The 43757-nt window shown below is 64.8% G+C and carries 43 protein-coding genes and 1 pseudogene (1 of these 44 only partly in view); 20 read left to right on the top strand and 24 right to left on the bottom strand.

Annotation, left to right across the window (positions count from 1 at the left end):
- Window positions 1-461: 461 nt before the first annotated feature.
- The 3 genes and pseudogenes from ABE493_RS08860 to ABE493_RS08850 all read right to left on the bottom strand — a co-directional run.
- Window positions 462-986: a hypothetical protein gene (locus tag ABE493_RS08860; RefSeq protein ID WP_346498564.1), complete on the bottom strand. Its 525-nt coding sequence runs from the start codon at window positions 984-986 to the stop codon at window positions 462-464.
- Between the two features lie 95 nt (window positions 987-1081).
- Window positions 1082-1429, bottom strand: a complete 348-nt coding sequence (locus tag ABE493_RS08855) for a RidA family protein (protein WP_057627127.1) — start codon at window positions 1427-1429, stop codon at window positions 1082-1084.
- A gap of 63 nt (window positions 1430-1492) precedes the next feature.
- Window positions 1493-2116: pseudogene (locus ABE493_RS08850) on the bottom strand (DUF998 domain-containing protein); the annotation flags it as partial.
- Between the two features lie 169 nt (window positions 2117-2285).
- On the opposite strand from ABE493_RS08850, the gene mprF reads away from it, so the two are divergent.
- Window positions 2286-4838: a bifunctional lysylphosphatidylglycerol flippase/synthetase MprF gene (mprF, locus tag ABE493_RS08845; protein WP_346498563.1), complete on the top strand. Its 2553-nt coding sequence runs from the start codon at window positions 2286-2288 to the stop codon at window positions 4836-4838.
- 281 nt (window positions 4839-5119) lie between these two features.
- Here the strand turns inward: mprF and ABE493_RS08840 are convergent, their stop codons facing one another.
- From ABE493_RS08840 to thpR, 4 genes are all read right to left on the bottom strand, one after another.
- A complete protein-coding gene (locus ABE493_RS08840; RefSeq protein ID WP_346498562.1) occupies window positions 5120-6472 on the bottom strand; it encodes a virulence factor family protein in 1353 nt (450 codons plus the stop codon).
- A gap of 71 nt (window positions 6473-6543) precedes the next feature.
- Window positions 6544-6741, bottom strand: a complete 198-nt coding sequence (locus ABE493_RS08835; protein WP_346498561.1) for an oxidoreductase-like domain-containing protein — start codon at window positions 6739-6741, stop codon at window positions 6544-6546.
- Window positions 6742-6803: 62 nt separating this feature from the next.
- Entirely contained in the window at window positions 6804-7403 is a 600-nt protein-coding gene (locus ABE493_RS08830) for an HD domain-containing protein (RefSeq protein ID WP_346498560.1), read from the bottom strand.
- Between the two features lie 94 nt (window positions 7404-7497).
- The gene (gene thpR, locus ABE493_RS08825) at window positions 7498-8085 is read right to left on the bottom strand and encodes an RNA 2',3'-cyclic phosphodiesterase (protein ID WP_346498559.1); all 588 of its coding nucleotides are present in this window, start codon (window positions 8083-8085) and stop codon (window positions 7498-7500) included.
- A 275-nt stretch (window positions 8086-8360) separates the two neighbouring features.
- On the opposite strand from thpR, the gene ABE493_RS08820 reads away from it, so the two are divergent.
- The gene (locus ABE493_RS08820; protein WP_430980736.1) at window positions 8361-9479 is read left to right on the top strand and encodes a tetratricopeptide repeat protein; all 1119 of its coding nucleotides are present in this window, start codon (window positions 8361-8363) and stop codon (window positions 9477-9479) included.
- Window positions 9480-9527: 48 nt separating this feature from the next.
- On the opposite strand, the gene ABE493_RS08815 is transcribed toward ABE493_RS08820, so the two are convergent.
- Window positions 9528-9860, bottom strand: a complete 333-nt coding sequence (locus ABE493_RS08815) for a zinc ribbon domain-containing protein YjdM (RefSeq protein ID WP_346498557.1) — start codon at window positions 9858-9860, stop codon at window positions 9528-9530.
- 112 nt (window positions 9861-9972) lie between these two features.
- Between ABE493_RS08815 and ABE493_RS08810 the strand changes: the two genes are divergently transcribed.
- Both ABE493_RS08810 and ABE493_RS08805 read left to right on the top strand, forming a co-directional pair.
- Window positions 9973-10962 carry a cation diffusion facilitator family transporter gene (locus ABE493_RS08810; RefSeq protein ID WP_346498570.1) on the top strand — a complete coding sequence of 330 codons (990 nt, stop codon included), beginning with the start codon at window positions 9973-9975 and terminating at the stop codon, window positions 10960-10962.
- Window positions 10963-11025: 63 nt separating this feature from the next.
- Entirely contained in the window at window positions 11026-12405 is a 1380-nt protein-coding gene (locus tag ABE493_RS08805; protein ID WP_346498556.1) for an Hsp70 family protein, read from the top strand.
- A 243-nt stretch (window positions 12406-12648) separates the two neighbouring features.
- Here the strand turns inward: ABE493_RS08805 and ABE493_RS08800 are convergent, their stop codons facing one another.
- The 3 genes from ABE493_RS08800 to ABE493_RS08790 are packed head-to-tail and all read right to left on the bottom strand — an operon-like array spanning window position 12649 to window position 14674.
- Window positions 12649-13539 (bottom strand): DUF4097 family beta strand repeat-containing protein, encoded by an 891-nt coding sequence (locus ABE493_RS08800; protein ID WP_346498555.1) that lies wholly within the window; start codon window positions 13537-13539, stop codon window positions 12649-12651.
- Between the two features lie 11 nt (window positions 13540-13550).
- Entirely contained in the window at window positions 13551-14102 is a 552-nt protein-coding gene (locus ABE493_RS08795) for a hypothetical protein (protein WP_430980735.1), read from the bottom strand.
- Window positions 14102-14674 (bottom strand): RNA polymerase sigma factor, encoded by a 573-nt coding sequence (locus tag ABE493_RS08790; protein ID WP_346498553.1) that lies wholly within the window; start codon window positions 14672-14674, stop codon window positions 14102-14104. The genes ABE493_RS08795 and ABE493_RS08790 overlap by 1 nt, the downstream gene beginning before the upstream one ends.
- Before the next feature lie 138 nt (window positions 14675-14812).
- On the opposite strand from ABE493_RS08790, the gene ABE493_RS08785 reads away from it, so the two are divergent.
- The 4 genes from ABE493_RS08785 (at window position 14813) to ABE493_RS08770 (ending at window position 18834) form a co-directional block, all read left to right on the top strand.
- Window positions 14813-16090, top strand: a complete 1278-nt coding sequence (locus ABE493_RS08785) for an ectonucleotide pyrophosphatase/phosphodiesterase (RefSeq protein ID WP_346498552.1) — start codon at window positions 14813-14815, stop codon at window positions 16088-16090.
- Window positions 16091-16110: 20 nt separating this feature from the next.
- Window positions 16111-16692 carry a mechanosensitive ion channel family protein gene (locus tag ABE493_RS08780; RefSeq protein ID WP_346498551.1) on the top strand — a complete coding sequence of 194 codons (582 nt, stop codon included), beginning with the start codon at window positions 16111-16113 and terminating at the stop codon, window positions 16690-16692.
- Between the two features lie 272 nt (window positions 16693-16964).
- Window positions 16965-18224, top strand: a complete 1260-nt coding sequence (locus tag ABE493_RS08775; protein WP_346498550.1) for a sugar transporter — start codon at window positions 16965-16967, stop codon at window positions 18222-18224.
- A 109-nt stretch (window positions 18225-18333) separates the two neighbouring features.
- Window positions 18334-18834, top strand: coding sequence for a GNAT family N-acetyltransferase (locus ABE493_RS08770; protein ID WP_346498549.1), 501 nt, complete (start codon window positions 18334-18336; stop codon window positions 18832-18834).
- A gap of 85 nt (window positions 18835-18919) precedes the next feature.
- Here the strand turns inward: ABE493_RS08770 and ABE493_RS08765 are convergent, their stop codons facing one another.
- Window positions 18920-19183 (bottom strand): DksA/TraR family C4-type zinc finger protein, encoded by a 264-nt coding sequence (locus ABE493_RS08765; protein ID WP_282265397.1) that lies wholly within the window; start codon window positions 19181-19183, stop codon window positions 18920-18922.
- A gap of 108 nt (window positions 19184-19291) precedes the next feature.
- Complete coding sequence (locus tag ABE493_RS08760) at window positions 19292-19846, bottom strand: DUF2058 domain-containing protein (protein ID WP_346498548.1); 555 nt, start codon at window positions 19844-19846, stop codon at window positions 19292-19294.
- An 82-nt stretch (window positions 19847-19928) separates the two neighbouring features.
- On the opposite strand from ABE493_RS08760, the gene ABE493_RS08755 reads away from it, so the two are divergent.
- Both ABE493_RS08755 and ABE493_RS08750 read left to right on the top strand, forming a co-directional pair.
- Window positions 19929-20426 (top strand): M48 metallopeptidase family protein, encoded by a 498-nt coding sequence (locus ABE493_RS08755; RefSeq protein ID WP_346498547.1) that lies wholly within the window; start codon window positions 19929-19931, stop codon window positions 20424-20426.
- 66 nt (window positions 20427-20492) lie between these two features.
- Window positions 20493-21203, top strand: coding sequence for an rRNA pseudouridine synthase (locus ABE493_RS08750; RefSeq protein WP_346498546.1), 711 nt, complete (start codon window positions 20493-20495; stop codon window positions 21201-21203).
- Between the two features lie 345 nt (window positions 21204-21548).
- On the opposite strand, the gene ABE493_RS08745 is transcribed toward ABE493_RS08750, so the two are convergent.
- Genes ABE493_RS08745 through sstT form a run of 3 tightly spaced genes read right to left on the bottom strand, consistent with a single transcriptional unit; the run spans window position 21549 to window position 23781 of the window.
- Window positions 21549-21851, bottom strand: coding sequence for an AzlD domain-containing protein (locus ABE493_RS08745; protein ID WP_346498545.1), 303 nt, complete (start codon window positions 21849-21851; stop codon window positions 21549-21551).
- Window positions 21848-22576: an AzlC family ABC transporter permease gene (locus ABE493_RS08740; protein ID WP_346498544.1), complete on the bottom strand. Its 729-nt coding sequence runs from the start codon at window positions 22574-22576 to the stop codon at window positions 21848-21850. Before ABE493_RS08740 ends, ABE493_RS08745 begins: the two co-directional genes overlap by 4 nt.
- Window positions 22576-23781, bottom strand: coding sequence for a serine/threonine transporter SstT (gene sstT / locus ABE493_RS08735; RefSeq protein ID WP_062168363.1), 1206 nt, complete (start codon window positions 23779-23781; stop codon window positions 22576-22578). Before sstT ends, ABE493_RS08740 begins: the two co-directional genes overlap by 1 nt.
- Before the next feature lie 123 nt (window positions 23782-23904).
- Here sstT and ABE493_RS08730 point away from each other — a divergent pair, with 123 nt between their 5' ends.
- A complete protein-coding gene (locus ABE493_RS08730; protein WP_346498543.1) occupies window positions 23905-25476 on the top strand; it encodes a phospholipase D family protein in 1572 nt (523 codons plus the stop codon).
- 68 nt (window positions 25477-25544) lie between these two features.
- On the opposite strand, the gene ABE493_RS08725 is transcribed toward ABE493_RS08730, so the two are convergent.
- Entirely contained in the window at window positions 25545-26558 is a 1014-nt protein-coding gene (locus ABE493_RS08725; RefSeq protein WP_346498542.1) for an HDOD domain-containing protein, read from the bottom strand.
- 1030 nt (window positions 26559-27588) lie between these two features.
- Here ABE493_RS08725 and ABE493_RS08720 point away from each other — a divergent pair.
- Window positions 27589-28380: an IclR family transcriptional regulator gene (locus ABE493_RS08720; RefSeq protein ID WP_346498541.1), complete on the top strand. Its 792-nt coding sequence runs from the start codon at window positions 27589-27591 to the stop codon at window positions 28378-28380.
- 178 nt (window positions 28381-28558) lie between these two features.
- Here ABE493_RS08720 and ABE493_RS08715 read toward each other — a convergent pair whose 3' ends face one another.
- A complete protein-coding gene (locus ABE493_RS08715; RefSeq protein WP_346498540.1) occupies window positions 28559-28849 on the bottom strand; it encodes a hypothetical protein in 291 nt (96 codons plus the stop codon).
- 104 nt (window positions 28850-28953) lie between these two features.
- Here ABE493_RS08715 and ABE493_RS08710 point away from each other — a divergent pair, with 104 nt between their 5' ends.
- Together ABE493_RS08710 and ABE493_RS08705 are read left to right on the top strand one after the other, a co-directional pair.
- Window positions 28954-29757 (top strand): prolyl oligopeptidase family serine peptidase, encoded by an 804-nt coding sequence (locus ABE493_RS08710; protein WP_346498539.1) that lies wholly within the window; start codon window positions 28954-28956, stop codon window positions 29755-29757.
- Between the two features lie 302 nt (window positions 29758-30059).
- A complete protein-coding gene (locus ABE493_RS08705) occupies window positions 30060-32795 on the top strand; it encodes a bifunctional diguanylate cyclase/phosphodiesterase (protein WP_346498538.1) in 2736 nt (911 codons plus the stop codon).
- Between the two features lie 57 nt (window positions 32796-32852).
- Here the strand turns inward: ABE493_RS08705 and ABE493_RS08700 are convergent, their stop codons facing one another.
- Window positions 32853-33488 carry a LysE/ArgO family amino acid transporter gene (locus tag ABE493_RS08700; RefSeq protein ID WP_346498537.1) on the bottom strand — a complete coding sequence of 212 codons (636 nt, stop codon included), beginning with the start codon at window positions 33486-33488 and terminating at the stop codon, window positions 32853-32855.
- 134 nt (window positions 33489-33622) lie between these two features.
- Between ABE493_RS08700 and ABE493_RS08695 the strand changes: the two genes are divergently transcribed.
- Together ABE493_RS08695 and phaZ7 are read left to right on the top strand one after the other, a co-directional pair.
- On the top strand, window positions 33623-34528 hold the full coding sequence (locus tag ABE493_RS08695; RefSeq protein ID WP_346498536.1) for a LysR family transcriptional regulator ArgP: 906 nt from the start codon (window positions 33623-33625) through the stop codon (window positions 34526-34528).
- A gap of 120 nt (window positions 34529-34648) precedes the next feature.
- Window positions 34649-35788: an extracellular native short-chain-length polyhydroxyalkanoate depolymerase PhaZ7 gene (gene phaZ7, locus ABE493_RS08690; protein ID WP_346498535.1), complete on the top strand. Its 1140-nt coding sequence runs from the start codon at window positions 34649-34651 to the stop codon at window positions 35786-35788.
- A gap of 9 nt (window positions 35789-35797) precedes the next feature.
- Here the strand turns inward: phaZ7 and ABE493_RS08685 are convergent, their stop codons facing one another.
- Window positions 35798-36550: a transporter gene (locus ABE493_RS08685; protein WP_346498534.1), complete on the bottom strand. Its 753-nt coding sequence runs from the start codon at window positions 36548-36550 to the stop codon at window positions 35798-35800.
- A 221-nt stretch (window positions 36551-36771) separates the two neighbouring features.
- Entirely contained in the window at window positions 36772-37695 is a 924-nt protein-coding gene (locus ABE493_RS08680) for a M14 family metallopeptidase (protein ID WP_346498533.1), read from the bottom strand.
- Between the two features lie 191 nt (window positions 37696-37886).
- On the opposite strand from ABE493_RS08680, the gene ABE493_RS08675 reads away from it, so the two are divergent.
- Window positions 37887-38258 (top strand): glycine zipper 2TM domain-containing protein, encoded by a 372-nt coding sequence (locus tag ABE493_RS08675; RefSeq protein ID WP_346498569.1) that lies wholly within the window; start codon window positions 37887-37889, stop codon window positions 38256-38258.
- 64 nt (window positions 38259-38322) lie between these two features.
- Here ABE493_RS08675 and ABE493_RS08670 read toward each other — a convergent pair whose 3' ends face one another.
- Entirely contained in the window at window positions 38323-39207 is an 885-nt protein-coding gene (locus tag ABE493_RS08670; RefSeq protein ID WP_346498532.1) for an acyltransferase, read from the bottom strand.
- A 194-nt stretch (window positions 39208-39401) separates the two neighbouring features.
- Complete coding sequence (locus tag ABE493_RS08665) at window positions 39402-40124, bottom strand: Crp/Fnr family transcriptional regulator (protein ID WP_346498531.1); 723 nt, start codon at window positions 40122-40124, stop codon at window positions 39402-39404.
- Between the two features lie 284 nt (window positions 40125-40408).
- Between ABE493_RS08665 and ABE493_RS08660 the strand changes: the two genes are divergently transcribed.
- From ABE493_RS08660 to ABE493_RS08650, 3 genes are all read left to right on the top strand, one after another.
- Window positions 40409-41299, top strand: coding sequence for a sensor domain-containing protein (locus tag ABE493_RS08660; RefSeq protein ID WP_346498530.1), 891 nt, complete (start codon window positions 40409-40411; stop codon window positions 41297-41299).
- A complete protein-coding gene (locus ABE493_RS08655) occupies window positions 41299-41637 on the top strand; it encodes a hypothetical protein (RefSeq protein WP_346498529.1) in 339 nt (112 codons plus the stop codon). The genes ABE493_RS08660 and ABE493_RS08655 overlap by 1 nt, the downstream gene beginning before the upstream one ends.
- Before the next feature lie 70 nt (window positions 41638-41707).
- Window positions 41708-42688, top strand: coding sequence for a hypothetical protein (locus ABE493_RS08650; protein ID WP_346498528.1), 981 nt, complete (start codon window positions 41708-41710; stop codon window positions 42686-42688).
- 49 nt (window positions 42689-42737) lie between these two features.
- Here the strand turns inward: ABE493_RS08650 and ABE493_RS08645 are convergent, their stop codons facing one another.
- Window positions 42738-43757, bottom strand: partial view of a S66 peptidase family protein gene (locus ABE493_RS08645; protein WP_346498527.1) — the 3' portion only. 21 nt of this gene lie beyond the right edge of the window; only the last 1020 of its 1041 coding nucleotides appear in the window; the start codon falls outside the window, past its right edge — the gene reads right to left on this strand; its stop codon occupies window positions 42738-42740.

Below are 43757 nucleotides of genomic sequence, written 5' to 3'. Positions count from 1 at the left end.
CATCCCGCCCTGCCCGGTCGACTGCATCGAGCTGATCGCAATCTAGCAGTCTCGCTGGTAGCTGCCTTGCAGCTGCACTTGCAGGTGCTTTTGTAGGAGCGGCGTAAGCCGCGAAGCTGATGGAAATCCAGCTGGCGAAGATTCCAATCGCAGGCATGTATCTGGCGAGCCTTGGCTGCCCAAGATCATGTTGAACGCTGCAATCCAAATGCCGCAGGCCTCGCGGCTGACGCCGCTCCTACAAAAGCACAGGAGCCGGCTTCGTCAGCGAGTGAGTGTGGGAGCGGCGTCAGCCGCGAAGCTGGTGGAAATCCAGCTGACAAAGATTCCAATCGCAGGCGTGCATCTAGCGATGCCTTGGCTGCCCGGAATCATGCTGAACACTGCAATCCACTTGTAATCGGCTTCGCGGCTGATGCCACTCCCACAAAACAGCAGAGCGGCCAAAGCGGCACGCCTGCTCAGTATTCGTCGTCTTCCGCTTTCGGCGGCAACGGCGGCACCGTGTACTGGCGGCCGTGTGCGTGACAATCCGCGATCAAGGCCTCCGCGTCCGCGCGCACTATCGCACGCGTGCCCAGCGGGAACCGATCATCCTCGACCAGATCCGTGCGCAGGTCGGTGACCGGCGAGAACGAGGCCGACACTGCATACCGCTCCTCCGACGTGGCCAGCGCATCACCACCCCACCAGCGGATCAACCACTGGGCGTTGTCCCAAAGCAGCACTGTCTCCAACTGGCCACTCCCCAGCTGATAACCCACCGCGCAGAATCGATTGGGTACGCTGCGGTCGCCATGGCGTCGCACCGTGTTGCGCAGCTCCGCTTCGATCAGCTTGAACTGCAGGTAGTCCTGCGGCTCGATGCGCTGCAACGGTGCCTGCTTGTAGATCAGTTTCGTCAGCGCGGCTTGCGCCGGTGCCGCCGCATGCAGTGCACCGCTGGCAGCCACGGCTGCGAACAACAGGTAACGCATCATTTCCATCCCTGCCTCGCTGCAAAAAAACCAAACCAATCAAGCGGCTGTCTGCCCCGGACACCGTAGCCTCCAGGGCAGACGACTGCTATCGCAGCAGCTGCTTACGGCACTGCAGCGGTAATCACGATCTCGATCTTCCACGCCGGGTTGGCCAGCTTGGCCTGCACGGTGGCGCGCGCCGGCGTCGCACCCTGCGGTACCCACTTGTCCCAGGCTTCGTTCATGCCTGCGAAGTCGGCCATGTCGGCGATGAAGATTTCCGCACGCAGGATGTTGCTCTTGTCGGTCGGCGCCAGACGCAGCAGATCGTCAATGGCCTGCAATACCTGCTGGGTCTGGCCAACGATATCGGCGCTGGTGTCTTCCGGCACCTGCCCGGCCAGGTAGGCCACGCCGTGGTGGATGGTCATTTCGGACATGCGCGGACCGGTATCGAAGCGTTGGATCATGGCTGACTCGCTGTTGTGAATGTACCCATCATTGTGCCCCCAAGTGGAAGTTTCAGGCGTTTCTTTGCGTGAACGCCGCCATGACGCCAGCGCAACGAGCAGCAGCCAGCCCACCACGGTGGCAATCACCAGCTTCTGGCCCAGCCCACGCGGGCTGTCACGCCACAGCACGTGCAGCCACAAGGCGGCAAACGCAACCCACGCCCACCACCAGGCCAGTCGATGCTGATGCTGCCAGCGCGGATCGCGTCCGAACCACCATGCCTGCAACAGCATTGCCACGGTCACGCACAGGAACGCGGTCTGCGCCGCAAATCCGTGCAGCAAGGGTGCCAGCAGCGGCGCATGCTGCGGCAGCCAGCTGTCACCGATGGCCACCGCTGCCAGTGCCACTCCTGCAACCACGAACAGCACTGCCGGCAAGCCCCGCCGCGCAGGCCCGTTCGCCTGCCGGTACAACATCACGCCGAGTGCGGCGATGGCCGATGCCAGCAGGCAATAGGCCACGCGCAGCAGCACGCCATAAGGGCCATGCAGATAAAGGCTGAGGGTGGCGCGCATCCAGTCCAGATCATCACGGGCAAACTGCAGCGCGATGGCGATCAGCAAAAACGTCAGCAATGCCAACACCACCGCCACGACCAGTGCCGGACGTGGCAACCCGGCCCCTTGCGAACCACCACCCATGCCCTCTCCCCTACGCCTGAGCCTTGAGCCACCCAGTCTAGTGCGCCTGCCACCGCCGCGCCGACTGAAGCCGATGGAAACGCCCTGCAGGCGACATGCAGCCATCATCACGCACTACCGCTAGTCTTATGACTCCGCGCCGTACCAGCGCCCAGCCCGCCGAACCTGCATGACCGCGTCTGCCACGCCTTCGCACCCGTCCGCACCGGGCTGGCGACGTATTGCCGCCATCCTGGTAACCCTGGCCATCATGGCAATGGCCCTGCATGCCTTGGCCGGGGAGTTCAGCGACCACGGCTACCACCAGATCCGCGCGGCGGTGCGCGGGCTGTCATGGTCGCAGCTGGGGCTGGCGACGCTGCTGGGCATGGCCAGCTACGCCTGCCTGATCGGGTTCGACGCCATTGGCCTGCGTCGCGCCAGGCATCCCTTGCCGGCCACCCGGGTGGCTCTCACCGCCTTCCTCGCCCACGCCGCCGGGCAGACGCTGGGGTTTGCGGCACTGACCGGTGGTGCCGTCCGCGTGCGCAGCTATGGCCGCGCAGGGCTCAGCCTTGCCGAAATCGGCCAGGTGGTGCTGATGAGCACGCTGGGCTTCGTGTTTGGCGCCTGGCTGTTGCTGGGCTTTGCCCTGTTGCTGGAGCCGGGCGCGGCCGCGCTGGCCTTGCCGATCCCGGCAATGGCAGTACACGCAGTGGGCGTGGCCATGCTGGTCGGCTTCGCTGCGATGTTGCTGCTGGTTGGGCGCCAGGGCCGCAGCATCGGTTGGGGCCAACACCGCATGTGGATACCCGACCGGCGCACGGTGCTGGAAGTCACCGCCTTGAGCGTGGTCGAGTTATGCCTGGCATCGGCGGCGTTCTATGTGCTGCTGCCGGCACAGGGCGAGGTCGGTTTTGTCGGCTTCGTTGGCCTGTATCTGGTGGCGGTGGTGGCGGGCCTGGTTTCCACCGTGCCGGCCGGGCTGGGCGTATTCGAATGGAGCCTGCTCAAGCTGCTGCCGCATGTGGCACCGGCGGCCCTGCTGGCCGCCGCCGTGGCCTACCGGGTCACCTACTACCTGCTGCCCTTGTTCCTGTCCGCATTGCTGGCGGCACTGGCCAGCGTGCGCCGGCCACTGCGTAGTGGCGCCGGCACCGCCTGGACGGTAGTGCGGCCGTGGCTGCCGCAGCTGATAGCGCTGGCGGTATTCGCCGCCGGCGCGCTGCTGCTGATCGATGGCACCTTGCCGGTACCGCATCAGCGGGTTCTACCGGCGCCGCTGCCCATCGTGGAAACCTCGCATCTGCTGGGCAGCCTCGGCGGCATCCTGCTGTTGTTGATCGGCCAGGGCCTGCAGCGGCGCAGTCATGCCGCCTGGATGCTGGCATTCGCGCTGTGCATCGCGCTGCCGTTGCCGGCCTGGTTGCGCGGCGGCCATCTCACCGTGGCACTTACCCTGCCGCTGTTGGCGATGGCCTTGTGGGCGGCACGGCGCGAGTTCTACCGCGAGGGCGCGTTGCTGGATGAAGCCTGGTCCTGGCCCTGGCTGCGCAATGTGGCGCTGGTGCTGGTGGCCACGGTATGGCTGTTGTTCTTCGTCTACAGCCACGTCGAATACCAGAGCGAGCTCTGGTGGCAGTTCGCCACCTCCGGCAATGCACCGCGTGCGCTGCGTGCCCTGTTGCTGGTCTGCATCGCCGTGGTCATCTTCGGCTTGGCACGGCTGCTGCACAGCACCCGCAGTCCACTGCCCTTGCCCGATGACGCCACGCTGGAACAGCTGCGGCCGATCCTGGCGCAGGCCGAGGACACCCAGGCCTGCGTGGCGATGACCGGCGACAAGGCGATCCTGCGCAGCGAAGCCGGCGATGGCTTCGTGATGCTGCAGCGCTATGGCGGCTCACTGGTAGCCATGGGCGACCCGGTCGGGCCGGCGCAGGTGGCCACGGCGCTGATCTGGAAATTCCGTGAAGAAGCGGACCGCCTCGGCCTGCGCCCGGTGTTCTATCAGACCAGCGGCAAGTACTGGCAGAACTATCTGGACCTGGGCCTGACCCTGGTGAAACTGGGCGAGGAAGCGATGGTGCCGCTGAATGATTTCAGCCTGGCCGGCAGCGAACGCGCCGACCTGCGCCAGGCATGGAACAAGGGCAAGCGCATGGGCCTGAGCTTCAAGCTGGTGGCGGCGGGCGAGGTGCCGGCGCTGCTGGATGCGCTGGCCGAAATCTCGGACGCCTGGCTGGACGAAAAAGCCGGCGAGGAGAAAGGCTTCTCACTGGGCAGCTTCGAGCCCGGCTACATGAGCCGCTTCCCGGTGGCGTTGGTCGAGGCCGAAGGACGCATCGTCGCCTTCGCCAATATCTGGCAGGCACCGGCCGGCAAGGAGCTCTCCGTCGATCTGATGCGGCACCGCCCGGATGCGCCCAAGGGCACGATGGATTTCCTGTTCATCGAGCTGTTCCTGTGGGGCGCGGCCAATGGCTATACCCGCTTCTCGCTGGGCATGGCACCGCTGACCGGTCTGGCCCAGCACCGTCTGGCCGGCCGCTGGAATCGCTTCGCCAATCTGGTCGCGCGGCATGGCGAGCGCTTCTATGGTTTCACCGGCTTGCGCCGTTTCAAATCCAAGTTCGCGCCGGAATGGCGGCCGCGTTATCTGGCCGCCCCCGGCGGTGTGCATCTGCCGGCGGCACTGCTGGATGTGACCCGGCTGATTTCGCTGGATCCAAGCAGAAAGTAGTCGTTTTGATTTGCTGGTTTGCTGGTTTGCTGGTTTGTGGGAGCGGCGTCAGCCGCGAAGCTGGTGAACCGAAACGACGTCAGCTTCGCGGCTCACGCCGCTCCCACAAGCACTTCAACAACGTAGCGGTGGCATTTGTAGGAGCGGCGTCAGCCGCGAAGCCGGTGAACTGAAACGACGTCAGCTTCGCGGCTTACGCCGCTCCTACAGGTGGTCGTTTGGGATTGCCGGCTTCGCGGCTTACGCCGCTCCCACAAGCACATCGATGCTGCTGCCAGGCCTTATCGGCTCTGCACGTGCTGCAGGATCACCTTGGCCAGGCCGGCGTAGTCGCCTTCGAAATGGTGATCGCCGGGCAGCTTCAGCAACTGCGCGCTGCCGGCTGGCAGCTTCGGGCACAGCGCGTCGTCGTCGTCCTCGCCATAGATGCACAAGGTGCGGTCGGCGGCCAGCTTGCGCATTTCCGGCGCGATCGGCAGGCCATCATCGCCGCCGCTGGAAATCCAGTTGCTGACATGGAATTCGTAGTCCGCGCGCTCGCCCAGCGACATCAGTGCGGTCATGCTCAGCATCTGCGCGCTGGGCGGCGGCAGCTTGTTGATCGCCGCAGGCAATACGTCGGCGCCCTGCGAGAAACCGACCAGCAGCAGTTTCGGCCGCTGCCAGTGGTTGGCGTAGTAGCGCGCGATGCGATCCAGATCAGTGGCAAACCCGGCCGGTGTGCGTTCGCTCCAGAAGTAACGCAGCGAATCCACGCCCACCACCGGAATACCGGCCTGCGCCAGGGCGCCTGCGACCTCCTTGTCCAATCCCGCCCAGCCACCATCGCCGGAGACGAACACCGCGAAGGTATCGCCCGGCCCGCTGGTCGGCACTTCCACCAGCGGCAGACCATCCAAGTCCGCTGGCACCGCAGGCAGACTGACGCCGTGTTGCGCGCCCAGCACCCGCGCGGCAGCAAGCTCACCGGGCAAGGCACTGCCCGCACGGGTACGCGCAAACGGCCGCGCCCACGGCACCGCGGCGGTGAAGGTATTGACCGTCGTCGCCGGGCAAGCCTGCGCAGTGCCGGCGGCAGCATTCAACCACGGGAAACGCAGCGGCTGCGGCTGCAGACTGCGGCCCTTGATGGCATCACCGCAGATCATCGTCGCGTTGTGCAGTTGCGGGCAGAAATCCTCGGTCAGCAAGCCGGCAAACACGTCCGCATCGGCCTGTGTTGCCACCGCATAGGCCAAGGCCGCACCGGCACCGTCGCCGCCAAGTATCGGCAGACGGTAGGTGGGCACACGGTAGTAGGCTTGTACGTAGCGCGAGAAGTTCTCCACGTCACCGGCCGAAAAGCCGCAATGCGCGCCTTCCTTGGCCAGTACCTGGTACAGCTGGCGGGTGTCGATATCGACCACCATGGCGCCGTCATCGCGCAGCGCCTGCAGCCGCGCCTGATGCTGCGCCGCCGGCGCGTGGCCATCGCCGAACCACAGCACCACCCGTTCTGCTGGGGTGCCGGGCAATAACACCGGTACGTTTTGAAAACGGCCATGGCTGACCTGTTCGGCCGCCAATGCCGTCACCACGGGTGCCACCAGCAGGCTCAGCGCCAGCACACTTCTTCCCCAGATCACACGCGCCATCCATCCAGTCCCGGTTTCTAACCGGCCCAGCCTACGCCTGCTGTTGGCAGAAAGATGTCGAAAGCGCTGGCTCAGGCCTGTGCTTCGGGATGCCGTGCGGTCCAATCGGCCAGGCGCTGCCGGTAGGCGGCCAGTTCGTCGGCATAGATGTCCATCACGCAGATGGGGCAGCCACTTTCGCAGCATTCATTCGGCCCCGGTGCTTCAGGCGGTTGCGGGCGCGGATCGGGATCCGGCGCGGCAGGATCATGGACGGGCAGTTCGTTCATCACAGCGGCCAACGCGGCCTTATCAACGGTGGGACAACCGCTAGTTTAGCCAAGCACTGCGCTCAGCCCGCAACCCGGCGCAGATTTACCCGCGCCTGTGCATCGTAACGTTCATGGAAAAAATCGCTGAAGAAGATCCGCGGCTGCGCCAATACCTTGCGCAGGAAACGACGCCGATTGAGCCGGAACAGGAAGCCCGGCACCTTGCCCTGGTACTCCTCGGCGATGCCGCGGTCATAGGCGTCGAAGATCGCATCCGGGGCACCGAGGATGGCCATGTCGCTGTCCAGGAACAGCGCGGCATCAGCATCCAGGGCATCCGCGCCAAGGCTGCCGTGCTGTGCGGTGAGTTCGATCAGCGCCACCACCCGCGCCACATCCACCGTGGTATCCGGCAACCAGCGCTCGATACCCGCCGCCGCCAACTGGGCCGAACGCGCCTCGTTGTCGCCCCGCCCGGCCTCATAGATCGCATCGTGGTACAGCACGGCCAGCAGCACCTCCAACGGCTGCTGCCAGCCGGGCCCGGCGGCGACATCGCGGTAATGCTGCAACAAGGCCTGCACATGGCCGAAGTTGTGATAAGCGCGCGGCGGCTGCGCGTAAGCGGTTTTCAGCTCGGCCAGCAGCGGAGGCGGCAAGGTCTGCAGCAAGTCGTTCATGCCTGCATCTTGGCATGAAGCCGTGACCACCAAACAGGATTTGCGGGGGCTGGCCGACGCTGAGACCACACAGCGCTCCCTCAACCGCAGGCGCTCAACCCAGCTGCCAACGGCCTTCAATCTGGTATCTCCCCTGGCCGAGGAAACTGCGCACGAGGATGAATTCGCGCACGAACCAGCGGAACGGCTGCACCGGCTGGATCGGCAGACGCCGCCTGTCGTACAGCAGGGTCATGTGCGGAGTGAAGCGCGGGTCCAGCTTGCCGCCTACGCCGTGCAGGCAGCGCGCCAGTTCCTCGTGCAGGCCATTCAACAACTCGGCGCCGTATTCACTGCGCAGCACGAACGGGTTCTTCGCACCGCCGGCAAAGCTGCCCACCTGATCAAAGCAGACCTCGAACTCGGGCATGCGCACCCGCGCCGCAGCTTGGCGGACCTTGGGCAGCAGGCTCGGCGGCAGGCCAGCGTAGTCACCCAGGTGGTGCAGGGTCACGTGCAGGCGCTCGGGCGCCAACGGATGCCCGAGCAGGCCATGTTCCTCGCGCAAGCCGTCGGCCAGCTCGGCCACGCGCTCGGCCGTCATCGGGTCCGGCATCACGGCAAAGAACAGGCGCTCGGTTGGAATGTCGCTGCCCAGGCCCAGCGTCATCTGGGCCTCGGTGGAGGAAAGCTGCTTCGTCATGGTCTGGTATCGAAAGCCGGCCGTCGTACCCGCTCCGTTGCGGCGGCCAATACTGTCTGGGGCCGCGGATACTAGCAGACAGCGCCGGCCGCGGCCCGGCCATGGCGAAAATTTCACCACCACTTACCGAGCCACGCCGCACAAGGGCTGCCGGTAGTTATCCACATGTTTGCACAGGGCTGGTCCACACCCGCTGTGGATTTGTACCCGCCGGCTGCCATCCACCGGCAACAGGCCTACACTGGGCATGCCGCAGCAAACTCCGGGTGATCGCCATGATCGGTTGGAATGCGTTAGTCCTGCTCGCCGCCAGCAGCGTAGCCTTGGCCGCGCCAGCGCCCTCCCCTACTCCTGTGTCGGCAGCTGCCCCAGCGCCGGTTCCCACGCCGGAGCAGGTAATGGCAATCCCAGCGGAAGTACGTGCGCAACTGCAGGAACGGGTGATCAACCTCGCCAACTCCCCCGAGCAGCGCTTGCACCTGCTGGTTGAGCTGGTGTTCCGCCCGGAGGGGCTGGGACTGGAATACGACACCGAGGCGACCTTGACGGTGGCCGAGACCTGGCAGCAGCACCGAGCCAACTGTCTGTCCTTCACCCTGTTGTTTGTTGCCCTGGCCCGCGAGATCGGCCTGGACGCGCGCATGCAGGAAGTCGGGCAAGTGGTGTCCTGGTACCAGGACCAGGGTCTGATCTTCAATGCCGGCCACGTCAATGTCGGTATGCGTGTGGACGGCCGCAGCGCCACCTTGGACCTGGACAGCAATGTGCTGTACGACCGCCGCGGGCCACAGCCCATCGGTGACAGGCGCGCCCTGGCCCATTTCTACAACAACCGCGGTGCCGAGCAGTTGGCCGCGCACGATTACCCCAGCGCCCGTGCCTACTTTGAAGCATCCCTGCGGATGGATCGGCGCTTCGTGCCGGCATGGAGCAACCTGGGCGTACTCGAATCGCGCGAGAACGACCTGGATGCGGCCGCCAGGGATCTTGAAACCGCACTGGCGATCAACGCCACGCACGCCCCCGCCCTGCACAACGCCACCAAGCTTTACCAGCGCATGGGTGATACACGCCGCGTCGCGCAGCTGCAGACGCGACTGGAACAGGTACGCAAGCGTGATCCGTTCTATCAGTACATGCAGGGCAATAGCGCCGAAACAGCCGGCGACTATGCTCTTGCAGCGCACTACTACCGCGAAGCGGTGCGGCTGTACGGCAATGCCCATCAGTTCCATTTCGGCCTTGCCCGCGCCTACTTCCTAAGCGGCAACAACCGGCTGGCCGAGCGCGAAATGAAACGTGCCCGCGACCTGGGCGGCGATCCACTGCGGGCGGTGTACCAGAGCAAGCTCGACGGCATCCGCCGGCTGGAAGCGCGCCACGCGGCGCGCTGATCGCACGCCACTGCGCGGTGCAGTGTGGCTGCGCCGCGCGAAGCTGGCTCAGGCCTTGCGCAGGAAGCAGGTCTTCAGCACCAGGCCCTTGATCTTTTCCGAGTTGCCTTCGATGTGTTCGGCATCGTCCTCGACCAGGCGGATGTTGCGGATCACCGTGCCCTGCTTGAGCGGGATCGACGAACCCTTGACCTTCAGGTCCTTGATCACGGTGACGGTGTCGCCAGCCACCAGCACATTGCCGTTGCTGTCGCGTACCACCAGGCTCGACTCGGCCGCTTCACCTGCGGTCCATTCATGGCCGCAATCGGCACAGATCCACAACGCGCCATCGGCATAGACGTTTTCCAGCGAACACTGCGGGCAGGAAGCAACAGACATGGGGGACTCCCGGACATTGAATAGCCGCCTATTCTAGCCGCTGGGGTCACAGTCGCTCACACCACCGCCACGCAGCGGGCGGGAAAGTGGCCGCGCGGCAGCCTGCGCCGCGCTGGCAGGACAACAAGTGGCAAAAAAAAGCGGCTCGCGATTCGTCATCTATGTGGCCCTCGCCGGCAATCTCGGCATTGCCGTGGCCAAATTCATTGCCGCAGCGGTTTCTGGCAGCTCGGCGATGTTCAGTGAAGGCGTACATTCGCTGGTGGACACCACCAATGAAGTGCTGTTGCTGCACGGCCTCAACCGTGCCAGCCAACCACCGGACCGGACCCATCCGTTCGGCCGTGGCCGCGAGCTGTACTTCTGGAGTTTCATCGTTGCGGTGCTGGTATTTGCGATGGGTGCGGGCATCTCGCTGTACCAGGGCATCGTCCATCTGCGCGATCCCGAACCGGTCGCCAACCCCACCATCGCCTACATCGTGCTGGCCGTGTCGCTGCTGTTCGAGGGCACCTCGTGGTGGGTTGCACTGCGCGAGTTCCGTGCCAGCAAAGGCCGCTATGGCTATTTCGAAGCGTTCCGGCGCAGCAAGGACCCCAGCACCTTCACCGTGCTGCTGGAAGACAGCGCGGCGATGCTCGGTCTGCTGATCGCCCTGGCCGGCCTGGCGGGCGCGCAGTGGCTGGGCATTCCTGAACTCGATGCACTGGCATCGATCGGCATAGCCGCGGTGCTGGCGGTGGCGGCCTACCTGCTGGCGCGCGAAACCAAGGGCCTGCTGATCGGCGAGCCCGCCCATCCTGAATTGGGCCAGGCCCTGCTGCAGCGGGCCAACGCCGATCCCGACATTGAAAGCGCGAACGGCGTGCTGACCATCCAGGTTGGCCCGAACCAGGTGCTGGCCACGCTCAGCGCGGCGTTTGACGACCGTTGCACCACCGTGCAGATCGAAGCCTGTGTAGCCCGCATCGAGCAGGCCGCGCGCCAGCACCACCCGGAGATCGTCGCATTGTTCGTCAAGCCGGAGACCCCACAGGCCTGGCAGGCCCGGCTGGATGCACTGGAACCGGAATCGAAACCGGGGCCGGCCAACGGCATGTGAAGCCAGCGGCGCGGCCGCGTAGTAAAGTGCGCGGCCGATTCAGCAGCAAGACGTGCAGGCATGATGAAACTCGGCATCGACTTTGGCACCAGCAACTCGGCCGCCGCCGCCCATATCGACGGCAAGGTGGTACCGGTCAGTTTTGGTGAAGCCCAGCAATTCCGCACCACGGTGTACTTCCCCGAGGTGATGCGCGACCCCAACGACTTCGAGCTGACCCCGGCGCTGGAACAGCAGGTCGACGAACTGATCGAATCCGGCCGCCGCAGCGCGCGCGCAGCAGGCACCACGCGCAGCCAGGAGCAGCTGCGCGGCGATGCGATCCGTGTGGTCCGCCGCCAATGGATGGAAGAGCGCATCCGCGAACCCCGCAGCTCCACCGCGCTGCTGCAGAACGCGGTCTATGGCGACGACGCGCTGGAAGCCTACTTCGAAGAGAACGAAGGCAACCTGGTGCAGAGCCCGAAATCGATGCTGGGCTACAACCTGCATCCGCGCGCCAAGCAGACCATCACCGGCATCGCCACCCACATCCTGGAACACATCCGCCTGACCGCTTCGCGCCAGCTGCAGCAGAACGTGCGCAGCGCCCTGCTTGGCCGCCCGGTGCAGTTCCGCAGCTCGATTGGCGCGGCCGGCAACGACCAGGCGCTGGATATCCTGCGCAACGCGGCAATGGCGGCCGGCTTTGACGAAGTGGATTTCCTTGAAGAACCCGCCGCTGCCGCAATGCACTACCACGCTGTCAGCAGCGAGCGCCATGAAGCGGTGATCGTCGACGTCGGCGGCGGCACCACCGACATCGCCCATGCCAGCGTGGGTGGCAATACCTCGCCACAGATCCACCGCGCCTGGGGTATCGCCCGTGGCGGTACCGATATCGATCTGGCCTTGAGCCTGGCCGGCTACATGCCGCTGTTCGGCCGTGGCATCACCCGCGTGCCGGCGCACCACTACGTGGAAGCGGCGATGGTGCAGGACATGACCCGCCAGCGCGATTTCCGCCAGCACAACTACGATGCGGTGGATTTACCGTACGGCCCGCGCCTGCAGGCATTGCAGGACACCGGCAACACCGCGCGCCTGTACCGCGCGGTGGAGCACTGCAAGATCGCCCTGAGCAGCCAGCCCAACCACAGCAGCGCGCTGGACTTCATCGAGCCGGGCCTGTCGGTCGACATCGATGCTCCGCATCTGACCGCGGCGGCCGGTGGCTACCTGTCCGAACTGGAGACTCTGCTGCAGCAGGTGCGCGCTGATATCGGGCACGATCCAGCAGCGGTATTCCTGACCGGCGGCATGTCGCGCGCCGGTTACATCCAGCAGGCGGCAGCGGCGGCGTTCCCGAATGCCAAGCTGGTGCACGGCGACCCATCGTTCGGCGTGGTGCAGGGGCTGGCGTTGGCAGCGGCAGCAAACACCGCAGGTGTGGGAGTGGCGTAAGCCACGAAGCTGAAGCTCTCAAAAGCCGAGAGCTACCCCTCCCCAACCCTCCCCTTGCCTACGGCAAAGGGAGGGAGCTTTTGAAGCTACCCCTCCCCAACCCTCCCCTTGCCTGCGGCAAAGGGAGGGAGCTTTTGAAGCCATCCCTCCCAACCTCCCCTTACCTGCGGCAAAAGGAGGGAGCTTTTGAAGCCATCCCTCCCAACCTCCCCTTACCTGCGGCAAAAGGAGGGAGCGGATGTATCAGCGGTCCAGATTCACCCGCACGGTGCCCGAATGCGACTGGATCGAAATATCGCCGTCGCCGCCACCGATGCGTGCATCAAGATTCTTGCCTGGCCCGTAACGCGGGCTCTCCACCTGGCCTACATCGGAGCGGATGCTGCCGCTGAAGGTGCTGACCTTCAACTGCGCCGAAGTACTGGCCGGCAAGCCAAGCGTGACCGAGCCACTCACCGTCTCCAGGTTGACCCGGCCGCCGGGCTGCAAGCCAGCGCTGCGCACGCCCAGACTGCCTGATACCGACTCGGCATTGAGCCGTTGCACCTTGGCCAGATCCAGCGTGATACCACCCGACACGGTGTTCGCTGAAACCTCGCCACCGCTGCCACCGGCCGCATTGATTCCACCGCTGACCGTTCTGGTCTCCAGGCGCGTTGTCTGCAGCTGCGAGCGGATCGCGCCGCTGACCGTGGTCAACTCCGCCTCACCAGCGCGCCCATTGGCGGTGATGCTGCCACTGACGGTGGAGCTCTGCAGTCGACGCAGATCCACCTCGGCCACATCCACCGTCGCGCTGACCGTGCTGGTCTGCAACTGCGCCGCGCGCGGCACCCGCAGCTCCAGCACCGCGCCACGATTGCTGCTGCGGTTCTGTGGATAGACCACTTTCAGCGCCACGCGGTTGGCGCTGCTTTCCACCTCCAGGCGCTGGCCTTCGCCGAGCGAGCCGGTCAGCTGCACTTCATTGCGGTCCCAGCCACGCACGGTCACCGAGCCGGCAATATTGCTCAATTCCACCCGGCCACCGCTGGACAGCGGCAGGCTGCGGTTGACGGCGGTCTGCGCGAACGCGCTGGTCAGGGGCGCAAGCAACAGGGCTGCTGCCAATAGCCGCTGCAAAGAAACATTCATGAGGAGCTCCTTCAAGTCGAAATTCCGGTCGGGTTGACGCCCTTGCGGGTGAGTTCCAGCCGCAGCGCATAGGTACGCTGCAACTGTCCAAGTAGAAACGTGGCATCGGGGCTCTGCGCGATGGCGCTGCGGATGCTGCCGGCGCTCGCATCCAGCTCGCGCAGTGCCGGTTGCAGCTCGACAGGCAGCGACTGCTGCGGCAGCGTCGCCATCGCCTGCCGGTACTGATAGGTGATGGTATTGGCCTGCTGCTGCAGCGCCGATTCCGTCACCGCCACTGCGGCAGGCGGCTGCTGTGGCAGCAACAGCATGCTTGCCACGCCGACCAAGGCGACTACGCCCGCCGCAGCGGCGTAGCGCGGCCAATGCCGGCGCAGGGCGCGCATTGCGGGTGCGGCGCTGGTGGCAGGAACCGCTGCCACGGGCGGCTGCAGCAAGCGCGGTGTCTGCTCCAGCTGGGCGGCGATGCGCTGCCATACCGCCGCCGGTGCTACCCGTTCGGACGGCAACCCGCGCAGGCGCTGCGCCAGCGCATCATCGTGATCGTTGTCGTGGTGGTTCATCATGCGTCTCCAAGCCGCGTGCGCAACAAGCTGCGCGCACGATGCAGCTGTGCCTTGGAACTGCCGACAGCCATCTGCAGTTCCACGGCGATTTCCTGGTGTTTCCAGCCTTCAATGTCGTGCAATACCAGCACCGCACGAGCACGCGGTGGCAGCGTCAACAGCGCCCGTTCCAGGTCCATGCCGGTGGCATGGCAGCGCGGGGTGTCGGCCATTTCGGCCAATATGTCCATCCCCGACTCACCAATATCCAGCGACTCGAACGTCGCCGCGCGCAGCTCCATCAGCGCCGTATTCACCGCCAGCCGATGCAACCAGGTGGCCAGCGCGCTCTCGAAGCGGAACTGCGGCAGCTTGCGCCAGGCCTGGATGAAGGTCTCCTGCAGCACATCCTCGGCACGCGCGGCGTTGCCGCCGCACAGGCGCCACAACAACGCATACAGGCGCGGCGAATGCCGCCGGTAGATGCGCTCGTAGGCGCGGGTGTCGCCTTCGGCGGCGGCACGGGCCAGCGCGGCATCGTCGATGACGGGCGGTGAGGGAGCGGCAGCGGTCACAAGGGTGTCGAGCATATCCATTGGATGCGGCAAGCAGCAAAAAGGTTTAAAGCCATCGCAAATGTTTTGCCGAAGCGGCTGGCAGCCCGGCCGCGACTGGCAGCAAAGGCCGCGCTGGCCGACAATCGTGGTTTACCAGACCTTTGCTGCCGAATGTTGCGTACCCCTGCCCTGCTGCTCTGCACCGCCCTTGCCCTGGCCGGTTGCGCCAGCACACCTGCCGCCACCGAGGCCGCCACCGACGCGGCAACAGCTGCAGCCGGCCTGCCGCGCGACGCGCAGGCACCGGTGATCCTGGTCTCCATCGATGGCTTCCGCAACGACTATCTGCAGCGTGGCCTGACCCCGACACTGGCGGCGATGGCCGCCAACGGTGCCCGTGCCGAGTACATGCGTCCCTCGTACCCGTCGATTACCTTCCCCAACCACTACACCCTGGTCACCGGCCTGCGCCCGGATCACCACGGCGTGATCGCCAACTTCATGACCGACCCGGATATTCCCGGCGTGCGCTTCAGCATGTTCGACCCGGCCACGGTCGGCGACGAGCGCTGGTGGGACGGCGGCAAGCCGCTGTGGACCAGCGTACGCGAACAGGGCGGACGTGCCGCGGCCATGTTCTGGGTAGGCTCGGAGGCGCCGGTGCACGGCGCGCGGCCCGAATTCTGGCGCCCGTTCGACATCAAGGTGAACTCGCAGCAGCGCGTGCAGCAGGTATTGCAGTGGCTGGCACTGCCCGCCGAACAGCGCCCGCATTTCATCACCCTGTACTTCGACAAGGTCGACACCATCGGCCACCGCCATGGACCCGACTCGGCCGAATTGAACGCAGCGCTGGGCGAGGTGGACGCTGCGATGGCTGAGTTGCTGGCCGGCATCGCCGCGCAGGGCCTGCAGCAGAAGATCAACATCGTGGTCACCTCCGACCACGGCATGACCAACACCAGCCCGGCCCAGCAGATCTACCTGGATGACCTGGTCGATGTCAGCCAGCTGGACTTCGGCTGGACCGGCGCCTACGCCTCGTTCAATGCCCTGCCCGGCGGTGAAGCCGCCGCGCAGCAGCTGCTGTCGGGCAGCTACCCGCACATCACCTGCATGACCCGCGAGCAGATCCCGGCCCGCTTTGAATATGGGCATCACCCCCGTGTACCGTCCTATATCTGCAGCGCCGAGCTGGGCTGGCAGGTCACCACCCGCCAGGCCGAGAAGCGCAAGGGCCACGAGCTATTGGGCGAGCACGGTTACGACAACACTTTGCCGGACATGTATTCACCGTTCATCGGTCATGGCCCGGCCTTCGCCCAGGGCGTGACCATCGCGCCCATCGACAATGTCGACATCTATCCGCTGCTGGCCCGCCTGTTGAACATCACCCCGGCCAGCAACGACGGCAATCCCCGCCATACCGACGCTGCACTGAAGCGCTGACGCACTCGCAAGGAAAACGCATGAAGCACTACCTCCCCACCTCGATGCAGCAATGGATTGAACCCATCAATACCGGCTTGAGCATCCTGCTGATCCTGGTCGTGGCCTGGCTGCTGCGCCTGCTCACACGGCGCCTGCTGGCACGGGTGGGCAAGCACTACACGCTGCCGGCGCAGATCGAGATGGCGATCCGCCGCCTGTCCAACTTCATCATCGGCGCGGTGGCACTGATAGCCATCCTGCAGGCATTGAACGTCCAGGCCAGCGTGCTGTGGACCGCCTTCACGGGCTTCGCCGCAGTGGGTGCGGTGGCGTTTTTTGCGGCCTGGAGCGTGCTGTCCAACATTTTCTGCACCTTCCTGATCTTCACTACCCGCCCGTTCCGCCTCGGTGACCAGATCGAGCTGCTGGAAAACGGCGAGAAACCGGGCCTGAAGGGCGTGGTCACCGACATCAACCTGATCTACACCACCCTGCACGAAGTCGGCGGGCCGAGCGAAGGCACGCTGATGCAGATCCCCAACAGCCTGTTCTTCCAGCGCGGCCTGCGCCGCTGGCGTGGCAGCGACACCCTGCCCACCACTGTGCAGGGAGACGGCTGAGCCGCCACGACGCCTGCTGCAGGTTGGCCGCCTCATCCCCACCGAGTTGGGGATGACGGCCGCGACAGAACAACGCATACAGCCGCAACATCGCCTCGCAATCAGCGCCTGCAGCGCATTGCGGGGCCGGACCGGGCCGCCAGCGGCATCACCCAACTGAACAAAGCCGCCACGCGCTCGCCCCAATCCACAGTGTTCCGCTCCCGTCCACACAGTGCGTGCGAAAATTGCCGGTATTGAGCGACCGGCCCGGTCGCAAGCCCCCGCACGTAATGTCCGCCTCTCCCAATACTTCCTGCCCTGCCCCGCAGGCAGGCGACGCTTTTGCCGTTGCCGACGTCCAGCAACCCCGCTCCGACCGCCAACGCTGGCTCAGCGTCATCGCCCTGGCGCTGGCCGCCTTTGTCTTCAACACCAGTGAATTCGTTCCGGTAGGCCTGCTCAGCGACATCGGCGCCGACTTCGGCAAACCGATCGAACATGTCGGCCTGATGCTGACCATCTACGCATGGGTGGTAGCACTGACCTCGCTGCCGTGCATGCTGCTGACCCGCAATTTCGACCGCCGCAAGCTGCTGCTCGCCGTGTTCGCGGTGTTCATCCTCAGCCACGTGCTGTCAGCCATCGCCTGGAGCTACCCGGTGCTGATGGCCAGCCGCGTCGGCATTGCCCTGGCCCATGCGGTGTTCTGGTCGATCACCGCTTCGCTGGCTGTGCGCGTGGCGCCGCAGGACAAACGCCCGCAGGCGCTGGGCCTGTTGGCTACCGGCACCTCGGTGGCGATGGTGCTGGGCATCCCGTTGGGTCGTATCGTCGGCGAGCTGCTGGGCTGGCGCATCACTTTCGTCGCCATCGGCGGCGTCGCCCTGCTGGTGATGCTGGTGCTGGCCCGGCTGCTGCCGGCCCTGCCCAGCCAGAACAGCGGCTCGGCCAGCAGCATCCCGGTACTGCTGCGACGCCCGGCATTGATGGCCTTGTACCTGCTGGTGATGGTGGTGGTGTCGGCGCAGTTCACCGGCTACAGCTACATCGAACCGTTCGTGCAGAAGATCGGCGGCTTCGATGCGCATGTGACCACGCTGGTGCTGCTGTTGTTCGGCGGCATGGGTTTCCTCGGCAGCGTGCTGTTCTCGCGCTACGGCCTGCGCTGGCCGCGCGGTTTCCTGTTGAGTGCCATCGGCACCCTGGCCGCCAGCCTGTTGCTGCTGCGCACCGGCCTGCACAGTAATTTGTTGCTGTATGTGCTGGTCTCGGTATGGGGCGTGGCGATGATCAGCTTTGCGTTGTCTATGCAGTCGAAGGTATTGAACCTGGCCTCCGATGCCACCGACGTGGCGATGGCGCTGTTCTCCGGCATCTTCAACATCGGTATTGGCGCCGGCGCGCTGATCGGCAGCCAGGTCAGCCTGCAGCTGGGCATGCAACATATCGGCCTGGTTGGCGGCCTGATCGCCACCGCCGGCTGGCTGTGGTGCGTGTACGCGATGCTGCGCTGGAGCGGCAGTTTCCGCCATGGCGGCGTAAACCACTGAGCTGCGGGGGCGCACACATTTACAGTGCGCCCGCTGCAGGTATGCTTCCGCCCACGCCCCTGCTTCCGGGGGTGCTGGTTGGGGGGAGCAAGTGGATCAGGACATCACTGTGCGCGACGCAAACGTCGCCGACGCCGACGCGCTGAGCGCGCTGGTCACGCCGCTGGCACGGCACCTGCTGGATGCCGATAGCGGCGCCAACGCGCATGCCTTCCTCGCGTCATTGACCCCGGCCAGCTTTGCCGAGCGCCTGGGCAACAAGGAATTCGCGCATTACGTGGTTGACGATGCCGGCGCGCTCGCCGGCATGATCGCAATGCGTGGCGACAGCCACATCCATCATCTGTTTGTCAGCCGCAGCTGCCGTAGACGCGGCATTTCCCGTTTGCTGTGGGAGCACGCCTTGCGCGTGCATGGGCGCCGCGAGTACACGGTCAACTCGTCCGAAATCGCGGTGCCGGTGTATGAGCGTTTTGGCTTCATCAGCAAGGCCGCGCCGCAGACAGTGAAGGGCGTGCGCTTCGTACTGATGGAACGGCCGCGGCTGGTGCAGCGTGTCGTGCAGAAGCAATACTTGAACGATGTGCTGCCGCTGGCGGGCAAAAGCTGAGGGTTTCAGTTTTTTTGCCTGCACATGCGCATTCACGGCTGCGCGGGAATGGCAGGCCGATACCACCAGCACGGTCACAGCAGCGCTAGCGCAGCTGGCTGTCCTTGCTGCCGCGCCGGTTGTAGCCGGCAAATGCTTCGTCTTCGTCCTGCGCCTGCTGGCAGGCAATGCACAGCCTCACACCCGGCACGGCCTTGCGCCGCGCTTCGGGAATGGGCGCATCACATTCTTCGCAGTGTTCCAGCCCCGGACCGCTGGGCATGCGGCTGCGCGCACGCTTGATGGCGTCCTCGACGGTGGCATCAATCTGATCCTGAACGGCGGTATCGCCCGCCCAACCGGTGGCCATGACCTGTCTCCACGTACAGCAACAGGTTCAAGCTGCCGCCTGCGCGGCCACAATTCAAGGCCTGCGTGCGCGCCGTTCAGCTATCTGCAGCGCGCCGCAGGCCTTCTTTCACCACATCAGGTCGTCGGGCACCTGGAACTGCGCGTAGTAGGCATCGTCTTCGGCATTGCCGGTGGTAACCGGCGTGTCCGCACTCTGGCCGTGGTCGAGCACGATCAGGCTGGCATCGCGCTCACGCACCTTTTCGGCTGCCACTCGCGGCAGCAGCTCGAAGCCGTCGCCGTGCCGCGCGATCACCAGTGCGCCATTGGCCAGCTGGGCGCGCAGCGCTTCAGTGACCAGGATCGTGCGGATCAACGTACCGTCATTGAAGCGATATTCCAGCTCGCCGGCGCGCGGCAGCTTGCGGTCACTGATGATCTGCCGGGCCTGCGCGCGCAGTTCATCGGCGCGGCGCTGGGCATTGCGCTCGGCGGCCAGCAGGCGGTCCTTTTCGGCCTTTTCGGCGCGTGCACGCTCAGCCTCGCGCTGGCTGTCGGTCGCCGTCGCCGGGCCTTTGCCATGGCGAGCCTTGACCTGCTCACGCGCCACCTGCGAGACCTGTGATTTCTTCACCAGACCAGCCTTGAGCAGCTGTTCCTGCAGCGGATTACCCTTTGCCATCGTCGTTGTTCATGGTTTTGTTGCCGAGGCTGCCATGATAGCGGCCTGCCCGGCCCTACCCAACTCCCCTGCCCGAATCCCGATGCTTGCGCTGAAATACCTGAATGGCTATCCCGAACACCTGCAGCAGCGCGCCCGCGAGCTGCTGGACGCAGGCAAGCTGGGCGAAGCCGTGCGCAAGCGCTATGCCGAGCCGCACGCGGTGCGCAACGACCGCCAGCTCTACGACTACGTACAGGCCATCAAGGAGCGCCACCTGCGCCAGTCGGTACCGCTGGGCAAGGTGCTGTATGACGGCAAGCTGCAGGTGGTCAAGCACGCGCTGGGCACGCATACCGCCATTTCCCGCAACCATGGCGGCAAGCTCAAGGCCAGCCGCGAGATCCGCATCGCCAGCGTGTTCCGCGAGGCGCCGGCCGGGTTCCTGCGGATGATCGTGGTGCACGAGCTGGCGCATATCAAGGAGGCCGACCACAACAAGGCCTTCTACCAGTTGTGCCTGCATATGGAGCCGGATTACCACCAGCTGGAGTTCGACCTGCGCCTGTACCTGACCGCCTTGGAACATGAACCCGCCTGAGCCGCCCATCGCCCAGGCCCCGCCACGGCGCTACACTCCCCGCCCTTCGTAGAACCCTTTGACGCCATGACCACCCCGATCCGTCTCGACAAGCGCGTTTCCGCGCAGCTGCAGTGCTCGCGCTCGCAGGCCCAGCAGTACATCGAAGGCGGCTGGATCAGCGTCGACGGCGTGGTGGTGGAAACCCCGCAGACCATGGTGACCGAGGAAGTCATCACCCTGGGCAGTGAGGGCAGCACCGAGGCCGCCGAAGCGGCCACTTTCCTGATCAACAAGCCGGCCGGCTGCAGCGCCGACCAGCTGGTCGCCCTGCTGAGCGACGACAACCGCTTTGCCGACGACGCTTCCGGCATCCGCCCACTGAGCCGTCATTTCCAGCGCCTGGACTATCTGATGCCACTGGACGATGCCGCCACCGGCCTGGTGGTGCTGACCCAGGACTGGCGCGTGCGCCGCCACCTGCAGGAGTCCGGTTCCAGCCTGGAGCAGGAGTACGTGGTCGAAGTCAGCGGTGAACCCAGCCCGTGGGCCATGCCCAAGCTCACCCACGGCCTGATCTATGAAGGTCGCGGCCTGCCGCAGGCCAAGATCAGCTGGCAGAGCGAGCAGCGCCTGCGTTTCGCGATCAAGGATGTGCGCCTGGGGCAGCTGCAGAACATGTGCGGCCAGGTCGGTCTGAAGGCCGAGCAGATCCGCCGCCTGCGCATCGGCCGTGTCGGCCTGAGCAAGATGCCCGAAGGCCAGTGGCGTTATCTGGCTGCCGATCAGAAGTTCTAGGCCAAGGCCCGCTCCGGCGCCGCAGGAGCCGCCGCTTTGTAGGAGCGGCGTAAGCCGCGAAGCTGGCCGTCTCTCCGGTCACGAAACAAGACGCCATCAAACAATCTGCAGTGACAGGCGATCAGTGGCCGAACGAAGTCCGGCTTCGCGGCTCAAGTTCCACGCCAAGACCTCTCCGTCTGTGCAGGAGCCGCAGTTTTGTGGGAGCTGCGTAAGCCGCGAAGCTGACCATCTCTCCGGTCACGAAACAAAACGCCATCAAACAATCTGCAGTGACAGGCGATCAGCGCGCGGACAAAGCACCGGCTTCGCGGCTTACGCCGCTCCTACAACCGCCAGCAGCGCTCAAAGCAACCGTATAGCCGCCGCTGCCGCCGCACCCACAATCACCACCAGCAGAAACGGCAGCCGCAGCATCAACGCAAGCGCCGCTGCCAGCAACGCGCCTATGCGTGCGTCGAAGGCCAGCCCCTGCCCGGCCGAAACGGTATTCATCGCCGTCAACGAGGCCAGCAAGCCTATCGTCAGGCAACCGGCAACACGGTTCATGCGCGGTGACTGCAGCCAGCGCACCGGCACCAGATAGCCGGCAAACTTGATCGCCCATGCGGCAATACAGCCCAGCACGATCCACGCCCACAGCGTCATCGCTCCAACTCCGGCCCGGTCGTGGGCGCGACATCCGGCTCCAACCCTTCATCGGCAGGGCCGTGCCCGAACCAGCCCCACACCGCCGCAACGGCAGCGGCGAACAGAATCGGCACCCCGGCAGGCAGCCACGGCAGCGCCAGCACTGTCACCAGCGCGCAGACCACGGCAATGGCCACCGGCTCACGTGAGCGCAGACGCGGCCACAGCAGCCCGAGGAAAGCGGCCACCGCCGCGCCATCCAATCCCCATTGGCGGGGGTCGCCCAGCGCATCACCGAGCAGCGCTCCCAACAGGGTGAACAGGTTCCAGCACAGGTACACGCCCAGCCCGGCTACCCAGAAACCGCGCCGCTGCTCCCGCGGATCGCTCTGGCTGGCGGCGGTTGCCGCCGATTCGTCAATGGTGACCTGTGCTGCCACCGGCTTGAGCCAGCCACGCGGGCTCAGCATGCGGTTGATCTGCGCGCCGTATACCGCGTTGCGGATACCCAGCAAGGTGGCTGCGCCAAACGCCGCCGCCCCCGCACCACCGGCGCCGATCACGCCGATGAAGGCAAACTGCGAGCCGCCGGTGAACATCAACAGGCTCAACGCAGCGGTCTGCGCCACGCTGAAACCCGATGCCACCGCCAATGCACCAAACGAGATGCCGTACAGGCCAGTCGCAATCGCTATCGAAATGCCGATGCGTACCGCTGGCGTGATACGCCCAGCGGTGGCCATCAGCCGCGTCCGCGCGCTTGTTCGGCCGCAGCCACAAACACCACGTCGGTGGACGAGTTCAAGGCGGTTTCAGCCGAGTCCTGGACCACGCCGACGATGAAGCCCACCGCCACCACCTGCATCGCTATGTCGTTGGGAATGCCGAACAACCCACAGGCCAGCGGAATCAGCAGCAAAGAACCGCCAGGCACACCGGAGGCACCACAGGCACCCACCGCTGCCAGCACGCTGAGCAGCAAAGCGGTCGGCAGATCGACCGGATAGCCCAGGGTATTGACCGCAGCCAGGGTCAGCACCGAGATCGTGATTGCCGCACCGGCCATGTTGATGGTCGCCCCCAGCGGAATGGCGACCGAATAGGTTTCCTCATGCAGGCCAAGCTTGCGGCACAGCTCCATGTTGACCGGGATGTTGGCGGCCGAGGAACGGGTGAAGAACGCGGTGATGCCGCTCTCACGCAGGCAGCGCAGCACCAGCGGATACGGATTGCGCCGCGTCACCACCGCCACGATCAGCGGGTTGCCGATAAAGGCCATGAACAGCATCGCGCCAACCAGCACCGCCAGCAGATGCGCATATTGCTTCAATGCGCCCAACCCGGACTCGGCCAACAGCGAGGCGACAATGCCGAACACACCCAGCGGTGCCAGCTTGATCACCAGCCGCACCACCCAGGTGATGGCATCGGACAGATCGCTGACCAGCGTGCGCGTGGTCTGACTGGCGTGACGCAAGGCCAGGCCCAGGCCCACCGCCCAGGCAAGCAAGCCGATGTAGTTGGCATTGAGCAGCGCATGCACCGGGTTGTCGACGATCTGCATCAACAAGGTCTTGAGCACCTCGCCAATGCCACCTGGCGCGCTCATGCCAGCCTCGGCAGCCTTCAGCGCCAGCTTGCTCGGGAACAGGAAGCTGGCTGCAACGCCAACCAATGCCGCGGCCAGGGTGCCGATCACATACAGCAGCAGAATCATCCGGATATGGGTCTTCTGCCCGTGCTGGTGGTTGGCGATGGACGCCGTCACCAGCACCAGCACCAGGACCGGCGCCACCGCCTTCAGCGCGGAAATGAACACCGTGCCGAGCAGGCCAACGGCGGTCGCCCCGGCCGGCCAGGCCATCGCCAACACGATGCCGGCGATCAGGCCGATGACAATCTGCAGCACCAGACTGGGCGCTCGGAAGGAGGAAGAACGTTCGGTCATTACGGGGCTCGCGGCAAACGCAAACCCCGATTCTCGCCCAGCCGGGGCACCCACCGCACCCCCGGAACGTCATGGCTGCAGGACAAAATGCCGCCAACACACGAACACCGCTAGGATGCGCACATGAACAAGCCGCCTCGCCCCCACCGTCTGCTGCGCTTGATGGCCTATCTGTTCGGCGCGCTGCTGTTGCTGGTTGGCAGCGGCTTGCTGCTGGGCGATCACCTGACGCCCAAGGCCGTTGGCCTGCCTTCGCAGGTCTTGCCGCTGCAGCCACAGCAGACCTTGATCGACCGCCAGCTGCAGCCACTGCTGGCCCAGAACCCTGGCAAAAGCGGCGCGGTCTACCTCTCAGACGGGCTCGAAGCGTATGCAGCACGCTCCATCGTCACCCGCCAGGCGGGGCGCAGCCTGGACCTGCAGTACTACATGTGGCACGACGACCTGCTCGGCCACCTGCTGGCCCACGATGTCTACCAGGCCGCCGAGCGCGGTGTACGCGTGCGCCTGCTGCTGGACGACATGAATGCCGCCGGCCTGGACCCGCAGATGCTGGCACTGGACCAGCACCCCAACATCGAGATCCGCCTGTACAACCCGTTCCGCAACCGCGACGGCCTGTGGCGCCTGGTCGAAATGGTGCAAAGGGCCTTCAGCATCAACCACCGCATGCACAACAAGGCATGGATCGCAGATGGCCGTGTGGCCATCGTCGGTGGTCGCAATATCGGCGCCGAATATTTCGACGCGCGCCCGGACGTGAACTTCCGCGACCTCGATCTATTGCTGGCCGGCCCGGTTGCCAGCGATGCGAGCAGCATCTTCGATGACTTCTGGAACAGCGACGCGGTGGTGCCGATCGCCGCCCTGCATTACAGCACCGACCAGCAGATGGCCAATTTCGTCAGCCAGGCCGAAGTGGACGCACGCCAGCAGGAGGCCGCGCCATACCTGCAGCGCGTGCGCGCACGGCTCAGCGATGCCTACCTCAGCAAACAATTGGACCTGCATTGGACCAAGGACGTACGCATCCGTTCCGATCCGCCGCGCAAACCCAGTGGTGGTGACAGCAGCCAATGGCTGGTCACCCGCCTGATCGAGGTACTGAGCAGCGCCGAGCATAAATCACTGCTGATATCGCCCTACTTCGTCCCCGGCGCGACCGGCACCAAGGCCTTGATCGAGCAGGTGCGCGACGGCGTGCAGATCGGCATCATCACCAACTCGCTGGCCGCCAACGACGTGGCCGCCGTGCATAGCGGCTACATGCATTACCGCCGCCCGCTGCTGGCCGGCGGCGTGCAGCTGTACGAACTGAAATCACACGGGCATACCAGCAAGGCCTCGCCGTTCGGCAGCAGCGGTGCCAGCCTGCATACCAAGGCCTTCCTGGTTGACGACCGGCGCGGCTTTGTCGGCTCGTTCAACCTCGACCCGCGCTCGGCCTACCTCAATACCGAAATGGGCGCCCTGTTCGACGACCCGGTATTGGCCGCGCGCCTGCACCAGGAATATCTACGCCTCTCCAGCCCCGAGCTGAGTTACTGGGTGTATTTGAACAAGGATCACGAACTGCGTTGGCTGGACCGCGCCAGGACCCCGCCGATCAGCATGCGCACCGAACCGGATACCAACTTCATGCAACGCGCCAGCACGCGGGTGATCAGCTGGTTGCCGTTGGAGTCGCAGCTGTAGGCCGCCCGTGCCGCCATGTAGCGCACAACGCAAGGCCAATGCAGTACCGCTTCACCGGGCTGCGCGGCCTATTCCTGCACGCCATCCGCCTGATTCATCCGCTTCCATAGCCACGTCGCCACATGTTCTGGCAGCTCGCTGGCAAGCGCGGCACAGGCATCGGCCTCGCTCATCCAGCCCTGCGCGTGCAGCATCGCCGCGCTGGCCGCAAGCTGGCCTATCTGCAGCGAGCGCGCCAGACCGGTAGCTGCGGCGGCGTCCACCTGTTTGAGTGCCTGCACTATCGCCGCCGACAGCTTCCAGTGCTCGGCGATACGCACGGCGGTAGGCGCCGTGCAGCGTTCCAGTATGTCCAGCAAGGTACCCGGCTCGCGCGTCCGTAGCGGTGGCCGCACCAGCACATCGGCCGCAGCCTGCATCGCCATGGCTGCGCTCAGCCCCAACAACAGGCCAGCCAGCTGTGCGGCAAAGCCATCCTCGCGCTCCACGCTGCGGGCATGGTCTGCCGCCGCCAGCGACACACGCAAGGTGTACTCCCACAACAGGCGTGCGAACTCGGCGTCCACCCCGCTGGCAGACTCCATCACCGGCTGCACCAGCGCAGCGGAAATGATCTGGCGGATGCCATCGTTGCCGATCAGGGTGACCGCACGCTCGATGCTCTGCACATCCTGTTGCTGCAGCCGGTACAGCGGACTGTTGGCGATGCGCAGCAAGGTGGCCGCCAGCACCGCATCGCTGCCGATGATCCGCGCGATCGAACGCGAGGAGGCCGTGCTGTCATTGACGCTCTGGATCAGCTGCGGCAACAGATTTGGCCGCCGTGGCGTGTAGCGCGAGGACAAATCGGCACGACTGAGCGCTGCCACCACGTCATCGACCACCGCCCGCTGCACCCGCAGCGCGTCGGCCGGTATTTCCGCTGCGCCAAGCGCGCTCAACAGAAAGCGCCGCTGCAGGTCGTCGGCGCAGATCGCCGGACCGGGCGTTCCGGCTGGGGAGGCCGCAACAGCCGGGGCCACATACACGCGGCGCCGCGGCTGCGGCGCGTCGTCACGGCCTCGCAGCCAGAGCCAGACCAAGCCTCCGACCACAACTGCTGCAAGCACTGCCGAAATAATCACCATGAGAAAGCAGAAAACATCCACGCGGAAGCCTGCCTGCTATATCGGCCCGCCCTCACCCTTCTTTAGCCACCCAGCCGGACCGCTGCACAGGCCAATGAAACAACATCTGCAGGTCCACGGCGCGCCGCCGCCAAACCTGCCTTTAGGACGAATCTCAAAATAACCGGAAATGCGAAATTCCATATTGTAAATTCCGAAAAAATGGTAATTATTAAAACCAATAATTACGGTAATGGAAGGTCACGAAAAACCAGCCCGCCAGGCCGAAAATTCCCAACTGAATCCCAATAAAACCCTTACAAATCAATCATTCACCAAAATTCCCCTCATTAGATCGCTGACACCAGACTCAAGCCGCACGCGAGACTTTGAAGGGCAGCATCAAATACTTGGTTTCACCCGCTAAACCATAATCACGCTGCACAGCAACGGCCAAGGGAAGGCCATATCCAAACCAAGCAAACAGTGCGCACCAAATACCAGATTTGTGAATAACAGCACAGGCAAATGGCAACTTCCCCGATTGCAGTAAATCCAATCATTGCTATGGTCAATAGAAGTTTATGTATTTGGATTTAGTTCCAAATATAAAACCACTCCCTCAATAGCCACGCACGGGCAAACCATATGCGCTGTAAAACCGGCTGCAACACAATGCGGGTGCGCGGCGGGCGCCGCTTTGCCACCACGATGAAAGGCAAGGAGCCCCGCAGTTTCCTGGTCGATGGCGGCTACGCCACCGAAGCTGGTCTGTCCGCTTGGCCATGCCGTGCAACGCGAGGGTTTCTTCAGGGACAGCAGAGGCAAGTACCCGCTGCCTTGAGCGGTGGCCGGCATCCGCTGCGGCCGCTGTCTGCAATGCCACCGATACCCCACCGACATCGACGACACCTTCCGTACCCGCCGTCCAGCCTGGCGGGTTTCGTCAGCGCACAGCGCCTGCCCGTCAATGGCGGCTTTGTCTTCAACTAAAGGGAAGACGGTAATGTCATCGCCCCATGCAACACCCTTGAAAGAACAGACCCGCTACATGGTGCCGGCTCTGGAGAAAGGCCTGAACATGTTGCAGCTGTTTGGACAGAATGGCGAGCTGAGTTTCACCCAGGTCTGTCAGCGCACTGGTCTGCCCAAAGCATCGGTGTACCGCACGGTGCAGACGCTGGAGCAGATGCGTTTCCTTACACGCAATAGCGCCAGTGGCGGCTATAGCCTGGGCATCAGCGTGCTGCGCCTTGGCTTTGACTATCTGTCATCAATGGACATCGTGCAGATCGGGCGGCCGGTGATACAGCGCCTGCGCGATATCACCAGCTATTCGGCACAGCTGTGCGTGCTGGATGGTCGCGAGATCGTCTACGTCGCACGGGCCAGCGCGGTTGGCGAAGCAGCGGCTGCGGTGGGCGTGGGTACGCGCCTGCCTGCGCATTCCACCGCCATTGGCCGGGTATTGCTGATGGCCCTGCCACAGCAGGACCTCAGCCAACTGTTCCCCGAGCCCAGCCTCTCCTTCACCACCGAGCAGGGCCCGAAGACGCCGCAGGAGCTGATCGAACTGCTCGGCAGCGACTACCGGCGTGGCCATGCCATCAGCGAGTCTTTCTACCAGCCCGGGGTATCCGCGGTGGCCTACCCGCTGCGGGACCGTGACGGCAACGTGGTGGCGTCGATCAGCGTCATGGTTCCGCGCTCGGTCCTGCCAGCAGACCTGAAGACCTCACTGAGCACGCAGGTGCAGAAGGCCGCGCATGAACTCGAAAAGTTCCTGCACACCGTCTAGCTGCGCGCCAGGCGCGGCCAGAAACCGGGTTGTTGCCACACGTCCAGTCATCCGCCCTTTGTATGCCGGCGCCAGCTGCTGCAAGCGCGGAGCGGCGCAGCGCCAGCTCCCCTTCGTTGCCCTGCAAGCGTAATCGTGCCCGTTACCAGCGTCGTCGCAACGCGGTAGCGGTATTGGCTTACTTTTCCTGCTTCTGCAGACGGACGCCCATCGGCCCCTGCAGCGAACCGTCCTCATTGAGCGTGAACTCCAGCATCTCGCCGTTGCTGTCAGGTACCTCGACCTTCAGCGTGTCGCCTTCGCGGGCGTAGTGGGTCTGCTGCGACTTGCCCAGCATTTCGACCATCACCTTGCCATCGGAGGCAAAGGTGTAGCTCACCATGCCCATGCTGTCGCTCCAGGTGCCGCTCAAACCCTGGCTGCACGCGGCCAGCAGCGCCGCCAGCACGACGATCAGTAATTTCTTCATGCACCACTCCCGTAGAATCCGCCGCCGCAGCGGTGTCGCTGCAATTATTCTGGCACAGCACCAATCAGGCTACGCTGCTGCAATCCACAACAGAGTCCGCCGCCATGGGTCGCATTGTTTTATCGCTTTGCCTGCTGGGCCTGCTGCTGGGCTGCAGCAGTACGCCCACCTCAGCTACCAGCACCCAGGCGCATGGGCGGTTCGTGGCGCGGCAGCTGGATTTCGAAGGCCACCAATTCCGTTATCAGGTATTTGTACCGGCCACTGCGGCAACGCCGCCCGGTGCCCGCCCGCTGGTGTTGTTCCTGCACGGCTCGGGCGAACGTGGCGATGACGGGCTCAAGCCAACGCTGGCCGGCATTGGCCCTTGGCTGACCCAGAACCCCGATACGTTCCCGGCGCTGGTGGTGTTCCCACAAGTGCCGGAGAACGAGGAATGGCGCGGGCGCAATGCACGCATGGCGCTGGCCGTGCTGGATGCGGCCAGCGCCGAGTTCGCTGCCGACCCGCGCCGCATCTATCTCACTGGTATCTCGATGGGCGGCTACGGCAGCTGGGAACTGGCCCTGACCCGGCCCGATCAGTTCGCCGCGCTGGTCCCGATCTGCGGCGCCCTGCGCGCACCGCGTGCCGACCGCCCGGGCCTGATGGTGGACCAGGTAGCCAACGCCGACGATCCCTACCAGGCCACGGTGGCGCGCCTGCGCGATGTGCCGACCTGGATCTTCCATGGCGCGCTGGACCAACTGGTCCCCACCACCGATGACCGCGCCATCGCCGCCGCCAGCCAGCAACTGGGCGCGGGCTGGCGCTATACGGAGTACCCCGACGTCCCCCACAACGCCTGGGACCCGACCTATCGCAATCCTGCCATGTGGCAATGGCTGTTCAGCCAGCAGCGCCATTGACCGGCCGGCGGCGCCGCCTGCCCTTTGCGCAGGCGGCAAACCCACCGCAGTGCCCATGTTTGCATGCCTCGGCGGCGAGCCGATGCGCCAGCAGCGATAGCTTGATGGCAATCACGCACCAGCCGCCCCGCCTACACCGTTCCTACACAGCGTGGATTGGACAGTTGCAGGCACAGGCGCACGCTTCTGCATCCCTTCACAAACAAGGACGGTTCGTGCCATAACAGCGCCACGCCGTGCCTGCCACCTGCGGCTGCGGCGATGCAACGCATTACGCTGTAACGGAAACCGGAGACTCAGGCTTGGCAACTACCGCATCGGCAACGTTTGACCCGTTGCCGCGTCCCCGTGGTCTCTATTCGCGGCTGCACCTGCTCATTCTTGCCACCCTGTTGCCACTGCTGGTGATCGGCGCCTTTGCGGTCTGGAATGCAGCGCGCGACTACCGCCAAAGCTCGGAGCAGCGCCTGCAGGAGACCGCTACCGCCCTGGCCCGCGGCGTGGATCAAGGCATCGAGGACAACATCAACCAGCTGCGCCTGCTGTCGTTGCTGGCGCCGCAGTTGCAGCACACCGCCCCGGAACTGCAGGCATGGGCACGCCAGAATCCGGACATCCGGCTGATCCAGGACGACAGTGCGGATGCCCGCACCCTGCCCTCAGACCTGCTGTACGACGCACGCCGCGAGGGCAAGGTGCAGGTCTCGGACCTGTTCACCAATATCGACAGCAAGGCCCCTGAAGTGGCCATCGCGTTGCCCTTCGAAGCTGCCGGAACCACCCGCGTGCTGACCCTGGTGCAGCCCTCCAACCGCTTGATCGCCAGCATCACCGGCGCCGGCAGTGACCACCACCTGCTCGCTGCCGTGGTCGACAGCAAGGGCGTCATTGCCGCACGCTCACTGTCGCCGGAACGTTTCATCGGCAAACCCGTGCCCGACTGGGACATCCTGCAACGCCGCGGCGGCCAGCAGGGCCTGATCGACGCCAACAGCAAGGAAGGCACACCGATCATCCTGGCCTTCCACATGCTGCAGGCCGCGCCCGGCTGGGCATTGGTGGTGGGTGAACCACAACAGAGCTTCCAGGCACGCTGGCAACAGCCCCTGCTCGGGATCATTTTCGGTGGCATCGTGGCGGCGCTGATCGCCCTTCTGTTCGCCCATGCCATTGCCCGCAGCATCCTGCTGCCGATCCGCTCGCTGGCCCAGCGCAGCCACAGCGTTGTGGCCAACACGCCCGGCCCTCCCGATCCGCAACCGTCCAGCATCCGCGAAGTACGCAGCCTGCAGAGCAGCCTCAGTGGCACCGTGGATGCATTGAAGAAAAGCGCCGATGAAGCGCGCGATCTTGCCCGTGACCTCAAGGCCAGCGAACAGCGTTACCGCGCCGTGGCCGAAGCTGGAGCGCTGGTACTTTGGCAATCGGACCGCAACGGCCGGGTGCTTTCGGCCACCGGTTGGCGCGAGTTGACCGGCCAGCCCGATGATCATGCGCTCGGCAAGGGATGGCTGCGCCGGGTCAACGAGGACGATCTGGCACAGATCGAAATCGCGCTGGAGCAGAGCTTCACCGCCGCGACCTTGACGCCATTGGATGTGGAGTTCCGCATCCTCGATCTGCATGGGAATTGGCGCTGGCTGCGGGCACGCGGCGCGCGCATCGGCCACACCCAGAGCAGTTGGGCCGGCGTGTTGGAAGATGTGGACGCACGCCGCCAGGCCCAGGCCCGCATCGCCTATCTGGCCCAGCACGATCCACTGACCGGGTTACCCAATCGCGCTGTGTTGTTTGAAAAACTCGAACACGCCCTTCTCGCTGCCCGCCGTGGCCACCGCAGTGCCTTGCTGCTGTTGGACCTGGACCGCTTCAAGGAGGTCAACGACAGCCTCGGCCATCCCAGCGGCGACCGCCTGCTGCAGCAGGTTGCACAGCGCATCCTCGGCTGTGTGCGCGGCAATGATCTGGTGGCCCGCCTGGGCGGTGATGAGTTCGCGGTGCTGATGGCACCGGAGAGCCGTGCTCCCGAAGCCGCATCCTCGCTGGCCGCACGGCTGGTGGAGGAACTGGGCCGCAGCGTCGAGTTGGAGGGACATCAATTCGTGGTCAGCACCAGCATCGGCATCGTACTGATCGACAGCCAGTCCACTGCCACCGATAGCCTGATGCGCAATGCCGACCTGGCGCTGTACCGGGCCAAGGATGAGGGCCGTGGCTGCTATCGCTTCTTCGAGGCGGAGATGGACACCCGCATGCAGCGCCGCCGGCAACTGGAAACCGAACTTCGCACGGCGCTGCAACAGCAGCAGTTTGAACTGCACTACCAACCCCTGGTGGATCTGCGCCAGCGCAGCGTCAGTGGCTTCGAAGCCCTGCTGCGCTGGAACCATCCACAGCGCGGCCTGCTTGAACCCGTCCACTTCCTGGGCCTGGCCGAGGACATCGGCATGATGGTGGTCTTGGGTGACTGGGTGTTGCGCCGGGCCGCGCACGACGCCTGCCAATGGCCGGAGCAGATGAAGGTGGCGGTGAACCTGTCGGTATCGCAGCTGGCCCAGCCCAACCTGGCCGAGGCCGTTGAACAGGTTCTGGCCGCAACCGGCCTGGCGCCGTCCCGGCTGAAGTTGGAAATCACCGAGAACGCCCTGATCGCCAACATCCAGGCGGCATCGGCGCACCTGCTGCGGCTGAAGATGGCCGGCGTATCGATCGTGATGGACGACTTCGGCACGGGTTACTCGTCGCTGGGCTATCTGCGCGCGTTCCCGTTCGACAAGGTAAAGATCGACAAGTCCTTCATCCGCGACCTTGGCGAACAGAGCCAGGGCAGCGCCATCATCGGTGCGGTTTCGCACCTGTGCGCCAAGCTCGGCATCACCTCCACCATTGAAGGGGTGGAGACCCAGGCGCAACTGGCGCAGCTCACCGAAGAGCACTGCGCCGAAGGCCAGGGCTATGTATTCGGCAGGCCGATGCCGCTGGCGCAGGTGGATGAGTTCATCCGCGACTGGCCCATGCGCTGGAACCGCGACAGCTGAGCCACCGCAACCCGGCCTGCTGCCGGCCCAGCAGAAGCTGTGCCGGCAACTGCGGGTTTAGTTCACCCCGCGGATCGCCAGGGTCAATGCAAGCACACTCAGGATCACCGCGATGGTGCCATCCAGAATCCGCCAGGTGGACGGCTTGGTGAACAACGGTGCCAGCATCCGCGCGCCCAGCCCCTGCACGGTCAGCCACACGCCGCTGGCGGTGACCACACCGGCAGCAAACGCCATGCGCGAATCACCAAAGTTGTCGGCAATGGAACCGATCACCATCATGTCCAGCCAGAAATGCGGGTTGATGATGGAGAAACCGGCCGCCGCCATCAGCGCGGTACGCAGTGACTGCTCGCCGTTGTCGTCCAGCTTCATGCCGCCACCGCCCACTACCGCGCGGCGCGCCGACTGCAGCGCATACCAGGTAAGGAAGGCCACGCCACCCCAGAGCAGCACGGTGGTCAGCCACGGCAGCTGATCGGTCAGCTGGCGCAAGCCGGCCACGCTGGCCAGGATGAACACCGCGTCGATGGCGAAACAGGTGGCGATGATCGGAATCACGTGCTGGCGCATGATGCCTTGGCGCAGGATGAACGCACTCTGCGCACCAACGATGGCGAACAGACCAATACCGATACCGGCACCACTGAGCCAGGCACTGCCTGCGGCTTGGGCGGAAATGACCGAAAACATGGGAAACAACCTTGTTACTTGGGGGGATGGACGCAGCGGGAGAACCCACCGGCACGTCCGGACGCGACAATTGTCGCAATGCAGCATCAAAAAGTAGAGCTAAACTTAGTTAACCGTCTTTAGCAGAACTTAATATGCGCATCGACCACGCCCAGCTGCGGGCCTTGGCTGCAGTGATCCGTGAAGGCAGCTTCGAGCGTGCCGCGTTGTCGTTGAATGTCACCGCCTCGGCGGTATCGCAGCGGATCAAGGCGCTGGAGGACAGAGTCGGCAAACTGCTGATCAAGCGCACCATCCCCACCGAGGCGACACCGGAAGGCCAGGTGCTGGTACAGCTGGCCGAGCAGACCGCCCTGCTCGAGCGTGATGCGTTCGAACGTATTGGCCTCAGCGATGCCGAGCTGCCACGTGCCAGCATCCCGGTGGCGGTCAACCACGACAGCATGGAAACCTGGTTCCCGGAGGCGGTGCAGAGCTTCTCGCAGAGCACCTCCACCACCCTGGACCTGCATACCGAAGACCAGGACCATACCGTCGCCCTGCTGCGCCAGGGCGCGGTGATGGGCGCGGTCACCACCCTGTCCGAGCCGGTGCAGGGCTGCCAGATCCACGCCCTGGGCAGCATCCGCTACGCCGCCACCTGCACCCCCGAGTTCCATGCCCGCTACTTTGCCAAGGGCGTCACCGCACAGGCTTTGGCCCAGGCGCCGGTGCTGGTGTTCAACCGCAAGGACGATATGCAGGCCCGCTATGCGCGGCGTCTGGCCGGGGTCGAACAGCCACACAACGCGCCCACCTGGTGGATTCCTTCAACCCGCGCCTTTGTCCACGCCAATCTTGGCGGGCTGGGCTGGACCATGAACCCGCTGCCGCTGGTGCGCCGGCACCTGGACAGCGGCCGCCTGGTCTACGTCAAGGCGCGCGCCTGGGAAGACGTGCCGCTGTACTGGCAGCACTGGAAGGGCGAGGTCAAGACCATGGCCCTGCTGACCCGCGCCATCCTGCAGGCCTCGACCTCGCTGGTGCGCAAGCGCAAGTAAGCAGGCGGCTGGCGGACGAACACATGCTGCGTTGCAAGTTTCCCTAAAGGACACTGTCTGTACCCGGCGCCCGGGCGGATGCTGCGTTGATCGCAACGCCCACCCGTGAGGAGCTGCCAGATGTCGATCAACCGGTCTGTCCCCGTCGTTTCCTGCTGGCTGCTCGGTGCGCTGGCCGCGCCGCTGGCCGGTGCCATGCTGATGTTGATGCCGGCCCGTGCCGAGGCGCTGGACTGTGGCAGCAACAATGGCTACACCTGCAGCGGCACCGCCAACCAGTACGCCGGCGGCTTCAACCCAGGCGTCGGCCAGGGCGGTTTTGGCGGTGGTAGCTGCACCGCGACCAAGACCCCGGTGGTGTTCATCCCCGGCAATGGCGACAGCGCGATCAGCTTCGACATGCCAGCCGGCGCGGTGAGCGGCTTCACCACCCCGCCACGCTCGATCTATGCCGAGCTCAAGGCAGCCGGCTACAACGATTGCGAACTGTTCGGAATCACCTACCTCAGCGCCAGCGAGCGCGCCGCGCCGCAGTACAACTACCACTCCCCGGCTACCTATCAGGTGCTCAAGACCTTCATCGACAAGGTCAAGGCCTATACCGGCAAGAGCCAGGTCGACATCGTCAGCCATTCGCTGGGTTCAACCATGGCGCTGGCGATGATCAAGTACTCCGGCAACCAGGCCAGCGTGCGGCGCTTCATCAATATCGCCGGCGGCCTGCGCGGCCTGCAGACCTGCCGCAGCACCGGCTATCAATCCACGCTGGCGCCCACCTGCAATGCCGAGGCCTACGTCTACCCGTACAACTACTACACCTTTGGCCTGTACCCAAGCACCGGCGTCAGCTACTACGGCTACAACCGCTGGACCGGCAGTGGCAGCGGCAGCCTGCGGACCTTCCCGGCCAGCTATACCGGCATCCGCTTCTACACCATCACCGCCGGCTCGCGTGACCAGGTGCATTGCTTCACCACCAGCTACAGCGCTGGCTGTGCCGATGGCGCGCTGTTCAACAGCAGCACCAATGTTTACGCCCAGGTCGATGTAGGCGCCGGCAGCAGCGCCTACAGCTTCGACTGGAACTGGAGCGATGGCAGCCCTTACAACTTCGGTGGCGGCGATACCAGCAGCGGCGTTGGCCACTTCCGCTCCAAGAACAACGCCGGCCTGATCGTCCGCAACATGCTCGGCAGTGATTGCAGCAGCGATTGCGCGGCAGGCTACAGCGGCGTTTACGGGCCCGCGCTGAATCGCTGAGCGCACCGCTCAGTCGAAGTAGATCGACACGCCCAGCCCGCCCTGCCAGTCGATGGTGTCCGCATCCAGTCCACGCAACACCGAGGCATCCAGCTGCAGGCGCGGGCGCGCCATCCAGGTGACACCGGCACCGGCCGCACGCATGTATTGCGCGCCGGTGCCGTAACCGGCTTCGACATAGGCCGAAACATCGTCGGCCACCGTGATGCTGTAGCTGGGCGAGAACAACCAGCCCTTGCCGCTGTCGCCCCATTGGCGGTCGGCATACAGAGCAAGACTGCTATCGCCCGGCAATGCCCAGGCAACGCTGATACCCAGATCGTAGTCGTGCCCGCCATCGCCCAATGGCGCCCGGCCCCAGGGCAGCGTGGCGCCGGCCTTGAGGGCCAAGGTGAGCTGATCACTGGCCAGCGTTGGCGCCCATTTCAGCGCCACATTGCCATCGCCACCGCCCTTCTCATCCACATGCAGGCCCGCGCCACGTACACGCAATCCGGCCCAGCTGTCGGCGCCCAGCTGCAACTCCAGCGTATCGGCCAGACCATAGCGCAGCAGCGTGTCTGCACTCCACTGGGTGACCGTCACGCCGCCGCTGCGGTCACGGCTGGCATCGGGCAGCCCCTGCTCCCACGCCCACACCTGCTTGCCAATCGTACTTGTGGAAAAACCAATGCCGGGCCGGTCGAATTCGGGCGCGTCATCGGCACGGGCGTAAGGGGCGGCCAGCGCGAGTACGACAAACAGAGGGATCGGGAGGTTCATGGCGGCCATGGTCCACAGCGGCCGTGCTTGACCGTGTGAACGTGGCGCGCATCGTCGGGTAGCCACTGGCTTGGCGGCGTTCGCCCGACGGATGGGTGTCTGTAGAGCTGCTGGCTTCCCGGGTGCGCTTCGCTTACCCGGGCTACGGTGCGGATCAATCGATGCCGGCGGAGCTGTCGGCTTCCCGGGTGCGCTTACCCGGGCTACGGTGCCGGGCGACCTCAGTTGTGAGTCAGCGCGTATTCCAGCGCGCCGATCACGGCGGCTACCTGCGCGTCGTTGCACTGCTGCGGGGTTGCCTTGGGGCTGTCCGGATACACTTCGGTGGTGGTGGTGTAACGCGCACCACTGACGCTGGCGCACAAGCCCAGCGCCTTCAACGGATACTCGATGACGCCTTCAGCGACCACGGTTGAGCCGATGATCTCGCCGCGTTCGTCGGCCGGTGCCAGATGGGTCACCTTGGCAACCTCGGCATTGACGGCCTGCTGGAACTGCGGCTGGCGGTTTTCGGTGTCATCCACCAGATAGAACCCGTCCGGAATCTCGCCCGGCTCGAACGGCTTGCCATCGCGCGCAGCCAATGCCGGACGGAACTCGGTTTCGTCGGTATCGGTGGTTTCGTGCAGATCGATATGCATCAGCACCCGCCCCTGCAGCGGTGCAACCAGCGCCATCAACGCGGCCGACTCCTGCGCCGGGCTGTTCGCCACGAAGGAACGGTTCGGGTCCAGCGCCACTGCATTCCAACGCTGGATGCGCTCATAGCCCCACGGGCTCACACAGGGTGCGACCAGCAGATTGCAGCGGCCGGCATAGGATTGCGCATGCTGGTCGACAAATTGCAAAGCGCCCTGCACGCCACTGGTTTCGTAGCCGTGCACACCGCCGGTAACCAACATCACCGGCAGGGTCTCGTCCCAGTTGCGGCTGCGGATGGCGAACAGCGGATAGCGGCCCGACGGGTAGTCCAGCTCGCCGTACTGGCTCACGTCGAAACGCTCGCGCAAGGCATCGATCCTGCTCACCACTTCGCCGGCATAGCTGCGCTGCACCTGTTGCAAGGCCAGCCATTGCGCACGCTCGGGTGCGCCCCAGGGCTGGCCGGGAGTACCTACGGGATAGAAAGCGGCAACAGTGCTCATGCGCGGTTCTCTTCAATACGAATGATGGCGCGCACTCTACACCCAAGCCGCATCGCCTTCAGGCAACTGCACCGCAAAGCATGAACACCGGTTCAATCGCGATGGCCGCACTTCACCTGGAATTGCAGTTGCCGCGTGCAGGCTGGGGCCACATTGGCGCCAGCGTGCGCCGCCAGCAACAGGAGTCCGCCATGGGCAAGTTTCGCCTCTCTCTCGCCTCGGCCATCGCCGCCACCGCCATCACGCTGTCCGCCGGTGCGCAGGCACAGAATTACGGCCCCAACGATGAAGGCCGCCGCTTCAATGACGGTAGCCGCGTGGTCTGCCACAAGGTTGAGGTAGCCAACAACGCACGTGACCAGAACCGCATTGCCGGCACGGCCACCGGCGCGGTTGTCGGCGGCCTGCTGGGCAACCAGGTCGGCAAGGGCAATGGCCGCAAACTTGCCACGGTGGGTGGTGCGGTGGCCGGTGGCCTTGTCGGACGCAATGTGCAGGGCCGTAACCAGGAGCGCAACGGGCAACGCGCAGTTGAAACCCGCTGCGAGCGCGTCTACCGCTGACACCGCGAACGAGACAAACAACAAAGGCCCCGTCAGGGGCCTTTGTTTTGTGCGGCCTTGGTGATCAGGCCTTGTTTTCGAGCATGCGGCTGATGTCTTCATCCTTCTGCAGCCACAAGCCGTTCATCCACTGCTGGAACTGCGCGCGGAAGTTGCGATCTTCCTGGTAATTGCGGCCGATGAACTCGGCGGGGATCGGCAGCTTGCGTACCAGCACCTTCACTTCCGGCAGGCGGTTGGCCATCAGGTCCATCATCGAGGGAATGCCCTTGGGATAGACGATGGTCACATCCAGCAAGGCGTTCAGGCCCTTGCCCATCGCGTCCAGCACGAACGCAACGCCCCCGGACTTGGGCTTGAGCAGATGCTTGAACGGCGAGGCCTGGCCGGCATGCTTCTCCGCGGTGAAGCGGGTGCCCTCAACGAAGTTCATCACCGCTACCGGAATGCTGGCGAATTTCTCGCAGGCCTTGCGGGTCACTTCCATGTCACGCCGCCCCAGCTCGGGGTTCTTGGCGATCTGCTTGCGGGTGTAGCGGCCCATGAACGGGAAATCCAGCGCCCACCAGGCCAAGCCCAGCACTGGCACCCAGAACAACGAGCGCTTCAGGAAGAAGCGCAGCAGCGGGATACGCCGGTTGAACACTTTCTGCAGCACCAGAATATCAACCCAGCTCTGGTGGTTGGCCAGCACCAGGTAGTGCCCATCGCGCTCCAGCCCTTCGGTACCGCTGACTGTGAAACGGGTGGCGGTGAAGGTATGGATCATGGCGCTGTTGACCGCGATCCAGCTCTCGGCCAGCCCGGTCAGCAAAGGATTGCAGGCCCTGCGTACCGCCTGGAATGGCAATGCCGCCTTGAACAGCGCCACCACGAACAACGGCAGGCAATGTGCCAGCGTGTTGATCACGATCAACGGGAGAATCAGAGCTACACGCAACCACACCATGGAAATAACCGCGGGGAACGACCCCAGAACCCAAAGAAGCACAGGGTAGCAAAAGCGGCGCTTCAGGTTTTATCTCAAGCCCACTTCATGGCCCCGTGTTGCGGCCAAGCCCCTGGATTGTCTACGGTTTGTCCACGGCAGCGGGCCAGAAACCAGTACGGACATTCAGCCGACGGCCGCTGCCGGCAGCAAGCCTATTGCAGGCTGGTCTGCACCACCTCAACCCGGATGCCGGCATCGGCCATGGCCTGGTTGGCGGCCGCCAACTTCAGCCGCATGTCCTTGCGGAAGCACTGGTCGATGGCGTGCTCGATCTCCGGCTCGCGTGCCATCAGCTTGCGCAGGGCATGCCGCTCCAGCGCCAGGTAGCGCGTCGGCTTGGCGGTGATGATCGTTGCCGTGGCCGGCATGTCGGTCAGCACGCTGATCTCCCCGGACAGGGCGCCGGCACCACACCAGCCCACCACCACCTCGTTCACCACCACCGCTACTTCGCCGTCGGCAATGAACAGCATGTGGCTGGCCTGTTCGCCGTGCCGTATCAACACCTCGCCAACCCCGGCCTCGCACCATTGGCCCAGGTCCAGCACCCGCCGCGCCTGCGCCGGTTCCAGCAAAGGCAACACCGCTTCGCGGAAGCGCCGCTCCTCGACGGAAAAATGGCTGATGCGGTTGCGATAGACCTGCAATGACAGCTGGCCCACATTGACGGCCACGAAGATGACCTCCCACGTGGCGCTGACGTAGTCGGAGATCATCACCGAGTAGGTGATGCTGAGCAGCCCGGACGCCACCGCCAAGCTGCGCAGCCACATCATGCGCGTCATCAGCATCGACAGGATCAACAACAGGTAGCTGGCATGGCCAACCATGCCGTCAAGCGAAAGGGCGGATTGGAAAAAGCTGTTCAGGTCCATGCGCGGAGCATGGGTCAAGCCCTGCCCGCCCGCAATCAACACGCTCAGGCAGGGCCCCACCGACACCCGGAAGCGCCGCGCCCTGGCCACGCCCGGCAAACAAATGCCCGCTCTTACGGTGACACGGCGCGGCCAACGCGCAGTACCTGCGGACCTGCCACGTCCGCCGCGCCCCGACTCGGCAGCCTGCCCACCTCCACAAGCCAGGGGTGTGGGCCGCAGCCTGACAGACGCTGTAATCTGGACACCGCATAATCCCTGCCCCGCCCTCGCAACGCTCTTTCATGCCTTTCAAGCTGCCACCACTGGGTGAGGTATTGGATCTGCTGCCCGACGCGGTATGCATGGTTGCGCCCGACGGCGAGTTGCTGATGGTCAACGCCGCATTCGAGACCATCTTCGGCTACAGCCCCGCCGAGGCAGTCGGCAGGCAGATCATGGACCTGGTGCACCCGGATGATCGTGCCGCCACCGAGCAGTCGGCGCAGGATGCGATGCAAGGCCGGCCGCGCTCAAATTTCCGCAACCGCTACATCCGCAAGGATGGAACCGCCGTCGACATCCAATGGTCAGCCAAATGGCTGCCCGAGTACGGCATTCGCATCGGCGTTGGCCATGAGGTAACCGCATTGCGCGGCATCGAGCGCCAGTTGGAGCACCTCGCCAGCCACGACGCGCTCACCGGCCTGCCCAACCGTTACCACCTGCGCCGCGAGCTGGAAGCCGCGCTGGCGCGTTCCACATGCAGCGCTGAAGGCCTGGCCCTGCTCTATATCGACCTGGACGGCTTCAAGGCCGCCAACGACCGCTATGGGCATGAGGCCGGGGACCGCCTGCTGCGCGACGCAGCCCGCCAACTGCGCGACGGCCTGCGCCAGAACGACCTGATCGCCCGCGTCGGCGGCGATGAATTCGTCGCCGTCCTGCCGGCCTGCGCCAGCCGTGATGACGCCTTGTCCATTGCTGCTGCCCTGCGCGCACGGCTGGCAATGCTGGAGAGCCTCGGCGCTGACACACCACAGATCGACGCCAGCGTCGGTGTGGCCTGTTTCCCGGTCGACGGCGATGATGTGGACGCGTTGCTGCGCCACGCTGATGCGGCCATGTACGCCGCCAAAGCAAAGAAACGCCTGGGCGACAGACCTTCCGATCCTTTCCTGGATCCGGCGCTTTGATGCAAGTGGTTGCGGCGCCTGCCACAGCGTACGGCGACGCGCCCTGTTTCGAACGCGACCATCCTCTTGCGCCCGACCTGCCGAGCAGCGTCACCGGCAACATGAGCGGTTACTTCGACCATGATCGCTTCAGGGTGGCCGTGGACGACAACATGCTGGTCGTGTCCCAAGCCGAGGATCCTCCGCGCCGCTTGCAAGCGCTGTCGCCTACACGCTTCGTCAAGCCTGCCGGCGACACCTCGCAACCGCGTTACGAGTTCCTGCGCGGCGCGGACGGCAAGGTGCGGGGGCTGCGTGTGCAACGGGACGGTGGGCAACTGCACTTTCACAAGCTGTAAGTCAGTCCAAGCCGGCCCTGAGCAGCGCGGCCCATGCCATCATTCCGGCACCTTGTTGGAACTGCCGGTAATGAGCACCGAACACGAAGATCTTGAGCGTATACACAACCATGTCTACGCGGCGGTGGACGCTGGCCAACTCAGCGATGCCACGCGCGCTTTCGACGTGCTGCTGCAACACCATCCGGACAACCCGTTCTATCACTACATGCGCGGGCTGGCGCTGAAATACCAGATGGACTGGGCCGGATCGCTGCGTGACAACCTCCGCGCCATCGAACTTTCCGAGGAATTCGGCCAGGCCCAGCATTGGAACGCAGCCATTGCCGCAACCGGCCTTGGCCAATGGGCAACGGTGCGCGAGCTGTGGGCCGCCTGCGGCATCGCCATTCCTGAAGGCGACGGCCCCATCGACGGCGACTTCGGTGTGGCGGTGGTGCGATTGAACCCGTGGAGCACCGGCGAGACGGTGTTCATGCGCCGCATTGATCCGGTGCGCGCACGCATCCTCAATGTGCCGCTACCGGAAAGCGGCCACCGCTTCGGTGACATCGTGCTGCACGACGGCGCCGCCACCGGCGCGCGCTTTGATGGCGAACGCGAGGTGCACGTCTTCAACGAACTGGAACGCGTGGTGCCGTCCGATTTCCAGACCTTCGTGGTGTTCGTGCGCGCGGAAAGCCGCGAAGACCTCGACGCACTGTTGCGCGCCAGCGCACCGGGCATCGGCTATGCCGAGGACTGGAGCCACAGCATTCGCCACTATTGCCTGCGCTGCAGCTACGGCGCGCCGCACACTCATGCGCAGCCGGCGGACCAGGATCAGGCCCAGCCGTGGCAGCCTGAGCGCAACCTCGGCATCGCCGCGCAAAGCCACCTGTCGGTCGAAAAACTGCTGAAAGACTGGGTCGCCGGCCACCCCGGCCGACAGCTGGACGCGATTGAAACCCGCGAATGTGCAACGCCGGTGCGCGAAGATGGCCATGCATGGTGGCTGTCGCCAGACGAAGCAGACGAGGATGAAGCTGCGCCCAGCGACGAGGACGAATGAAGCATCGGCAACAGCGACGTGACGGCTACCCGTCACGTCGCAACCGGCGTCACGCGCCGCTGAGTACCGGCTCCAGCAGCCGAAACGTACCCGCGTCGGCATCCATTTCCACCTTGCCACCGACCGGCACGATGAACTGCTCCTTGATGTGGCCGATCATCGCACCGCGATACGCCGGGATCTTCAACGGCACGATGTAGTCGTCGAAGATCTGGTCCAGGGTCAAAGACCCATAACCATCGCCCGGCGAACAATCGGTGCACTCACCAAAAATAAAGCCGGCGATCTTGTCCAGCGCGCCCATCAGCTTCAAGGTGCTGAACATGCGGTCGATGCGGTAAGGCGCTTCGGCCACGTCTTCCAGGAACAGGATCTTGCCGCTGAAGTCCGGCAGGTAGGGCGACCCCGCCAATGCGGTCAGCACCGTCAGGTTGCCACCGACCAATTCGCCACGGGCCTTGCCGCCGCGCAAGGTCAAGGTGCGGTTTTCTCTGGGTACCAGCTCGTCATCCGGCTCGCTGCGGTTCTGGTAGTGCATCAGCTCGCGCTTGAAGAAAAGCCGATCAAACTGGTCGACATTGAAACGGTTCCAGCTGCCCGCGCCGATCTGCCCATGGAAGGTGATCAGCCCGGTCTTGGCCTGGATGGCGCAATGCAGGGCGGTGATATCCGAATAACCCAGCAGGACCTTGGGATTGGCGCGGATGCGGTCATAGTCGAGCAGCGGCAGCAGCCGCGCCGCGCCGGAGCCGCCGCGTACGCAGATGATGGCCTTGACCTGCTTGTCGCCGAACATGGCGTTCAAGTCGCCGGCGCGCTCAGCATCAGTACCGGCCAGATGACCATGACGCGCGTCGTAGTGGGCACCGGTCTTGACCACAAAGCCCAGCGCTTCCATCGCCTCGCGCGCAAGTTGCAGGCTGAGCCGCTCACTGCTGGCCGAGGAAGGACTCACCAGGCCAACCATATCGCCCTTGTTGAGCCCGGCGGCAAGCAGTTGCTTGTGGGTGGCGGCAAGTGCGCCCTGCATGCCGATCAGAGGCAATGCAGCCGCCACTGCAGCCCCACC

The sequence above is a fragment of the Stenotrophomonas terrae genome (genome assembly GCF_039674165.1).
GTDB classification, from domain to species: domain Bacteria; phylum Pseudomonadota; class Gammaproteobacteria; order Xanthomonadales; family Xanthomonadaceae; genus Stenotrophomonas; species Stenotrophomonas terrae_A.
Note: the sequence above shows the minus strand (reverse complement) of the source record. Positions and strands in the feature narration are given on the sequence as shown.

Excerpts from the sequence above, each read along its gene's own strand:
- ABE493_RS08800 (WP_346498555.1), bottom strand. The coding sequence starts at position 13,539 with ATGAATGTTTCTTTGCAGCGGCTATTGGCAGCAGCCCTGTTGCTTGCG.
- ABE493_RS08715 (WP_346498540.1), bottom strand. The coding sequence starts at position 28,849 with ATGAAGAAATTACTGATCGTCGTGCTGGCGGCGCTGCTGGCCGCGTGC.
- ABE493_RS08815 (WP_346498557.1), bottom strand. The coding sequence starts at position 9,860 with ATGTCTGTTGCTTCCTGCCCGCAGTGTTCGCTGGAAAACGTCTATGCC.
- ABE493_RS08670 (WP_346498532.1), bottom strand. The coding sequence starts at position 39,207 with ATGGTGTGGTTGCGTGTAGCTCTGATTCTCCCGTTGATCGTGATCAAC.
- ABE493_RS08655 (WP_346498529.1), top strand. The coding sequence starts at position 41,299 with ATGCAAGTGGTTGCGGCGCCTGCCACAGCGTACGGCGACGCGCCCTGT.
- ABE493_RS08675 (WP_346498569.1), top strand. The coding sequence starts at position 37,887 with ATGGGCAAGTTTCGCCTCTCTCTCGCCTCGGCCATCGCCGCCACCGCC.
- ABE493_RS08860 (WP_346498564.1), bottom strand. The coding sequence starts at position 986 with ATGGAAATGATGCGTTACCTGTTGTTCGCAGCCGTGGCTGCCAGCGGT.
- ABE493_RS08760 (WP_346498548.1), bottom strand. The coding sequence starts at position 19,846 with ATGGCAAAGGGTAATCCGCTGCAGGAACAGCTGCTCAAGGCTGGTCTG.
- ABE493_RS08730 (WP_346498543.1), top strand. The coding sequence starts at position 23,905 with ATGAACAAGCCGCCTCGCCCCCACCGTCTGCTGCGCTTGATGGCCTAT.
- ABE493_RS08680 (WP_346498533.1), bottom strand. The coding sequence starts at position 37,695 with ATGAGCACTGTTGCCGCTTTCTATCCCGTAGGTACTCCCGGCCAGCCC.
- sstT (WP_062168363.1), bottom strand. The coding sequence starts at position 23,781 with ATGACCGAACGTTCTTCCTCCTTCCGAGCGCCCAGTCTGGTGCTGCAG.
- ABE493_RS08785 (WP_346498552.1), top strand. The coding sequence starts at position 14,813 with ATGTTGCGTACCCCTGCCCTGCTGCTCTGCACCGCCCTTGCCCTGGCC.
- ABE493_RS08700 (WP_346498537.1), bottom strand. The coding sequence starts at position 33,488 with ATGTTTTCGGTCATTTCCGCCCAAGCCGCAGGCAGTGCCTGGCTCAGT.
- phaZ7 (WP_346498535.1), top strand. The coding sequence starts at position 34,649 with ATGTCGATCAACCGGTCTGTCCCCGTCGTTTCCTGCTGGCTGCTCGGT.
- thpR (WP_346498559.1), bottom strand. The coding sequence starts at position 8,085 with ATGACGAAGCAGCTTTCCTCCACCGAGGCCCAGATGACGCTGGGCCTG.
- ABE493_RS08765 (WP_282265397.1), bottom strand. The coding sequence starts at position 19,183 with ATGGCCACCGGTTGGGCGGGCGATACCGCCGTTCAGGATCAGATTGAT.
- ABE493_RS08805 (WP_346498556.1), top strand. The coding sequence starts at position 11,026 with ATGAAACTCGGCATCGACTTTGGCACCAGCAACTCGGCCGCCGCCGCC.
- ABE493_RS08820 (WP_430980736.1), top strand. The coding sequence starts at position 8,361 with ATGATCGGTTGGAATGCGTTAGTCCTGCTCGCCGCCAGCAGCGTAGCC.
- ABE493_RS08855 (WP_057627127.1), bottom strand. The coding sequence starts at position 1,429 with ATGATCCAACGCTTCGATACCGGTCCGCGCATGTCCGAAATGACCATC.
- ABE493_RS08840 (WP_346498562.1), bottom strand. The coding sequence starts at position 6,472 with ATGGCGCGTGTGATCTGGGGAAGAAGTGTGCTGGCGCTGAGCCTGCTG.
- ABE493_RS08740 (WP_346498544.1), bottom strand. The coding sequence starts at position 22,576 with ATGGCCACCGCTGGGCGTATCACGCCAGCGGTACGCATCGGCATTTCG.
- ABE493_RS08665 (WP_346498531.1), bottom strand. The coding sequence starts at position 40,124 with ATGGACCTGAACAGCTTTTTCCAATCCGCCCTTTCGCTTGACGGCATG.
- ABE493_RS08790 (WP_346498553.1), bottom strand. The coding sequence starts at position 14,674 with ATGCTCGACACCCTTGTGACCGCTGCCGCTCCCTCACCGCCCGTCATC.
- ABE493_RS08695 (WP_346498536.1), top strand. The coding sequence starts at position 33,623 with ATGCGCATCGACCACGCCCAGCTGCGGGCCTTGGCTGCAGTGATCCGT.
- ABE493_RS08685 (WP_346498534.1), bottom strand. The coding sequence starts at position 36,550 with ATGAACCTCCCGATCCCTCTGTTTGTCGTACTCGCGCTGGCCGCCCCT.
- ABE493_RS08720 (WP_346498541.1), top strand. The coding sequence starts at position 27,589 with ATGTCATCGCCCCATGCAACACCCTTGAAAGAACAGACCCGCTACATG.
- ABE493_RS08775 (WP_346498550.1), top strand. The coding sequence starts at position 16,965 with ATGTCCGCCTCTCCCAATACTTCCTGCCCTGCCCCGCAGGCAGGCGAC.
- ABE493_RS08660 (WP_346498530.1), top strand. The coding sequence starts at position 40,409 with ATGCCTTTCAAGCTGCCACCACTGGGTGAGGTATTGGATCTGCTGCCC.
- ABE493_RS08795 (WP_430980735.1), bottom strand. The coding sequence starts at position 14,102 with ATGAACCACCACGACAACGATCACGATGATGCGCTGGCGCAGCGCCTG.
- ABE493_RS08830 (WP_346498560.1), bottom strand. The coding sequence starts at position 7,403 with ATGAACGACTTGCTGCAGACCTTGCCGCCTCCGCTGCTGGCCGAGCTG.
- mprF (WP_346498563.1), top strand. The coding sequence starts at position 2,286 with ATGACCGCGTCTGCCACGCCTTCGCACCCGTCCGCACCGGGCTGGCGA.
- ABE493_RS08755 (WP_346498547.1), top strand. The coding sequence starts at position 19,929 with ATGCTTGCGCTGAAATACCTGAATGGCTATCCCGAACACCTGCAGCAG.
- ABE493_RS08780 (WP_346498551.1), top strand. The coding sequence starts at position 16,111 with ATGAAGCACTACCTCCCCACCTCGATGCAGCAATGGATTGAACCCATC.
- ABE493_RS08835 (WP_346498561.1), bottom strand. The coding sequence starts at position 6,741 with ATGAACGAACTGCCCGTCCATGATCCTGCCGCGCCGGATCCCGATCCG.
- ABE493_RS08745 (WP_346498545.1), bottom strand. The coding sequence starts at position 21,851 with ATGACGCTGTGGGCGTGGATCGTGCTGGGCTGTATTGCCGCATGGGCG.
- ABE493_RS08710 (WP_346498539.1), top strand. The coding sequence starts at position 28,954 with ATGGGTCGCATTGTTTTATCGCTTTGCCTGCTGGGCCTGCTGCTGGGC.
- ABE493_RS08650 (WP_346498528.1), top strand. The coding sequence starts at position 41,708 with ATGAGCACCGAACACGAAGATCTTGAGCGTATACACAACCATGTCTAC.
- ABE493_RS08750 (WP_346498546.1), top strand. The coding sequence starts at position 20,493 with ATGACCACCCCGATCCGTCTCGACAAGCGCGTTTCCGCGCAGCTGCAG.